Source organism: Myxacorys sp. (assembly GCF_059501405.1).
In genome coordinates this window covers 1-57,671 of sequence record NZ_JCACCM010000144.1, presented here as the reverse complement: position 1 = coordinate 57,671, position 57,671 = coordinate 1, and the positions used below count along the sequence as shown (strand labels likewise).

43 protein-coding genes and 1 pseudogene (1 of these 44 running past the window's edge) are annotated in these 57,671 nt (G+C 49.2%); 20 read left to right on the top strand and 24 right to left on the bottom strand.

Annotated features, from left to right (window positions below; translation table 11 throughout):
* The 5 genes and pseudogenes from AC5I6P_RS19465 to rpsT all read right to left on the bottom strand — a co-directional run.
* On the bottom strand, positions 1 to 88 hold the 5' end (the start) of the coding sequence (locus AC5I6P_RS19465; protein WP_495695439.1) for an alpha/beta hydrolase. Its footprint begins 1,550 nt before the window's first position; the window shows 88 of its 1,638 coding nt (coding positions 1–88); its start codon is at positions 86 to 88; its stop codon lies off the left edge, out of view.
* Between the two features lie 168 nt (positions 89 to 256).
* Positions 257 to 6,202: pseudogene (locus AC5I6P_RS19460) on the bottom strand (DNA-directed RNA polymerase subunit beta').
* 88 nt (positions 6,203 to 6,290) lie between these two features.
* On the bottom strand, positions 6,291 to 9,614 hold the full coding sequence (gene rpoB, locus AC5I6P_RS19455; RefSeq protein ID WP_495695438.1) for a DNA-directed RNA polymerase subunit beta: 3,324 nt from the start codon (positions 9,612 to 9,614) through the stop codon (positions 6,291 to 6,293).
* A 391-nt stretch (positions 9,615 to 10,005) separates the two neighbouring features.
* On the bottom strand, positions 10,006 to 10,797 hold the full coding sequence (locus AC5I6P_RS19450) for a TatD family hydrolase (RefSeq protein ID WP_495695437.1): 792 nt from the start codon (positions 10,795 to 10,797) through the stop codon (positions 10,006 to 10,008).
* Positions 10,798 to 10,860: 63 nt separating this feature from the next.
* Entirely contained in the window at positions 10,861 to 11,160 is a 300-nt protein-coding gene (rpsT, locus tag AC5I6P_RS19445) for a 30S ribosomal protein S20 (protein WP_495695436.1), read from the bottom strand.
* Between the two features lie 229 nt (positions 11,161 to 11,389).
* Here rpsT and hisD point away from each other — a divergent pair, with 229 nt between their 5' ends.
* The 3 genes from hisD to AC5I6P_RS19430 all read left to right on the top strand — a co-directional run bounded on the left by hisD (position 11,390) and on the right by AC5I6P_RS19430 (position 13,958).
* On the top strand, positions 11,390 to 12,703 hold the full coding sequence (gene hisD / locus AC5I6P_RS19440) for a histidinol dehydrogenase (protein WP_495695435.1): 1,314 nt from the start codon (positions 11,390 to 11,392) through the stop codon (positions 12,701 to 12,703).
* Positions 12,704 to 13,096: 393 nt separating this feature from the next.
* On the top strand, positions 13,097 to 13,309 hold the full coding sequence (locus tag AC5I6P_RS19435; protein ID WP_495695434.1) for a hypothetical protein: 213 nt from the start codon (positions 13,097 to 13,099) through the stop codon (positions 13,307 to 13,309).
* A gap of 109 nt (positions 13,310 to 13,418) precedes the next feature.
* The gene (locus tag AC5I6P_RS19430) at positions 13,419 to 13,958 is read left to right on the top strand and encodes a universal stress protein (protein ID WP_495695433.1); all 540 of its coding nucleotides are present in this window, start codon (positions 13,419 to 13,421) and stop codon (positions 13,956 to 13,958) included.
* Positions 13,959 to 14,065: 107 nt separating this feature from the next.
* On the opposite strand, the gene fabG is transcribed toward AC5I6P_RS19430, so the two are convergent.
* Positions 14,066 to 14,830, bottom strand: coding sequence for a 3-oxoacyl-[acyl-carrier-protein] reductase (fabG, locus tag AC5I6P_RS19425; RefSeq protein WP_495695432.1), 765 nt, complete (start codon positions 14,828 to 14,830; stop codon positions 14,066 to 14,068).
* A 402-nt stretch (positions 14,831 to 15,232) separates the two neighbouring features.
* Between fabG and AC5I6P_RS19420 the strand changes: the two genes are divergently transcribed.
* Positions 15,233 to 17,173, top strand: a complete 1,941-nt coding sequence (locus AC5I6P_RS19420) for a hypothetical protein (protein ID WP_495695431.1) — start codon at positions 15,233 to 15,235, stop codon at positions 17,171 to 17,173.
* Between the two features lie 102 nt (positions 17,174 to 17,275).
* Here the strand turns inward: AC5I6P_RS19420 and AC5I6P_RS19415 are convergent, their stop codons facing one another.
* The 4 genes from AC5I6P_RS19415 to AC5I6P_RS19400 form a co-directional block, all read right to left on the bottom strand.
* Positions 17,276 to 18,094 carry a TPM domain-containing protein gene (locus AC5I6P_RS19415; protein ID WP_495695430.1) on the bottom strand — a complete coding sequence of 273 codons (819 nt, stop codon included), beginning with the start codon at positions 18,092 to 18,094 and terminating at the stop codon, positions 17,276 to 17,278.
* Between the two features lie 314 nt (positions 18,095 to 18,408).
* Entirely contained in the window at positions 18,409 to 19,185 is a 777-nt protein-coding gene (locus tag AC5I6P_RS19410; protein ID WP_495695429.1) for a hypothetical protein, read from the bottom strand.
* Entirely contained in the window at positions 19,133 to 19,480 is a 348-nt protein-coding gene (locus AC5I6P_RS19405) for a YtxH domain-containing protein (protein WP_495695428.1), read from the bottom strand. Before AC5I6P_RS19405 ends, AC5I6P_RS19410 begins: the two co-directional genes overlap by 53 nt.
* Before the next feature lie 91 nt (positions 19,481 to 19,571).
* Entirely contained in the window at positions 19,572 to 19,913 is a 342-nt protein-coding gene (locus AC5I6P_RS19400) for a hypothetical protein (protein ID WP_495695427.1), read from the bottom strand.
* A gap of 361 nt (positions 19,914 to 20,274) precedes the next feature.
* On the opposite strand from AC5I6P_RS19400, the gene AC5I6P_RS19395 reads away from it, so the two are divergent.
* The 3 genes from AC5I6P_RS19395 to AC5I6P_RS19385 all read left to right on the top strand — a co-directional run bounded on the left by AC5I6P_RS19395 (position 20,275) and on the right by AC5I6P_RS19385 (position 23,488).
* Positions 20,275 to 22,473: an S-layer homology domain-containing protein gene (locus tag AC5I6P_RS19395; protein WP_495695426.1), complete on the top strand. Its 2,199-nt coding sequence runs from the start codon at positions 20,275 to 20,277 to the stop codon at positions 22,471 to 22,473.
* A 165-nt stretch (positions 22,474 to 22,638) separates the two neighbouring features.
* Positions 22,639 to 22,977, top strand: coding sequence for a photosystem II reaction center protein Psb28 (psb28, locus tag AC5I6P_RS19390; RefSeq protein WP_495695425.1), 339 nt, complete (start codon positions 22,639 to 22,641; stop codon positions 22,975 to 22,977).
* Positions 22,978 to 22,981: 4 nt separating this feature from the next.
* On the top strand, positions 22,982 to 23,488 hold the full coding sequence (locus AC5I6P_RS19385; RefSeq protein WP_495695424.1) for a MogA/MoaB family molybdenum cofactor biosynthesis protein: 507 nt from the start codon (positions 22,982 to 22,984) through the stop codon (positions 23,486 to 23,488).
* A gap of 54 nt (positions 23,489 to 23,542) precedes the next feature.
* Here AC5I6P_RS19385 and ctpB read toward each other — a convergent pair whose 3' ends face one another.
* On the bottom strand, positions 23,543 to 24,844 hold the full coding sequence (ctpB, locus tag AC5I6P_RS19380) for a carboxyl-terminal processing protease CtpB (protein ID WP_495695423.1): 1,302 nt from the start codon (positions 24,842 to 24,844) through the stop codon (positions 23,543 to 23,545).
* A 390-nt stretch (positions 24,845 to 25,234) separates the two neighbouring features.
* Between ctpB and AC5I6P_RS19375 the strand changes: the two genes are divergently transcribed.
* Both AC5I6P_RS19375 and AC5I6P_RS19370 read left to right on the top strand, forming a co-directional pair.
* Positions 25,235 to 26,074: a hypothetical protein gene (locus AC5I6P_RS19375; RefSeq protein WP_495695422.1), complete on the top strand. Its 840-nt coding sequence runs from the start codon at positions 25,235 to 25,237 to the stop codon at positions 26,072 to 26,074.
* Positions 26,001 to 26,732 (top strand): YdcF family protein, encoded by a 732-nt coding sequence (locus AC5I6P_RS19370; RefSeq protein ID WP_495695421.1) that lies wholly within the window; start codon positions 26,001 to 26,003, stop codon positions 26,730 to 26,732. The genes AC5I6P_RS19375 and AC5I6P_RS19370 overlap by 74 nt, the downstream gene beginning before the upstream one ends.
* Here the strand turns inward: AC5I6P_RS19370 and AC5I6P_RS19365 are convergent.
* Together AC5I6P_RS19365 and AC5I6P_RS19360 are read right to left on the bottom strand one after the other, a co-directional pair.
* On the bottom strand, positions 26,698 to 27,585 hold the full coding sequence (locus AC5I6P_RS19365; protein ID WP_495695420.1) for a fructosamine kinase family protein: 888 nt from the start codon (positions 27,583 to 27,585) through the stop codon (positions 26,698 to 26,700). The two genes, AC5I6P_RS19370 and AC5I6P_RS19365, sit on opposite strands and share 35 nt — an antisense overlap.
* Positions 27,586 to 27,605: 20 nt before the next feature.
* Positions 27,606 to 28,889 (bottom strand): M16 family metallopeptidase, encoded by a 1,284-nt coding sequence (locus AC5I6P_RS19360; RefSeq protein ID WP_495695419.1) that lies wholly within the window; start codon positions 28,887 to 28,889, stop codon positions 27,606 to 27,608.
* A gap of 706 nt (positions 28,890 to 29,595) precedes the next feature.
* On the opposite strand from AC5I6P_RS19360, the gene AC5I6P_RS19355 reads away from it, so the two are divergent.
* Complete coding sequence (locus AC5I6P_RS19355) at positions 29,596 to 29,835, top strand: Calvin cycle protein CP12 (protein WP_495695418.1); 240 nt, start codon at positions 29,596 to 29,598, stop codon at positions 29,833 to 29,835.
* Positions 29,836 to 29,963: 128 nt separating this feature from the next.
* Here the strand turns inward: AC5I6P_RS19355 and AC5I6P_RS19350 are convergent, their stop codons facing one another.
* A complete protein-coding gene (locus AC5I6P_RS19350) occupies positions 29,964 to 30,596 on the bottom strand; it encodes a Vat family streptogramin A O-acetyltransferase (RefSeq protein ID WP_495695417.1) in 633 nt (210 codons plus the stop codon).
* A gap of 152 nt (positions 30,597 to 30,748) precedes the next feature.
* On the bottom strand, positions 30,749 to 32,065 hold the full coding sequence (locus tag AC5I6P_RS19345; RefSeq protein ID WP_495695416.1) for a DNA methyltransferase: 1,317 nt from the start codon (positions 32,063 to 32,065) through the stop codon (positions 30,749 to 30,751).
* Between the two features lie 566 nt (positions 32,066 to 32,631).
* Between AC5I6P_RS19345 and AC5I6P_RS19340 the strand changes: the two genes are divergently transcribed.
* Together AC5I6P_RS19340 and AC5I6P_RS19335 are read left to right on the top strand one after the other, a co-directional pair.
* Positions 32,632 to 35,181 (top strand): DUF3536 domain-containing protein, encoded by a 2,550-nt coding sequence (locus tag AC5I6P_RS19340; protein ID WP_495695415.1) that lies wholly within the window; start codon positions 32,632 to 32,634, stop codon positions 35,179 to 35,181.
* Between the two features lie 440 nt (positions 35,182 to 35,621).
* Entirely contained in the window at positions 35,622 to 40,631 is a 5,010-nt protein-coding gene (locus AC5I6P_RS19335; protein WP_495695414.1) for an esterase-like activity of phytase family protein, read from the top strand.
* A gap of 330 nt (positions 40,632 to 40,961) precedes the next feature.
* Here AC5I6P_RS19335 and AC5I6P_RS19330 read toward each other — a convergent pair whose 3' ends face one another.
* On the bottom strand, positions 40,962 to 41,801 hold the full coding sequence (locus AC5I6P_RS19330; protein ID WP_495695413.1) for a hypothetical protein: 840 nt from the start codon (positions 41,799 to 41,801) through the stop codon (positions 40,962 to 40,964).
* 344 nt (positions 41,802 to 42,145) lie between these two features.
* Complete coding sequence (locus AC5I6P_RS19325; protein WP_495695412.1) at positions 42,146 to 42,421, bottom strand: hypothetical protein; 276 nt, start codon at positions 42,419 to 42,421, stop codon at positions 42,146 to 42,148.
* A gap of 164 nt (positions 42,422 to 42,585) precedes the next feature.
* Here AC5I6P_RS19325 and AC5I6P_RS19320 point away from each other — a divergent pair, with 164 nt between their 5' ends.
* On the top strand, positions 42,586 to 43,050 hold the full coding sequence (locus AC5I6P_RS19320) for a hypothetical protein (protein WP_495695411.1): 465 nt from the start codon (positions 42,586 to 42,588) through the stop codon (positions 43,048 to 43,050).
* Positions 43,051 to 43,357: 307 nt separating this feature from the next.
* Here AC5I6P_RS19320 and AC5I6P_RS19315 read toward each other — a convergent pair whose 3' ends face one another.
* On the bottom strand, positions 43,358 to 43,666 hold the full coding sequence (locus AC5I6P_RS19315; RefSeq protein ID WP_495695410.1) for a DUF3181 family protein: 309 nt from the start codon (positions 43,664 to 43,666) through the stop codon (positions 43,358 to 43,360).
* 127 nt (positions 43,667 to 43,793) lie between these two features.
* The gene (locus AC5I6P_RS19310) at positions 43,794 to 44,045 is read right to left on the bottom strand and encodes a 2TM domain-containing protein (RefSeq protein WP_495695409.1); all 252 of its coding nucleotides are present in this window, start codon (positions 44,043 to 44,045) and stop codon (positions 43,794 to 43,796) included.
* A 194-nt stretch (positions 44,046 to 44,239) separates the two neighbouring features.
* On the opposite strand from AC5I6P_RS19310, the gene AC5I6P_RS19305 reads away from it, so the two are divergent.
* Both AC5I6P_RS19305 and ribD read left to right on the top strand, forming a co-directional pair.
* Complete coding sequence (locus AC5I6P_RS19305) at positions 44,240 to 44,770, top strand: hypothetical protein (protein WP_495695408.1); 531 nt, start codon at positions 44,240 to 44,242, stop codon at positions 44,768 to 44,770.
* 45 nt (positions 44,771 to 44,815) lie between these two features.
* Complete coding sequence (ribD, locus tag AC5I6P_RS19300) at positions 44,816 to 45,928, top strand: bifunctional diaminohydroxyphosphoribosylaminopyrimidine deaminase/5-amino-6-(5-phosphoribosylamino)uracil reductase RibD (protein WP_495695407.1); 1,113 nt, start codon at positions 44,816 to 44,818, stop codon at positions 45,926 to 45,928.
* Between the two features lie 61 nt (positions 45,929 to 45,989).
* On the opposite strand, the gene AC5I6P_RS19295 is transcribed toward ribD, so the two are convergent.
* Positions 45,990 to 46,214, bottom strand: coding sequence for a hypothetical protein (locus AC5I6P_RS19295; protein WP_495695406.1), 225 nt, complete (start codon positions 46,212 to 46,214; stop codon positions 45,990 to 45,992).
* A gap of 256 nt (positions 46,215 to 46,470) precedes the next feature.
* The gene (locus tag AC5I6P_RS19290; RefSeq protein WP_495695405.1) at positions 46,471 to 47,427 is read right to left on the bottom strand and encodes an Npun_F2552 family protein; all 957 of its coding nucleotides are present in this window, start codon (positions 47,425 to 47,427) and stop codon (positions 46,471 to 46,473) included.
* A 182-nt stretch (positions 47,428 to 47,609) separates the two neighbouring features.
* On the opposite strand from AC5I6P_RS19290, the gene AC5I6P_RS19285 reads away from it, so the two are divergent.
* The 5 genes from AC5I6P_RS19285 (at position 47,610) to AC5I6P_RS19265 (ending at position 54,162) form a co-directional block, all read left to right on the top strand.
* Positions 47,610 to 47,990: a response regulator transcription factor gene (locus AC5I6P_RS19285; protein ID WP_495695404.1), complete on the top strand. Its 381-nt coding sequence runs from the start codon at positions 47,610 to 47,612 to the stop codon at positions 47,988 to 47,990.
* A complete protein-coding gene (locus AC5I6P_RS19280) occupies positions 47,987 to 49,405 on the top strand; it encodes a sensor histidine kinase (RefSeq protein WP_495695403.1) in 1,419 nt (472 codons plus the stop codon). The genes AC5I6P_RS19285 and AC5I6P_RS19280 overlap by 4 nt, the downstream gene beginning before the upstream one ends.
* Positions 49,406 to 49,835: 430 nt before the next feature.
* Positions 49,836 to 50,774 carry a pentapeptide repeat-containing protein gene (locus AC5I6P_RS19275; RefSeq protein WP_495695402.1) on the top strand — a complete coding sequence of 313 codons (939 nt, stop codon included), beginning with the start codon at positions 49,836 to 49,838 and terminating at the stop codon, positions 50,772 to 50,774.
* 496 nt (positions 50,775 to 51,270) lie between these two features.
* Positions 51,271 to 52,767 carry an S-layer homology domain-containing protein gene (locus tag AC5I6P_RS19270; protein WP_495695401.1) on the top strand — a complete coding sequence of 499 codons (1,497 nt, stop codon included), beginning with the start codon at positions 51,271 to 51,273 and terminating at the stop codon, positions 52,765 to 52,767.
* A gap of 294 nt (positions 52,768 to 53,061) precedes the next feature.
* On the top strand, positions 53,062 to 54,162 hold the full coding sequence (locus AC5I6P_RS19265) for a saccharopine dehydrogenase family protein (RefSeq protein WP_495695400.1): 1,101 nt from the start codon (positions 53,062 to 53,064) through the stop codon (positions 54,160 to 54,162).
* A 64-nt stretch (positions 54,163 to 54,226) separates the two neighbouring features.
* Here AC5I6P_RS19265 and AC5I6P_RS19260 read toward each other — a convergent pair whose 3' ends face one another.
* The 3 genes from AC5I6P_RS19260 to AC5I6P_RS19250 form a co-directional block, all read right to left on the bottom strand.
* Positions 54,227 to 55,495 carry a cation:proton antiporter gene (locus AC5I6P_RS19260; protein ID WP_495695399.1) on the bottom strand — a complete coding sequence of 423 codons (1,269 nt, stop codon included), beginning with the start codon at positions 55,493 to 55,495 and terminating at the stop codon, positions 54,227 to 54,229.
* A 115-nt stretch (positions 55,496 to 55,610) separates the two neighbouring features.
* Positions 55,611 to 56,594 (bottom strand): WG repeat-containing protein, encoded by a 984-nt coding sequence (locus AC5I6P_RS19255; protein WP_495695398.1) that lies wholly within the window; start codon positions 56,592 to 56,594, stop codon positions 55,611 to 55,613.
* A gap of 509 nt (positions 56,595 to 57,103) precedes the next feature.
* On the bottom strand, positions 57,104 to 57,412 hold the full coding sequence (locus AC5I6P_RS19250) for an antibiotic biosynthesis monooxygenase family protein (RefSeq protein ID WP_495695397.1): 309 nt from the start codon (positions 57,410 to 57,412) through the stop codon (positions 57,104 to 57,106).
* Between the last annotated feature and the right edge of the window lie 259 nt (positions 57,413 to 57,671).

Sequence of the window (57,671 nt, the reverse complement as noted above, 5' to 3'; positions counted from 1 at the left end):
TGATCGGAGCCGTACTCATGACAAAATACCCCGGGCAAACAGCGTCCTGCACGTATAGGGGACGAATATTGAGTAGATGATGGCTCATGGCTTGTTCTAGGGGGGCTAAAAGAACAGTGAATAGTGCGTCGCAATCATAACGTGGCTCTCGGACAACGCTAAACTCGCGTTAACAATACATACAAAAAAACCTCTCAGTTTACGCAAAACTGAGAGGTTTAATCATAAAGGCAGATAGCCTTAGAGAAACTAACGATTACAGATCGTCATCTAGAGTGTCATCAATCAAGTCGTCATCATCGTCATCCAAAATCGGTGAGAACGATGCACTCGGGACACCTTCATCTTCCAAGACATCTGGCGTCTCCGCCGCTCCAAAGCTCTCGAAGCTAAAGCTGGGGCGATCCTCGATGCTATCTAAGCCGTAAGTACGAGCGGTGCGATCGTCGAGTACCATTTCCGAAAAATCGGTCTCGTCATCAAAGATCGTCGGGTCGTACACCGGATCGAGATCTGGGCTACCCACTTCTTCGTAAGCATTGAATCCCGTTCCAGCCGGGATCAGGCGACCAATGATCACGTTCTCTTTGAGACCACGCAGCCAGTCGGACTTGCCCTCGATCGCCGCTTCGGTTAAGACGCGAGTCGTCTCTTGGAAACTCGCCGCCGAGATGAAGCTATCGGTGTTGAGCGATGCCTTCGTGATTCCCAACAGTACCGGAGTATATTGGGCAGGCGCACCTCCCGTAATCGACATCGCTTCATTCACCTGATCGATTTGGTACAGCTCGACCAGTTCTCCAGGCAGCATGGTGGTGTCACCACCGTCATCCACCCGCCCCTTCGAGGTCATCTGACGCACGACGACTTCGATGTGCTTATCCGAAATGTCAATCCCTTGAGATTGATACACCGCTTGCACTTCGTTCACCAGGAAGGTCTGCACCTCGCGCAAACTAAAGGCGGAGGCATCGAGACTTCCCAATTCCTCACTCTTAGCTTGGAAGAGCACTTCCAGCAATTCATGGGGATTCGCTGGGCCGTCGGTGAGGCGCTCTCCCGCCAGCACTTTTTGTTCGTCAGACACGATCACATTCTGGCCCGGCCCCAAGGGATACTCGGTGATTAGACCATCGCGATCGATAATCTTCACCTCAACCGAATCATCCTCTCCATAAACCACTTGTGCGGTTCCAGCTCGTTTTGCCAGGACGCACGCTTCCTTCGGTTTGCGACCTTCTAGCAGTTCTTCAATTCTCGGTAAACCTTGAATGATGTCTCCGGTTTTGGTGCGCTCAAAAATTAGCAGTACCAGGTTGTCACCCCGCTGTACCAAGTCACCATCGTCTACGTGCAACACGGCTCCTGGAGACACTCGATATGGACGTGCCACTCGCAGCGTCACCTGATTTCCGTCCACTCGCAGCACTTGACCAGAGTCTTCGAGCGGTTGCTTAGGCGAAAGATCCGTGCCAGCAACCATCAGATCACCTGGACTGACGGACGGTGTGCCTTTGGCTTCCAGTGTGACCGTATCTGCTTCACGCACTACAAGAATGCGACGAATCGCTTCTGCCCCTTGGCGAATCCCCTGAACTTCTCCAGCTTCCTTACACTGAATTTCAGTTCGAGCGACGACGGCTCCCGGTGCAATTTGGTCACCGTCTTGTACCAAGATCTGTGTGCTGGTCCTGCCCTGCGTGGTATCTGCTGAGATGTCCCGGCGAATCACTAGCGATTCAAGAATCACCAACTGTAAGCGATTAACATCCGGATCATCGGTATCGGTCACCACTTCGATATCGGCTGCCAAAGCGGAATCTTGATCGATCTCTAGCACCAGTTGAGTCCGCAGCAGGTCGTGTCCTTCGACCGACTTGACACGCTCACCGTCTTTGTAAGGCAAACGTTGCACTGCCCGCAGTCGAATTGCCCGTCCAGATTCCTCAGCGCTCGATTCTTGGCTCGGCACAGATGGCTCATCGGGTACGGTAAATTCCATCACTGGACGCAGCAAAATTGCTGGACCTTCAGGTGTCTCAATGTACTCTGCGTAGCGCAGTTCTTCAGAAGTCAATCCGGGCATCACCTGCTGACCAGGATTAACCAAAACGGCTTCTCCCTTAGTAATCACATCATCGAGGCTATCGATCATGTGCAGATCGCCCGGTTTAACCACGATTTCCCGCAGAATATCGTTCTTCTGGGTCACTTCGACGACCCCATTGCTCTGACAGAAGATGTCTTTTACCACTTCTGTGCCAGCTTCCACATACTGACCGTCTTCGACCATCAGCAAGGAAATGTCTTTGTTGACCTCATGCGCTTCTTCTGGAATCCACAGCAGCGTACCGCCTTTGACAACTTCGTACCCTTGCTTGGCTTTGCCTTTTTTGCCAATTTCAACTCCAGAGTATTTGATGATGCCACCCGTTTGAGTATGGTAGCGATCGTCAACTAACTCGGCGACCACCTGACCGCTTGTGACCTCGGTTCCGGGCGTGGCTTTCAGCAAGAAGATCTGGTTGTTGGTCGTTTCAAGGAAATACTGATCGCGTCCTTGGTTGCTATCCACGCGCACTTTGGCTTGATCAAGCATCACCGAAGCGGTAATGATTTCAATCTCCCGTCCACCTTTGCTGTTTTCGCTTGTTTCCGGTAGTCGAACGATACCGCCGTTTTCGGTCACAACCTTTGTCTCGGCGATCGTCCCACCTGCCACCACGCGATCGCCGTTCTTCACGATCGGTTCAGCTCCCGGCGGCAAGTTGTAGACTTCTCCAGAGAGAACCCACATCAAGCCACCCCGCTGAGCAATCCGGGTGGTGTTGCCCTGACGGTCTTTTTTCTCTTCGGGCACAACGTCTGCAAATCGGACTTCCCCTGCTAGATCAGAGGCAACGTCTTTTGCTGCTTTCTCAGTCGTCTTGCGACCCCGGCCTGTCAACGGCACTTCGGCTAAGATCTGACCGGCTTTCACATGCTGTCCGTCTCTCACCAGCAGGGTTGCACCTTGAGCAACCGTGAACGTTTGCTGCTGTCCGTCTTTACTGTCGAGCAAAATCTTGAGGTCAGATCCGACGCTTTCAACGATCAGCGCATCTTCTCCGTGACGGGTGCGGAGCGGACGAGTTCTCAATTTCTTCGGTAGTTTGATGGTGCCCGCAAAGCTAGCTTTTTCTTGACGCGCCATTTCTCCGGTAAACACACCACCCGTGTGGAATGTCCGCATCGTAAGCTGGGTTCCCGGTTCACCGATCGACTGCGCCGCGATGATGCCCACCGCTTCGCCGATGTCAACCATCTGATTGTGGGCCAAGCTCCAGCCATAGCAGTGCTGACAGACCGATCGCGCCGCTTCGCAGGTCAGCGGTGATCGGGCCAATACCTCTTTCACTTTGGCTTTGCCGATCTGCTGAGTCATTTCGTTGGAGATCGCTTCGTTGCGAGCCACAATGACTTCGCCAGTTTCAGGATGTAGCACATCAGCCGCCGCAACCCGTCCTAACAGCCGATCTTTAAGGGGAATGAGGGTGCGATCGCCATCCATCATTGGACGAACCGGAATGCCGCGCTCAGTGCCGCAATCCACCTCACGGATAATCACGTCCTGAGAGACATCGACCAAACGACGAGTGAGATAGCCAGAGTCTGCTGTTCGCAGGGCTGTATCAACAAGGCCTTTCCGCGCACCATACGAGGAGATGATGTACTCAGTAACGGTCAAGCCCTCCCGGAAGTTGGTCTTAATCGGTAGGTCAATAATTTCCCCTTGCGGGTTTGCCATCAAACCGCGCATTCCGACTAACTGACGAACTTGGGAAATGTTACCCCGCGCTCCAGAGAACGCCATCATGTAAACCGAGTTCAAGGGGTCGTTTGACTGGAAGTGACGCACCACTTCATCTTTTAGGTCTTCGCTGGTTCCGTTCCACGTATCGATAACTTTCTGGAATCGCTCGACTTCTGTAATTTCGCCGCGCGTGTACTTTTCTTCTGTTTCCCGAATCGTTTCCTCGGCGGCATCTAACAATTGGCGCTTACTGGGAGGAATTTGCAAGTCATCGACACTAATCGATACGCCTGCTTTCGTCGCATATCGGAAGCCCAATTCTTTGATCAAATCCGCCATTTGAGCCGTTCGCGCCGTTCCATAGTGCGTGAACGACCACGAAATCAGGTTTGTCAACTGCTTCTTGTTGATTACCTGATTGCGAAATACTTGCTTTTCTGTTTGCTCTGCCATCGGTTGCTCGCCTCTAGATTTATGATTTTGGAGTTGGGACTTGGGCTCTAGAAGATACTCTATCCAAAATCCCAATTCGCTCTAACCCACTACCGCATCCAGAACCGTCTTGTTGTAGATGATGCGTCCTGGCGTAGTCTTGACATATTGAGAGATGAGATTGCCGTCTTGGTCTTCCCGCACCCGACGATAGTTATAGAGTTTGGTCACGATGCCATCGGGCGATCGCTCTTCCTCAATCACTTCGTTATCGTCAACGTCCATCTCGACCTTGCCGTCAAAGCGAACCCAAACGTAGGCATGCAAATCAACAATATTCTGCTCGTAGGCATTGATCGCATCGTCTAAACTCGCAAAGTAACGCCCCACGCCTTTAGTGGCTCTGGGGTTTTCGGCGGTCAGGTAGTAGCAACCCAACACCATATCCTGGCTAGGCGTAATGATCGGACGACCCGTTGCGGGCGAGAGAATGTTATTCGAGGCCAACATCAGGAGCCGCGCTTCTGACTGAGACTCAATCGAGAGCGGCACGTGAACCGCCATCTGGTCTCCGTCAAAGTCCGCGTTAAACGCAGGACAGACTAAGGGGTGAAGTTGAATGGCACGCCCATCGACCAAAATTGGCTCAAAGGCTTGAATCCCGAGACGGTGTAGCGTTGGGGCACGGTTGAGCATCACCGGATGTCCTTCAATCACCTCTTCGAGGACATCCCACACGGTCGGATCGTTGCGCTGAATCAGCTTCTTCGCGGCTTTGATGTTATTGACCAAGCCTTGACGAATTAAACGGTGAATCACGAACGGCTGGAATAGCTCGATCGCCATTTCCTTAGGCAGTCCGCACTGGTGAATCTTGAGTTTCGGACCGACCACAATGACGGAACGTCCCGAGTAGTCAACCCGCTTACCCAAGAGGTTTTGACGGAAGCGACCCTGCTTTCCTTCAATAATGTCGGAGAGCGATTTGAGCGGACGATTGTTTGCACCCACCACGGTTCGACCGCGACGACCGTTATCAATCAGCGCATCCACCGCTTCTTGCAGCATCCGCTTTTCGTTTCGCACAATGATCTCAGGCGCAAGAATCTCTTGCAACCGAGCTAGACGATTGTTACGGTTAATCACTCGACGATACAAATCGTTCAAGTCAGAGGTAGCAAATCGTCCACCGTCAAGCTGTACCATCGGACGCAAATCAGGCGGAATCACCGGAATCACATCCAACACCATCCACTCCGGCAGCGATCCAGTGGCAATAAAGTTATCCAAAACCCGCAGTCGCTTGATCAACTTGGCCCGCTTCTGCCCTTTAGACACCGCAATTTCTTCACGCAGCCGCTCTGCTTCTTCGTCTAAGTTGATGTCCTGTAACAACTGCTTCAGCGCTTCTGCTCCAATTCCGACCTCGACTCCAGTCAGTTGAGAATCTTCGCTGTAGAGTTCGTCCTCAATTTCAATCCACTGATCTTCCGTCAGCAGTTGCTTGTAGGTCAAATTCTCTGCGTTGCCCGGATTCAGCACGACATAAGCGTTGAAGTAGACAATTTGCTCCACATCGCGCAATGGCATATCGAGCAAAATTGCCATGTAGCTGGGAATTCCTTTGAGATACCAAACATGTGCCACTGGGGCTGCTAATTTGATAAAGCCCATGCGATGACGGCGAACTCGCGATTCAGTCACTTCTACGCCGCATCGCTCACACACAATCCCCCGGTGGCGCACGCGCTTGTACTTACCACAGTGGCATTCCCAATCTTTTGCAGGTCCAAAAATGCGCTCACAAAACAAGCCATCCATCTCAGGCTTGAGGGTGCGATAATTGATTGTTTCTGGCTTGGTAACTTCGCCTACAACCTGCCCGTTAGGTAAAGTCCGTTCTCCCCATTGACGAATTCGTTCGGGAGATGCCAGACCGATTTTCACATAGTCAAACCGTTGCTCTAGCTTTGGCATCGCATCGTTTCCTTATATTCCGAGTGCAGCGAAAAAGGGGAATGAGAAGAAAAGGTGAGGGATAAAAAATTTCATCCCTCATTCCTTCCTAGTCTTCGTCGTCTTCTAGAGATTCCCTAGAGATCGACTCATAAGTTGGGCGAGACGGTGCGCGGCGATTGTTGACATCTGCCATCAGATCAACTTCCATGTCGCTGCTGCTGCCATCGTCCTTGGTTTCAACTTTATGAACAGCAACGTCGAGACAGAGGGACTGCAACTCTCGCATCAGTACCTTGAACGATTCCGGTGTGCCAGGGCGGGGAATCGCTTTGCCTTTCACGATCGCATTGAGTGCTTCGTTTCGTCCCTGCATGTCATCAGACTTCACCGTCAGCAATTCTTGCAGCGTATAAGCCGCACCAAATGCTTCGAGTGCCCACACTTCCATTTCTCCAAAGCGCTGACCGCCTTGCTGAGCCTTACCACCAAGCGGCTGTTGAGTCACGAGCGAGTAAGGGCCTGTTGAGCGAGCGTGAATCTTGTCGTCTACCAGGTGAACCAGCTTCAGCATGTAGGCTTTACCCACGGTGACAGGACGATCAAACGGATCGCCGGTTCGTCCGTCATACACCTGAATCTTGCCTGCATTATCAGGGTTGTAGAGCCACTTTCCATCCCGCCCTTCACTTGTCTCAAGCCGTGAATCCCGTGATTCTTGCAGCTTGCCGTGAACGGTTTCTCTCGACTTTTGCTCTCCGTGCATTTCATCAAAAGGAATAACCTTGAAGCGAGAATCGAGACATTCTGCTGCCCATCCCAGCAAGCACTCGTAGACCTGACCGACGTTCATCCGGCTCGGTACGCCAAGAGGATTCAATACAATGTCGATCGGGGTGCCATCGGGCAAGTAAGGCATGTCTTCAATCGGCAAAATCCGAGAAATAATCCCTTTATTGCCGTGGCGACCTGCCATCTTGTCACCAACTTGAATCTTCCGTTTCTGAGCCACATAGACGCGGACGACCATGTTGGCCCCCGGCGGCAATTCATCACCTTGCTCACGAGTAAACACCCGTACATCGACAATGCGACCTTTCTCGCCGTTGGGAACGCGCAGCGAATTGTCTCGCACATCTCGTGCTTTTTCACCAAAGATGGCACGCAACAGCTTTTCTTCTGGCGGCTGATCCGATTCTCCTTTCGGAGTCACTTTACCGACGAGAATATCGCCCGATTCGACAAAAGCTCCAATCCGAATAATGCCATTCTCATCCAACTGGCGCAGGGAGTCTTCCCCAACGTTCGGAATTTCGCGCGTGATCTCCTCAGGACCAAGTTTGGTTTGACGAGCCTCGATCTCAAACTTCTCAACGTGGATGGAGGTATAAACATCGTTATAAACCAACCGTTCGCTAATCAGAATGGCGTCCTCGTAGTTGTAGCCTTCCCAGGGCATGTAGGCCACGAGAATGTTCTGACCAAGGGCGAGTTCACCTCGTTCAGTAGCAGAACCATCTGCCAAGATTTCTCCTGCAACAACCTTGTCACCGACAAAGACGATCGGGCGCTGGTTGAGACAAGTATCTTGGTTCGATCGCTGATATTTCTGAAGCGAGTAGCTCAATTCTTTGCCCGAATCTGCGCTACGAACTTTGATAGTGTTAGCGTCCACATAGGTCACTTCTCCATCAGAGCGACTCACAATGACCATGCCGGAGTCACGCGCTGCTTGTGCTTCTAAGCCCGTTCCCACGAGAGGGCGCTCAGGGCGCAGTAAAGGAACTGCCTGACGCTGCATGTTCGACCCCATCAGGGCACGGTTTGCATCGTCGTGTTCCAAGAACGGAATCAGCGAGGTTGCAACAGAAATAATCTGCACGGGTGAAACAGCGACATAGTCTACTTCTTCAGGAGATGCTGTCGTGAAGTCTTGACGATAGCGAACTGCGATCGAGTCACCAAGAATTTTATTGTCTTCATCGGTGGTGATATCGCCTGCGGCCACCCGCAGATCATCTTCTTCATCCGCCGTCATATAGGCCGGAGCTTGATCTTTTAGCACACGCCCGTTTTCGACTTTGTAGAAGGGAGTCTCGATGAATCCGTAGGCATTGACACGGGCGTGAGTTGCCAACGAACCGATTAGACCTGCGTTTGGACCTTCAGGCGTTTCGATCGGGCAAATGCGTCCGTAGTGGGACGGGTGAATGTCTCGAACGGCAAATCCTGCCCGTTCACGAGTCAGACCACCGGGACCGAGAGCGCTAATGCGTCGCTTATGGGTCAATTCCGCTAGCGGATTGGTTTGATCCATAAACTGAGATAACTGCGAAGACCCAAAGAATTCTTTAATCGCCGCAACTAGTGGTTTTGGGTTCACTAATGAGGCAGGCGTTAGAGAATCGGAGTCCGAAACAGTCATCCGTTCACGAATGATTCGCTCTAAACGGTTGAGACCAACTCGGACTTGGTTTTGTAGCAGTTCACCGACCGACCGGACGCGACGGTTGCCCAAATGATCGATGTCGTCGATCATGCCGATGTCAAACTCTAAGTTGATCAAATAGTCGATCGAGGTGAGGATGTCTTGTGGTGTCAGAACGCGAATGGCTTCTGCAACGTTGAGGCGCAATTTCTTATTCAGCTTGTAGCGTCCGACTTTGCCCAAGTCGTACCGTTTCGGATCAAAGAATCGAGACTCTAATAGCTGAGCGCCGCCATTGACCGTTGGAGGTTCACCCGGACGCAGTTTTCGGTAAAGCTCTAGCAGCGCTTCTTCTTCACCGTACTGACCTTCTTTCTCAATTGTCTTCTGAAAATATTCAGGGTGACGCAGCGAGTCAAAAATTTCGTTGTCGCTCAGACCTAGAGCTTTGAGCAGCACCTGAGCCGACAGTTTACGAGTTTTGTCGATCCGCACCCAAACGAGATCATTCTTGTCGGTCTCAAACTTTAGCCATGCGCCACGGTTGGGAATTAGGCTCGCATTGTAGGTGCGGCGTCCGTTTTTATCTGTCTCCGACTTGTAGTATACGCCAGGACTACGAACAATCTGATTGACGATGACTCGCTCAGCACCGTTGATAATGAACGTACCGCGATCGGTCATCAGCGGCAGATCGCCAATGAAAACCTCTTGCTCTTTAATTTCTCCAGTTTCTTTATTAATCAGGCGAGTGGGCACATACATCTGTACCGCATAGGTGCTATCGCGACGTTTCGCTTCATCAACGTCGTATTTCGGGCGCTTCAGCTTATAGTCTTTTCCAATAAAGTGAAGCTCTAGCTTTCCGGTGTAGTCTGTAATGGGTGAAAAACTATCGAGTTCTTCGATCAAGCCTTCTTCAAGAAACCAACGGAAGCTCTCCCGTTGAATTTCAACCAAGTCAGGTAGAACAAAAGCGGGGGTGGTGTAGGTCTGCTCAGTCATGCGTCTCCTCTGAAGGGTCACGCCCAGCGCGAATCCCAGATTTTACGGTATTTGCAAAAATATGTCAATGCAAAAAGTTTGGAGTTCCTAACGAATTCCAAATTTACGAAATATTCGAGTTCAGGTGGTCAGTAGCCAGGGGAGCCTCCAAGATTTCCAACAAGTTTGGAAGAAAGATGTGAGTTGAGCATCGTCGCCACTGGCACTTGCGAAGCTAATCGCTTTGGAAGATCAAGCTTTGATGGAAGAGATAAAGCTAAAAAAACGGTTGGCATTCGGACATTTGGCTGCACTCCTCCCATTATGGCGCAGAATTTACAATTTGTGGGTTGACGAATCAGGAAACTTATGTGATCAGAGTGTTCGAAATTTCGAACGAGATGCTGTAATTTTAGGGAGCGGCTAGTCCAAACAAAGCGCAGGCATTTTGAGTGGTCTGTTCTGCAAGTTGTTCTAGGGGAACGTTGCGCAGCGCTGCCACTTGTTGAGCCACGTACTGAACATAAGAGGGTTCATTTCGCTTTTCTCCTCGTTTTGGCACTGGCGAGAGGAAGGGACAGTCCGTTTCGATCAAGATGCGATCGCTCGGAACAATCCTAGCCGACTGGTGAATCTGCTTAGCGTTCTTAAAAGTGACCGTCCCGCTAAAACTGACATACAGCCCCAGATCGAGAAACCACTGAGTTTCTGTTGGCGTGCCGCCCCAGCAGTGCATGACGCCATTCACCGATCCGTGATCCTGCCACCATCGCCGCAACACCTCTGCCATCGTTTCGGCAGCATCGCGACAGTGAATAATGACAGGCAAGTTCAGTTGATGCGCGATCGCAAGGTGGGCTTGAAAGGATTCAATCTGCTGGTCTCGGTTCTCCGCTTTAAAGAAATCCAGCCCCGTTTCACCAAGAGCAACAACCCGCACATCAGATTGAGCCAATGTCAAAATTTCTTCCTTCGTTGAATCGGGCGACCACTTTTCCTCGACATCGAGTGGATGTAATCCCACCGCAAACGAGAGTTCGGAGAAGCGATCGGCAAGACTCTGAATGGTTGAAAATTCGGACGGCTCAACACACGAATGAATCAACCGGACAACGCCTGCCTCACGCCAACGAGTCGCGATCGCATCTAGATCCGGCTGAAACGCCTCGAAATTAATGTGAACATGGGTGTCAATCAGGTGCATTGGAAACGGGTGTCAAGAAGCAAAGTGTGGAGACGGGCACTTGAAACCCAACCCAATCAAAACTTAGGAAGCGGTTGTCGCTTCGTGCTGCTTCAATACGCTTGCCAAACGCGACTTTTTGCGCGCGCCATTGTTAGTGTGCAGCACACCGCGCTTCACAGCTTTATCAATCTTGGAGAAAGCCGCAGACATCGTAGACTGAACTTCCTGCATCGCTTCAGGAGACGGTTGAGCGGAGTATTGGCTCACTGCCGTCAGATATTTCTTTGTCAGCGTTCTGACAGCCGACTTATACGCCTTGTTGCGTAAGCGATTGCGTTCCGCAATCAGGACACGTTTTTTTGCAGACTTAATATTAGCCACGGTTATCTCAGAACTCTACTTAAAATGTAGGTGGATACAAAATCGTCAGATAAAATACTATAACATCTAGCGCCAGCAATCGCATGATCCCCTAAAAATCCGAGTTAGGCTAGACAGCATATCCAGATAAAGCTAGATACAATAGTAGTTGTGGGCTAACTCAGGGCACAACCAAGACCGCTCAATTCTTCAGACGAGTTTTTTCTCAAGACGGACACTGCAAAACTCCATGCTGCGAATCATTACTCAGTGGACTGAGGCGAAAGCCGAACTGCGACGGATTTGCGATCGCACTCATGACGATCAAGTTATGCACAAGGAAGCGACTGTCCGAGAGGTGTTGCAAGCTGTGAAGCGGCAAGGCGATCGGGCAGTGCTAGAGTACACCCTAGAGTTTGACCAGCAGCAACTCGCGCCTGAAGATCTGCGGGTGGGTTCTGCTGAAATTGATGCTGCCTATCAGCAGGTGTCTCAAGAGTTTGTTGAGGCAATTCGGCTAGCAAAACAGCAAATCGAAGCGTTTCATAAGCAGCGTGTGCCCAAAAGTTGGGTTCACTTTGGCGATGACGAAATTGTTTTAGGAAAGCGTTACACACCTGTGGATCGGGCGGGCTTATACGTCCCAGGCGGAAAAGCGGCGTATCCCAGTACTGTTTTGATGAATGCAGTCCCGGCTAAGGTTGCTCAGGTTCCGAGAATTGTTATGGTGACGCCTCCCGGAAAAGATAAAACGGTTAACCCCGCCGTTTTAGTTGCGGCACACGAAGCAGGAATTACTGAGATCTATCGAGTTGGCGGGGCGCAAGCGATAGCTGCCCTTGCCTATGGAACGGAATCAATTCCTAAAGTGGACGTGATTACAGGCCCAGGAAACATTTACGTCACGTTGGCAAAAAAATTAGTCTACGGAACAGTTGGCATTGACTCTCTAGCAGGTCCTTCTGAAGTTTTGGTAATTGCTGACCATACGGCAGAGCCAAGCCACGTGGCGGCGGATCTATTAGCCCAAGCCGAGCACGATACGATGGCAGCGGCGATTTTGATTACGACGGATGCCACGATCGCCCGGAAGGTGGTGGATGAAGTGGAGCGGCAGCTAGTTGATCATCCCCGAAAACTGCTGACCGAAAAAGCGATCGCTCACTATGGCTTGATCATCACCGTCGATTCGCTCAAAGCGGCAGCGGAGCTATCGAATGATTTTGCCCCCGAACATTTAGAACTCGAAGTGGAAGATCCGTGGAGTTTGCTTCAAGACATTCGCCATGCTGGGGCAATTTTCCTGGGAGATTCGACGCCTGAAGCGGTGGGAGACTATTTAGCCGGACCTAATCACACGTTGCCCACGTCTGGGTCTGCTCGCTATGCCTCTCCGCTTGGTGTCGAGACATTCTTGAAGCACTCTAGTTTGATTCAATACTCTCCGACGGCTTTGCAGAAGGTGGCGAACGCCGTTGATACGCTGGCAACGGCAGAAGGACTGCACTCTCACGCTAATTCTGTGCGGATTCGGATGCGGGGCAATTTGAATCCCGAAGCTTAACTATTGCACGGGTAGGTGGTCATAAGTGGGGTGGCAGGATCGCAATGATTTTGACATGTCAATAATTTAGCGATCTACTACAACAAGAATCAGATCAAATCTCGCGATTTTCGCCGCCCTATTTTACTTTGTTGCACGGGAAGCTACCACATCCTCTTCAGAGTTGAGATGTGTGGAGTGGTTAAAAAGCAGTCAGCTCGTCGCTTCAATCGATCCTTCTTGTGGAGCAATCACGATAAGACATCCTTTCTGTTCTCAGTGAATGTTGACTTGGCCTGTCAACGCATTCGTACAAATGTTGATTTAACTATCAACGTTTACGGGCAATATTTACGGGTTTCTTATCCTCTAACAGATTGAGCGTATGGGAAGAGCAGGAAAAGCCCCCAAACAGTGGCAGCATATGAAGTTAGCCAGAATAAATTAGCTGTCGTTTTAGATGTAGATCGTGCTGTTGTGAATCGCTGGTTTCACGAGCAAGTCGATTCAAGCGCGGAAACGGTTGCAGATACTGTCAAAGCTTTTATCTTAAAAGTATCGATGCTGCTGCTGAAGAATTTATTGAGGTATATCTGGGTAATTCGATGCAAGATGATGGCCCACTGACGATCTAGTCGCTTGAACTCCTAAATACTGGTGTAGAGTCAAGTCAAGAGTTCAACTATTGGCACTAGACAGAATCAGCAAATCAAGGCTCGACGCAGAGAGAGGGCAAATGCTAAATACCATTTTGATTGCTTTGGATATTCATGCGGATGCTGCGGTTTCTCCGGATTCGCGCTCTGCGCTAACCGCTTCAGAATCTCGTCCTACGTCACTCCATCAGCGCTTGGCAGAGCCGACTACGACGAACGCTCTTTCAGATCAACTGCTTGAAACATTGCAGCACCTCCAGCTTCAGCCCAGTACGAAGGTTGTCTTATCGCATATTGTGCCAGCAATTGAAAGCGAAGTAGAGATCAGTGCCGATCGCCCTCAAGCAGACTTAGAAAGTTTTCCTTACGCTCAAATAGAGAAACAGCTACAGGCATATCAACAGCAACTGCCTTATGAAAGCGATATCGAGATTGTCACGGGTGATCCGATCGAGGAAATTCTGCGATTAGCAAATATTCATAGGGTGGATCTCATCATTATCGGTAGCCGAGGATTAACAGGAATGCAGAGAATTGTGCTTGGCTCGGTGAGCAGCCAAATTGTGGCAGACGCGCCCTGTTCGGTGTGGGTGGTGAAAGGGATTAGGGATGAGGGATGAAATAGAGTTTCAGCTTTAATTTCTTAACGCTAAAGAGAACCTTAAAACCTCCAAAATCGGCTGTTGCATCCCTCCTTGCGACGCAGGTCGAAGACCTCCCTTTTGATCTATGCCATCACCATGCCGCCATCTACATTTATCACTTGTCCCGTGATGTAACCCGCTGCTGGAGCCGCTGCTAAAAATTGAATCATTCCCGCCACCTCTTCAGGCTGACCGTAGCGATTGAGCGGAATCAGGTTTAGAATGCCTTCCGCCTTCAAATCGGCGGTCATGTCGGTCGAAATAAATCCTGGAGCAACCGCATTTACGGTAATGCCGCGACTCGCAAGTTCTCTTGCCACCGTTTTAGTAAATCCAATCACTCCTGCTTTCGCGGCACTGTAATTTGCTTGTCCAGCATTGCCCATTTGACCAGCAACTGATGTGATGTTAACGATTCGACCAGAGCGCTGTTTCAGCATAATTTTGCTGACGGCTTTCGTACATAAAAACACGCCCGTTAAGTTCAGATCGATCACGGCTTGCCATTCTTCGGGCTTCATGCGCAGCAACAGGGTATCGCGAGTGATGCCCGCATTATTGACTAAAACATCGATTCTTCCCCACTTCTCCATCGTGGCATCGATTAAAGCATCAACCTGATCGACTTTCGAAACATCCGCCGCGATCGCGATCGCTTGCCCGTCCATCGCCGTAATTTCCTCTACAACGCCCTCTGCCGCACCGCTCGAACTTGCGTAATTCACAACGACCTGTGCGCCTTCTGCTGCAAGAGCTAGGGCCGTTGCACGTCCAATACCTCGTGATGCTCCGGTGACGATCGCGACTTTTCCTTGCAACTGTTGGAGTGCTGCTGGCAATGCTTCCATAGAGAGTGTCCCGATAAGTATGCGAATCTCATGATACTAGGGACAGGGGAGACAGAAAACTAGAAGACGATAACGAACAGAATTCGCAGTATCATGATCCCCAGAAATGTTAGTCGTGTTGTAGACCTATGGTTGAACGATCGCATCGTTCTTGTAAAGATGCACTTAATTGCATCTTCATCCAACACCGCATCGAAGCTGATCAATAGTTCTATAACACTATGAAACGCTTTAGGCGCTCTTATAAGCTCCCTTCTTCTATCCCAAGGCAGATTTAAAATTTTTTGAAAAGATGATTAAGTCGAGAAATCAAGTTGGATTTTTTGGGGATGCAGAGTAGGATCGCATCTATTGCACGGTTGTATCAAAGCCAGGGCAATAAACTGCCGTTACTGATAAATTATGACCAGAAATCGCGGTGTTCCAAATCGGATTCCAAAATCGTCAGACCGACGCTTATTAAGGCAGGGGAATTCGCGACGGAACGTGCGTTCTGAGTCAGAAGCAGCTCAGCCGCCATTAGACTCAAAGGCTTCTGGTCACGCCATTCAAATGAAACTAACTCACCGGGGCAACCGATTTGAAACTGCGTCTGATACGGCTCGCAAGTGGCTAACCAGCGATTGGAAAATTCCGGTCACGCTCAGTCTAGCCGTCACAGGAGGATTAACGGCACTCTCGATCGGATTTTTGCTAAAGTTGCCTGCTGTCCCTAACTGTCCCTCTATTTTTTGGCCCCTCGCTTCTGGCTCGTTGCGCTTGCATTGCGCTCAGCTTGCCGCCGGAAAACGGACAGCAAACGATCTGTTAGAAGCGATCCGTCTGCTCAACACGTTGTCGCCGGATCATCCGCTATATGATGAAGCGACGCGCATGATCGGGATGTGGTCAAAAGACATTCTTGATCTAGGTGAAGAAGCCTTTAATGCTGGAAAACTAGACGAGGCCATTAGTACCGCGAAGAAGGTTCCTCAGCAGTCTATTGTACGGGCTGAAGTAGAGGGAAGAATTAAGCGCTGGCAAGGCATTTGGGCAAAAGCTGAGAAAATTTATCGTGGTGCAGAAGACGCGCTCCGGGCGGAAAACTGGCGTCAGGCATCGACGAATGCATCTCGGCTGTTGTCGATTGACAACGTATTCTGGCAGACCACCAAGTATCAGGAATTAGCTGAGAAAATTTCTATTACCCGCGACGATATTTCAAAACTGGCAAAGGCGAAAGATTTACTCGCTCAAGGAGGCTTGAAGAGTCTTCAGGAAGCCGTCAAGCTGGCGTCTGAAGTGCAGGACAAAAGCTATGTCTATCAAGCGGCTCAAGAGGTGCTGGCAAAAACGGGGCACAAGCTGTTTGAGTTGGCCGAAGCAACAATTAAGCAACGAGATTTGAATGGCGCACTGGACATCGTGAAGCAGATTCCGGCAGCCGCCAAGTTACAAAAGGAAACTGAGGATTTTGAAAAGCTCGCGATCGCTCAGTCCAGAACGTGGAGTGGTAACGAAGCGGACTTTGATTCTGCGATCGCAACGGCTCAAGGCATTGCCGCAGGTCGTCCACTTCATGCGCAAGCGCAGCTGTTGATTGAGCGTTGGCAGCTAGAAAAAGGCGATTTGGCACAACTTAACCGGGCTAGAGAGTTAGCTCAGTCAGGTCGCCCGGAGGATTTGCAGGCTGCGATCGCAAACGCCGCTCAAATCCCTAGCTCAAATCCTCGCTCTGCCGAAGCCCAAAAACTCGTCAATCAACTGACTACTGATGTCCAGACCAAACAAGACCGCCCAATTTTAGAGCGAGCCGAACAACTGGCAGGTGCAGGAGATTTGGCATCGCTTGAGAGCGCGATCGCCCAAATTGATCGCATCGGTTCTGGACGGGCGCTCTTTGCCGAAGCTCAAGATCGACGGCAGCAATGGCGGCGGCAGATTCGGCAAATTGAAGAGCAAGAACGGGCGCTAGCCGCCCCTCCTCCGAGTCAGGCCCCAATCGCATCTGCTGCGGGCGTAAATGGGTTGTCGCAAGATCCACAGTCGATTCAGAGTCAAGAAATACAGGCGGATCAACAAACATTAGAGACCGCTCGCAAAGCAGCAAATGGCGGCACGATCGATGACTATGCTAACGCCATCCGGTTAGCCGATAGTGTGCCTTCAACAAGCTCAATTCGGGGTCAGGCTCAGGAGTTTATGAATCAACTGAGTCAGCAAATGTATGTCGCTGCCCGCAGTCAGGCAGATTTCGATATGTTAGGCGCGATCGCGTCAGCAGAAAAAGTTCCGCCGGGAACCGATTCCTATGCTCAAGCTCAACAGCTTGTGCGATCGCTAAAACGGAGTTTAGGCCAGTAATTGCTTCAAAAAAGTAATTGCTCCAAAAAATTAGAGGCGCAATTGCTTCGTAAGCAATCGCGCCTCTGACATTACAACATTATCTTTAAGCGCCCATTAGCCTCAAACATCAGGGGTTGGAGCACGGTTAATCGTCGGCGCTAGAAAGGCAACCAGTGCCCCGATCGCAAATCCTGAAATATTACGAACCAACGGCAGCCATTCAGACGTTCGGCTAACAACCGGGCCAATGCCAAATGCGAGAAATAAAATTCCCCACAACGGCGAAAAGATCAGCGCCCACTGCCAAGCAAAGACTTGACCTTCTTTACGGGGCATTCCTGCAAATCCGAAAATCACACCGCCGAGCGTCGAAGTAATTAGGGTTAAAACCCACTGCTCTCTTGGCAAGCCCGGAACAACGTTACATCCGCCTTGCCGCAAACAGCCTTGTACCGATTCGAGAGCTTGAATAATAGACTGGTCTTCGCCATGCTCCCGGACAAAGAACTGATTTCCAAATCGAGTTTGTAACTCGATCCAGAAGGTTCGAGACAGTAATGGATAGAGATCATCTCCAACACTAAAGTTTAGAATGTTGCCGCCCCGCGAATCTGCAACCAGCATGACGCTTTTGTCATCAAGTCCCCAAAATTCCTTAACTGCCCTTCCAGGAGTGCGATCGAACTGCGTCAGAACCCGCAACTTCCAACCTGTTTCTGCTTCAAACTCAGACAGGTTTTTAGAGAGGTTCTCTTCTTGAATCGAGGTTAGAGCATTGGCTAAATCAATAACGTTTGTGGGCTTGTCCGGCAACAAGTCCGGGTTGTTGAATGCCTGAGCCGCAGGTGCGATCGACCAAACAGAAATAAGAACCAGAAAAGCCGCAAGTCCTTGGATTAAGCGGCGTGCCCATAAGTTTTGCATTAGTTGTTGCTTCACGACGACCTTAAAAGAACCATCAATAAACAAAATAAAAGCCTGAACAGGATTACTAAAACGTGATGTCTTTTAGCTTACCATTCGTTACATTTGTTAACCATACTCTAATATTACGAATATTACAGAGAATTAACAGACCGGGTATGAGGAATTGGAGACTGAAAAACAAGAAGGGCATCCCACCAAGGACACCCTCTGTTTAAAAGTAAATGTTAAAAGTAATGCTATGAACTCATTCCTCCTCTCGTTCTCGCTCACCGAATGCTGAATTTGCCGCCGAGGAATCTTAGAAGCATTAGAGCGAGCTGCTCGCGCTAATACTCATTCTCTCGTTGAGCAGGTTGGAGATCGGGAGAACGAGTCGAGTCTTGATTTTCAGAAATCCCATGATTTCTATTGTTTAAATTCTGCTCAGCTTGAAGCAGTTGCTCATCTAATGGCTCATCTACTAGATCATCTAAATCGTCGTAGTCCTCTAGCTCTAGGTAGGGCGGCTCAAAATCAGAATCATCTCGATAACGCTCTCGTTGGGAAGAACGTTGCGTTTCTCTGATTAACTCAGAACGACTTGAGGGTAAGCGGGGCGAGTTGCGATTGGCTTTGCCAAGCTCCGAAGGATCGCTAGGGAATTCGGCGCGTCGAGACTGGGAAGCAGTTGTCCCTGGCGGTTGAGTAAAGGTACGCCACGCCGTTTTTACTCCTGCCAAAACACTCCGGCTAGTCACTTGAGCCTTCTGAACCTGCTGTTTTACCCCAGTAATACTTTGATCAACTTGCTTGACCACTTGTCCTGCACTCTGAACGCCCTGACTCATATCATCGGTCAACTCGCTCACTTCTAGACCCGTTAACCGCATTGCTTCTAATGTCGGCGGCAACTCTCGATTGAGTGTGTCAAATAGCTTCTCAGCGCTGCGAGCCGCCCTACCGAGTTCTTGCAGCGCAGGCACAGCAACAATTAGGACAGCCGTAAGGCTAACTGCCACTAAAAGAATAGATAATCCTAGCCAAAAGATGGGATCAATCACCAGCATGTGCCTATCGCAAACGATCGCGCAGGGGAGGTTGAGAGTCAGATTTTCGCTCAGCATCGCGATTGAGCAACTGATCTTCACGAGTGGCTTCGACGCCTGCTGAAATGGCTTCTCGCAAGCGACCTAATGTTCCGTCCCAGTTTCGCATTGCCGTTTCAGACAAGCGATCGGCTTGAAGTTGAACGGTGGTAGATAAATCTTCCGCTAAATCAGGAAGGGCATCTGCCGATTTTTTGAGCAGTTGCCGCGTTTCTTGCCCCGTTCGAGGAGTCGCCAATATTCCAGCGATCGCGCCGATCGCGGCACCCACGATCATGCCTCCTAAAAACGCTCCAGACCGATTGTTTGACATATCCCGTTTCCTTCCTTAACTCAGCCAAATTGTGCTTCTGGGTGCAAACCTACTTCATGGAGCTTATCTTATTCTGCCAGATCCAAACGATCTAGCTTCGATACCTCCGTCTTGCAGCAGATTTTCTAATGCGGAGAGGCAGCAGCCCACGGGTTAACAGGGTTTGACTCAGGTCAAGCAGAGCCAGCGCTTGTTTCGCTTGACGAACCTTTGGTTGAAGTTGCTGATAGGTTCGACGCAGTTCTTGAGTGCTAAGTTGCCCCCGTAAAATCGCTTCAGGGGCTTTGTGCAGAACCCGGTGAGTATTGCGCTCTGCCACTGTTAGAGCATCAGCAGCTTGAGAGAATGCTTGACGTAGCCGCCAAACTTGCCAAGTCAGGTAGAAGCCTAATAGCGCGATCGTCAGGTTAATGACTACAACTACCATGACCATAAGGTGTCTCTCTAGGTAGGTTAAAGATCCATAGGTTAACGCTCCATGATTTAGAAATCGCATGATTTAAAGATCATGGGTTTAGCTCATCGCCCATTGGTTCCTTCTCATAATAGCTGTGGCTTTGAGAGTCCGACCGAGACTAAAGACAAATTTGATGAGACAAATTCAATTTTTACAGGTAAAAAGATATTGCCAAAGCAGTGCTATCTCAGTAGCGCTCAGTATCATGAGGAACTTGTGAATGCTGGTCTGTAAAGGATTTTCACTCCTTAATCTGTAATCTGCGCTGAGACAGGTTCAGCGACCTCTGTGTAGAACATTTCTGTGTAGAACATCGTATATTCGGAACGTTTGAGTTATGGTACAGTCCCCGTCATCTGCCCTTTATGTCAATCCAGCCAGCGGTAATGATAGCGCCGCAGGAACTCAGGCTGCGCCTTTCAAAACAATTGCCCGTGCGCTTCAACAAGCCAGATCTGGCATTATTCAGCTTGCGCCCGGAACCTATGATGTATCGAGTGGCGAAGTGTTTCCGTTGGTAATTCCGAGCGGTGTCACGGTGGTTGGCAATGAATCAGCTAAGGGGAATGGCATTCTAGTTAAGGGCGGCGGAATCTATGCCAGCCCAACTTTCGCCGGACAAAATGTGACGTTTCGGATGGAAACGAATGCCCAGTTGCGCGGGGTTACGGTGACGAATCCCAACACGCGTGGAACTGGGGCTTGGATGGAATCGACAGCTCCCACGATCGCAGGCTGCACCTTCACTGAATGCAAGCGAGAAGGCGTGTTCGCAACGGGCAGCGCCAATCCGATCGTGGTGGATTGCGTATTTATCAGAAACGACGCGAACGGGGTGTCGATCGTCCGCAATACAAAGGGAGAATTTCGGCGCAACGTCTGTCAGAACACCGGATATGGATTCGCGATCGGTGATAATGCCGCTCCGTTGCTGATCGACAATCGCATTTCTGAGAACCGCAATGGCATTGTCCTCTCTCGATCTGCCCGTCCAGTTTTACGCAACAACATCATCGAAAAAAGTACTGAGAGTGGCTTGGTGGCGGTAGAAAGCTCAGTGCCAAACTTAGGCAGTCCTCAAGATCCGGGCGGGAATATTTTGAGAGATAACGGCGAGTTTGATCTCCAGAACGCGACAAATCCACCGATTACGATCGCATCTGTCGGCAATCAACTCAACCCTGCCAAGATTTCTGGTCCTGTAGATTTATTGGTTAGTCAAGTTCCGACCCCAACGCCCACACCTAGTCCGACCCCTACTCCTAGCCCGACCCCTACTCCTACTCCGACCCCGGCTCCTAGTCCGTCTCCAACTCCGATTCCCGTCCCAACTCCAACCCCTACACCGACCCCGACACCTGCTCCATCCGGTGAATTAGCGGATATTCGTGGACATTGGGCAGAAAGCTTTGTTCAAGGATTGATCAGCCGAGGATCGATTAGCGGTTTCCCAGATGGCACGTTTAAGCCTGAATCTCCTCTGACTCGTGCAGAATTTGCTGCGATCGTGTTCAAATCCTTTGATCTGCCGTTCAAACAGGAAGCTCCTAATTTCTCTGATGTCCCGCAAAACTACTGGGCGTATGAAGCGATCAGGCGAGCGAGCCGAATGGGCTTCATTACCGGGTTTCCGGATGGATCGTTTCGCCCAGGATTAAATATCACGCGGGTTCAAGCCTTGGTTGCTCTGGTGAATGGATTGGGGTTAAGTGGTGGAACTCCGTCAAATTTGGGGCTGTATCGCGATCGCGAGCAAATTCCCAGCTATGCCGTAGATAAAGTGGCAACGGCAACGCAGCGCCGTTTGGTGGTGAATTATCCGAATGTGGCTCAGCTAAAGCCGTTGCAAGATATTACTCGCGCTGAAGTGACAACATTTATCTATCAAGCTTTGGTGGCGAGCAATAAAGCAACTGCGATCGCATCCAATTACATTGTCAATCCTGATACCTCAACAACAGCATTCGTTGACATCAACACTCATTGGGCAAAAGATTTTATTCTTGGTCTCTCCAGTCAAAATTTTATTCAAGGCTTTGCAGACGGAACGTTTAAGCCTGACACACCCATGACTCGCGCTCAATATGCCACACTTCTTGCCAAAGCCTTTAACCCAACCCCAAAACGGCAGGCAGCTACCTTCTCCGATGTTCCAGGGAATTTTTGGGCGAAAGGAGCCATTGAACAAGCCTACCGAGCAGGGTTCATCTCTGGTTTTCCGGATGGAACATTCAAGCCTAACCAGAATGTAACTCGCCTGCAATTAGTGCTGTCATTGGTGAGTGGGTTTGGGCTGACCCCCGCTAGTCCAAACGTGCTGGCGATTTTTGACGATCGCACTGCCATTCCATCCGCGTTTCAAGATCGCGTGGCGGCGGCAGCTCAAGTCGATATCATTGTGAACTACCCCAATCAACGCCAGTTTAATCCCAATCGAGAAGCCAGCCGCGCGGATGTGTCGGCAATGGTCTATCAGACTCTGGTGCGAGACGGACGGGTGGCTGCGATCGATTCGCCTTATGTCGTAACTGTCTGAAGCGGCGGTGGCTCAATGTTAAGAAGCTAGACAAATATAAATCGCCTGGAAGTCCACAATGTGCGCCTCTCCGGGCGATTTAGCCAATGCTAATTTTCGTTATGACGTTTTGTAAAGTTCCCTGAGATGGGAGAATAGATTTCAACGTATTGCGATCGCATCACTATGGCTAAAATCCAATTTTCTCAAGGCATTGACGAAGAAGTAATTCCTGATGTGCGTCTAACCCGTGCCAAAGACGGCAGCAACGGAACGGCAACATTCTATTTTGATAGACCCAAAGCCTTGGAACTGACAAGCACTGACAGCATCACGGGCATGTACATGATCGATGAAGAAGGCGAAATCGTTACTCGTGAAGTCAATGCCAAATTTGTCAACGGGCAGCCGACTGCACTTGAAGTGCTTTATCTCATGAGATCGGTCCAAGAGTGGGATCGATTTATGAGATTTATGGAACGCTACGCTGAGCAAAACGAGCTAGGCTTCTCCAAATCTAGCTAAAGGAATGGCACATCCTCATCCTGATGCGCCCGATCGCTCGATCTGCTGCGCCGTGATTACAGTGAGCGACACTCGAACGCCTGACACCGATCGCAGTGGTCAACTCATTCAGCAGGTCTTAACGGAAGCAGGTCATGCGATCGTTCATTACGCGCTGGTCAAAGACGAACCGGATCAAATCCGCGCTCAACTCGTCGCCTTGAGTGCTGACCCAAGGTTAGAAGCCCTAATTTTTAACGGTGGAACTGGGATTGCGCCAAGAGATACAACCTTTGACGCAATCGCAGGTCTGCTCGAAAAAACGTTGCCTGGATTTGGTGAGCTTTTTCGGATGCTGAGCTATGAAGAAATTGGCTCACGCGCGATCGCTTCACGCGCGATCGCGGGCATTTATGGAGGCAAACTCGTCTTCTCCATGCCCGGTTCGTCCAATGCCGTGAGACTTGCAATGGAAAAATTAATTCTTCCAGAACTGGTTCACCTAGTCACACAGCTAAACGACGAACACTAAAAATCCCCTTCTTCTAGGTTTAGAGAAAGGGGATTAAAGCTCTTCTCAACCTACTTATTTAACATTTAAGCTTTGCTGAGCAGTCTGCTTCATCATTGGCTTAGCTAATGCCGTGCGCTGAATCACAGAAATAGCACGGGCATACTGCGGATCTTGCGGTGTGCCGATCAGCTTAGGATTCGAGCTTAAGAATTTTTGTTGCGCCTCAGACAACTCAATCTTGACATCAGGAGTTACCCCTTTGTGACTAATGTCGGTTCCTTTAGGCGTGTAGTAGTGAGCGATCGTCACCGCTAAACCAGAACCATCCGACAAGGAGTGGACAGACTGCACCAGCGCTTTTCCAAAGGTTTGGCTACCAATGATGGTTGCACGTTGATTGTCTTTTAGCGCTCCGGTCACAATTTCACTAGAGCTTGCCGATTGACCATTGACCAAGACGGCTAATGGCAGCTTGGTCAATGCCGTATTACGAGCCGTAAACTCTTCGCTGCCGCCCTGACGATTCACAGTTTTAACGATCGCGCCTCGATCCATCCACATGCGGCTAATTTCGATACTCGATTGCAGCAAACCACCCGGATTTCCGCGCAGGTCTAGCACAAAGCCATCGACCTTCTGAGTCGATAGATCCTGAATCGCCCGACGCATCTGGGCAGAAGCATGACTGCTAAATTCGTTCAATCGAATGTAACCAATCCGATTTTTGCCTTCTTGCTTGAGGCTATAGCGGACAGCTTGCAATTCGATTCTCGCTCTCGTAATGGGCAGATCGAATGCACTGGCATTCCGTCCAATTTTCAGCGTTACCCTAGTTCCAACTTCCCCACGAATCAGGTTTGACGCATCTTCAACGGTCATTCCTTTTGTGGCTTTGCCGTTGATCGCCAAGATGCGATCGCCCGATTTAATGCCTCCCTTAAACGCCGGGGAGTTCTCGATCGGCTCGACAACGGTTAATTCCTTTGTCTTTTCGTTGAGTTCTAGCCGAATTCCAACCCCGGACAATTCCCCAGAAGTCTGACTGCTTAACGATTCAAACTGCTTTGGATCCATAAAGCGCGTGTAGGGGTCGTCCAGCTTTTTCAGCGCGTCTCGCAGCGCATCATATGCTTGCTGACGAGACGTGTAATTTTTGCTGAGTAACTCCTGACGAATCGTTGACCAGTTGTTTTTATTAAACGTTCCGTCTACGTACTCGCGATTGACGATCTGCCATGCCTCATCAAGTATTGCCTTGGGGCTATCTTGCAGTGCGGCGCGGACCGAACGACCAGGACCAAACAGAGTTGTGGTAGCTGTAGCGGCGATTACACCACTGCAGAGGGCTACTTGGAGAAGCGAGGGTCGATTCATTGAGGGTGGTGCTGATTTTAAGGTGGACAGCTACATACAGATGAATTCAAGATGTCCTAGCAAATTTAGTCAGTCTCGCAAAAGGTTTGGAAGATACTAACTACTTCAGTTAGAACGTATGACTATCAGTATGACCGAAAATATTAAGGGTGCGGAGCAAAAAAGACCGCAATTTGACGGAGAAGAGTATGAACAGAGTACACAGGTGACGTGGAGGGATTGTGACAGTTTCAGGACACTTTACAAAGTGTCTTGGCTGCAAGAGTAATGTAGCTCAATCTGACGCAAATCGCACACGGTGATTGCAGTCTTCACAACAATTGCATCAAATCCGGGCATATTAACCAAAATATTTGCCTCATTTAATTCAATTTGTTGCGAGGTTGCCCTGTGGAGTTTAGTGTTAGGCCGTCTGTTCTTACCGTTGTCAAAGTTGGGATCAGCGTTGGGTTGCAGGGCGCGATCGCTCTGTCTGCGATCGCGGGGATCATCTCTATGCAACGCACACAGCTTCAAAAACCATCACTTTGGGTGGAAAATCCGGCGCAAGCGCAAAAACAGGAATCGCTGCGATTAGATCTATTGAGCAAAGCGCCGAGCTTCGGGTTTGACAATCTGATCGCAGACTGGGCGTTTCTCAATTTTTTGCAATATTACGGAGATGAAGAGGCGCGATCGCAGACGGACTATTCTCTTAGCCCAAAGTATTTTGATATTGTGACGCAGCGCGACCCGCGTTTTGCCGACACCTATCTCTTTCTATCGGGCACAGTTTCTCACCAGATAGGACAACCCGAACAAGCCTTGACGCTGATGCAACGCGGAATGAAGACGCTATCACCGCAAATTAACTCGAAAGCGTTTGCGGTTTGGCGGTTTGCCGCTCTAGATCAACTGTTGCTGTTAGGAGATGTTCCAGGCGCAATTCATTCTCTAGAGATGGCGTCGAATTGGAGCGCTCAGACGCAGGAGTATCGAGACCTTGCCCCTGTTTTTAAGGGATCAGCAGCGTTTCTAAAAACAGATCCTGATAGTAAGCTGATCCGCTTTCAGGCATGGGCGGCGGTGTACATGCAAGCCGGAGCAATGGGCGATCGCAAAACTCAGGCGCGAGCAAAACAAGAAATTTTAGCGCTGGGAGGAGTGGAAAAAGTTGATGAAAAAGGACGACCTATCTTTACGCTTCCCCAAGCGGCTCAGACTCCAAAAAAGCAGACTGAAACGCCTTAGACTGCTTCCGGTGCTGGGGACGGGACTGCTGCTCTGGTTTGCCTCAGTTTGGCTCTCGCTTTGGTTGGCGGCTTCACGTCCGGTCGATGTAGTGTTGGTATTGGGCGGCAGCGTTCAGCGAGAGATCGCCGCCGCGCAAATAGCAAAGCAATCGCCCACGACGCCGATTCTAATCTCTCAAGGTTCCCTTGATCCTTGCATTCGCTCCATATTTCAGCAGGCTGAAGCGCCAATGGAACGGGTTTGGCTAGAGAAGTGTGCCCAATCGACGTTTGACAATTTCTGCTTTAGCATTCCAACCCTCCGCCAGTGGAAAGCTCGTCATGTAAAACTGATGACCTCCAAAACCCATCTGCCAAGAGCGATGTGGTTAGCGCAAATTCTGCTTGGCTCTCATGGGATTTGGGTAGAATCTGCGATCGCCGAAGAACCAGGCATTCCTGGTAATCGAGAATTTGCTTGGAAGACAGGATTAGATGTCGGTCGGAGTTTAGTTTGGGCGTTGGTGAGCCAGGTTTATTCGCCAAACTGCTCAAACATGGTTCGGCTCCGCGACGTTAATTCGAGCGATTGGTCACCGCAAGGGTATACCTGTGAGCGGCAAGGGCGGCGCTCAAGCGAACCTAACCGTTTAAGATCTGCTCCATCATCCGATTAGCTTGAGCGGCGTACCCGCCTCCAAACAAGTTGTAATGATTGAGAACATGGTAGAGATTGTAGAGAATCTTCCGTTGCTGATATCCCGCATCTACCGGGAAAACCTCGTTGTAGCCTGCATAAAACTCCGATGGAAATCCCCCAAATAGTTCTGTCATGGCGAGGTCAACTTCGCGATCGCCCCAATAGGTTGCCGGATCAAAAATCGTAGGTTGCCCTGTCGCTGTAACTGCTGCGTTACCTGACCATAAATCTCCGTGAACCAACGAAGGTTTGGGCTTGTGTTGGGCCAGCAGTTCCGGAATGAAAGCAAGTAAGCGGTCTTGCTTGGGAAACCGTTCGCCTCGCTTGTTGGCAAGCTGGATCTGATAGCCAATGCGATGCTGAGTGAAAAAATCACTCCAATTTGATGTCCAGGGATTGAGTTGAGGCGTAGACCCGATCGTGTTATCTCGCTCCCATCCAAACGCGATCGCCGTTTGAACCTGATGAAGCTGGGCGAGTTGCCGCCCCATATCTGTCCAGGCTTGGCTACTGCCTCGACCCAAATCCAACCATTCTTGCACCAAATAAGCCGAACCCTCTGCCACTCCCCAACAGATGGGTTGGGGGACTAAAATTGTCTGCGTCTCCCGCATCTGCTGCAAACCAAGTGCTTCCGCTTCAAACATTGCAATCTGATCGGCGCGATTGAGTTTTACAAAGAATGCCCGATTGGTGCCAAGCTCGGAAGGATTGCCATCAGAAACGCGATAACCTCGATTGATGCAGCCTCCTGTGACAGAACTGCGATCGCGAGCTTCAAACAAGCGTCCGGTTGCTTGAGAAATTTGAGCGTCAATGGAAGACCACATGACAAGACCACACGACAGGATTATTCGCCGGGTTTGATGATGACGATGCCGTAAGCGTCAGTTGGGAGGTACTGTTGAGCGGCAGCCTGAAGATCAGCGGCGGAGAGGGATTGAATATAGGCGGAGTAGCTGAAGGCGGGTTCTAAATCACCGACTAAGGTTTGGTAGTAGCCGTATAAACCAGCGCGATCGCTGGGCGTTTCATTGCCAAACGTAAAGTGATTGGCAACTTGAGTTTGAACGCGGGACAGCTCGGCTTCGGTCACGCGACCGGATTGTAGCTGTTCGATGTGGGCTACGATCGCGGCTTCTACAGCATCGATGTTTTCTACGGGCAACTGCGCTGATACCGCGAAAACGCCCTGGTGCAGGTAAGTCATATTACTCACCGACACGTTAGAGACTAATCCCCGCTCTTCGCGTAAGTCTTTCACCAATCGAGCGGTTCTGCCATGACCCAGCACACTGGTGAGAACGTCTAGCTCGTAGGTATTCTGTAAGTCCGTCAAGCCCGGAACCCGCCATAACAGCATCAATCGAGCTTGCTTGAGAGTTGGGTCAGTGTACTCTTGGCGAACGATCTGGGTGAAAGACGTTTCAGCAGAGGGAGAGGAAATGTAGGGTGTGGGGCAAGAAGTGGAGGGCGCAAGCTGAGTGAAACTATCTTCAATGATTTGGATCAAGCGATCGACGGGCAGATTGCCAACTGCTACAGCCGTCATGGACTGAGGCTGATACCAAGCGGAGTGAAAATCTCGCATCTGTTGCGGAACGAGTTGTTCGATCACTGAAGTAGGACCTAAAACCTGACGGCGATAGGGCAGTCGCTCAAATGCCAATTCTGCCATGCGCTGATAGGTGCGACGGCGCGGGTTATCCTCAGAGCGGCGAATTTCTTCTAAGACCACCGATCGTTCTCGCTCAAACCCATCATCTGGAATGCTGGCATTAAGCAACACATCCAGTTGAAGCGGCGCTAACTCGGCAAAATCTCGGGGAGCCGTTGTGATGTAGTAGTGCGTATAGTCTTGGCTCGTCGCGGCATTCGTGACTGCACCGCGCTGCTCGATTTTTTGCTCAAACTCTCCGCTCTCAAGGCGCTGAGTTCCTTTGAAAATCATGTGTTCTAAAAAGTGAGCCATGCCGTTGATGGGAGCAGACTCGATCGCAGAACCGACGTTGAGCCACACATTGAGATTGACAGCATCGACGGGAATCTGTTCGGCAATGATCGTTAAGCCATTCGACAAACGATGCACTGTAGGAGAGTTTAGTTTCGGAGATTTAACTAGAATCGAAGTCATGTCTCGCCCAATATCAGCGTTTGCTTAGTCCATCTTACTCCGTAGTAAAACTTAAGACTTCTTTTAGAAGATCTTTTATGAATAGCGAAGAATTCCCTCTTCTGAATCTATCAACCCGTTGCTATCAGATTCTTCAACAGCATCGTACATTATTCGTCTAATCACTACTTCATTAAGGGATATTAAGGATTAAGGGAAATTAAGGAAAACGCTAAGAACCACTCAAGCCAGCGCGATCGCTCTTGAAATCTAATTTAAGTGCAGCTCAATGTCGATAGGCGATTTTGAAGAATTAGGTAGCGTGACTACTCAAACTTCGGTGATTTTTAAGAATCTACCAAAAGGAGGAGTAGCACCTGAGTGAACGAAGATGTTAAGTTTTGTGTCTTTGAGAAATAGGGGTGTGAAGGATACCAAGGATGAAGATCGTAAGTGCTCCTTCAGAGCTTGGATAGCCTATCCTGTGTAGCTTGTGCTTCTAGCGGTAGTCAGTCTGGAGGTTTGCGTGCCCCACTTTGATCCGATTGAAATAGCTGTTCTATCCTAGTCGCTAAAATCTGTCGCTGGAGCCACTAGGATTTTAAGGCTCAGCGCTAAAGTGAAATTAAAGATTAAGTAGCTTAAACAGAGAAGAACGCTATTTTGCATCTGAATTTTTACATCCGAATGTAGAGCGTTCTGAAGAACATAAAACGAGGTAATTCTAATGACTCAATCAAAAGCAAATGCTCAACCAATGGAGCAGCAGTTAGACCAGTTAATCGATCAGGCACATGATGCTTGCAAAACGAGCGGTGACGTTTCCAGCGAGTGTGCGGCAGCTTGGGATGCGGTAGAAGAGGTGCAAGCGGCCATGTCAGATAAGCGCGATCGCCAGAAGACTAAATTTCAAAACTACTGTGATGAGAATCCAGATGCGTCAGAATGCCGTATCTATGATGTCTAGATATCTATGATGTCTAGAGATGTCTAGAGAATAGAATTCAAATCCGCTGCGCCCTTTTCGTTTTTGACGAAGAGGGCAGTTTTCTTTTGAAGAAATATGAGTTATTGAAAAACTGAATTCACGAAAAACTACACACACTGTCTCAACGCTTCGATATCAGCGCTGACGATTTTTTCTAAATTTCTCGTAATTTTTTCAATATCCCAATTCCACCAAGCCGTTTCTAGTAAAACAGCAATTGTTTCGTCAGAAAACCGTTTGCGTAAAGGACAAGCTGGATTTCCGCCCACGATCGTATAAGGTGGCACACTCTTAGTCACGACAGATTTTGCAGCCACGATCGCACCATCCCCGATGCTAACGCCAGGCATGATCACGGCTTGGTATCCAATCCAAACATCATTCCCAATTTCAGTGTTGCCCTTAAATGGCAATTCACTCAGTTGCGGCATTACCCGTTCCCAACCATTACCAAAAATCTGAAATGGATAGGTTGAGAACCCAGACATTTTGTGATTCGCGCCATTCATGATAAACGTCACGCCTGTCGCTAAGGCACAGAATTTACCGATAATCAATTTGTCGCCAATGAACGGATAGTGGTAGAGGACATTGCGCTCAAAATTCTCGGAGTCTTCCGGATCATCGTAGTAAGTGTAGTCTCCGACGATGATATTTGGGTTAGAGATAACCATGTTGATAAAACAAATTTGAGGAAATCCCGGCATCGGATGCGGATTTTTTGAATCGGGATGTTGCATTAATTTTGATGGATGAGGAATGTCTTCGACCCGCTTCGCGACGAGGGATGAGACCGTTCTGATTGTTTTTCATCTCTCGTCCTTAGCTCGATAAAACACTAGTTCAGTCGCGATCGTAGCAATTGCAAAAGCTGAACATTGCTCTAAATTATTTACAACGGCTTGTCACTAAAGCGATACTTTACCGGAAATTTGCCCGTCCACCGCAGCAGGACAACTTCTTCCCGCAGTTGCTCCTTGGTGGCGGTCGCTAGACGAGTGCGAAATAAATCGATCGCTTCTACTTCGTAGCCTAACGCCTCAGCAAGGTCTGCAATCAGTTGCCCCGTGCGAATCATCACGCGCAGATAGGAGGCTTGATCCCCAACCACATATGCCAATCGCGCTCCTGGACGCAAAGCATGGCGCAAATCGGCTAAATGCTTTGCCATGCCGCCAAAATACAGCTTTGTAGCTTGAGCATAAACGCGCTCAAACCCACTCGTTTTTCCTTGTTCTAGACGTCGCGCATCAATCTCACGCGCAATGCGCTGAATTTCGGGGTGATGTACGACCCACTGATCATCGTCATCGGATGTGTAAACGTTGCGGCTGTTCGATCGCATCAATCCCCGCTTCAAAGTCTGAAGATCCGATTTGTTTTTGAGAAATCCTAGTAGAACCGATTCTAGCCGCGTTGTGCGGGTGTAATCTTTCTCATTGGGATAGGGCGGAGAGGTAATCACCGCATCAATGGAGGCAGGTTTTAAAACCGTCAACAGTTGGCGAGAGTCGGCATGATGAATCGTCGCAGGGGTAGGAGACAACTGCTGGAGGTTAGGCAAATCATTTGCAATTTCGCGCACGGCTTCTAGCCACGCCTCTACAACAGGCGCATCTGCTTTGGCTTTGCCAATACTGACTTCGGGCGCAAACCGAATATTGCTGATCGAAAAGACGATCGCTTTGGCTAAGGCAAGTTGCTGATGGCGAGAAAAGGGTGATGACGCCTGAAGCTGGTCGAGCAGAATCAGCGTTTTGTGGAGCGGTAGCGGACTAATGGAGTTTTTCAACAGCAATTTCTGACTTTCTTCGGGTAACGTCCGCAATCCCCGCTCCTGTTGAATTTGGGCTTGTGCGATCGCGCCAATCTGCTGAACGTGCTGAAGTAGCGCTTCGGGATCAGGCGTCCAGTCGAGCTTGACGCAACCCGCAAACCACGCCATTCGATTTGCCTCAACCCCAACTGTGGGAATGCCGTTTTTCTTGCACTCGACGACCGTTGTTCCGGTTCCACAAAATGGGTCAAGCACCGTCTGCTCTGGTGTAATTCCAAATTTCTCTAAGTACTGCTGCACGAGGTGAGGCGGAAATGACAGCACAAATCGATACCAGTCGTGAGCCGGTCGATCTTCCTCGCGTAACTGATTGGCATCCGATTTACGTCGCTCAATGTTTAAATTTGGAATTAGCGGCTGGAAGTACTGCAACGGGGATCAGAACAGATGGCAATGGCATTCTATTCGAGCGATCGCAGCAATGCAAGCACAGCGACAGAACTTGCCGTTGATACATAGGCTTCTCTCATCCCTTTCCTGATCAAGTACCAAAGCATAGAGAGAAATTGCAAAGTGTAGCGAAATCGTAAATTTGATCTACAAAAGTTCAAACACTTCTAACTGAATACATTTTGCGATTCAATGAAAGTTAGTGATAAACGCAGCGTGGTGAATCGCTTAACAACATTGTTCATCATTCCAATCACATCAGATGCCATCACAATCTAACTCAGGACGTGGACTAGATGAGCAACAAGTTACGCTTTGAGTTAGATTGTGATTTTCTTGAGCTTCACTAAACTGTTCACACTAACAGCTACGTAACTGTCGCAAAGATATTGTCGAAGAATTGAACTTGCTAGCAATTAGAGCTTGAAGCTTGGAGCCTGAAACTGATAAGCATTCTATGTTAGGCTGTGAAACTCGCAGAATTTAAAAAGCTTTAGCCCCAGCGTTGCCGTTCAGAAGCTCTTATAATCTTTTTTGGTCTTACTTTCATGACATTAACTCCTGATGCGCCCTCTCAATTGTCTGCTTCAGAAATAGCTGAAGCAGCGATGATTCAAGCCTTTAACCCTCCGGGGATCGCTTCCTCTCAGACTACAGCTCAGACCACAACGGGAGTCTACATCACCGTTCACGGGCACTTCTATCAGCCGCCTCGCGAGAATCCTTATTTAGATGCGATCGAGCGTCAACCCAGTGCGGCGCCCTTTCATGATTGGAATGAGCGAATTCATCACGAATGTTACCGCCCCAATGCATTTGCGCGAGTTCTTAACGATCGCGGCGAAGTCGTGGGGATCGTCAATAATTATGAGTATCTCAGCTTTAATATTGGCCCAACTTTGATGAGTTGGATTGAGCGTCACGATGTGGAAGTGTATCAACGTATCGTTGATGCCGATCGCAAAAGCTGCGATCGCTTAAATGGACACGGCAATGCGATCGCTCAAGCTTACAATCACATGATCCTGCCGCTTGCCAATGCGCGAGACAAGCACACTCAAATTCGATGGGGCAAAGAAGACTTCAAATCTCACTTTGGGCGCGATCCCGAAGGAATGTGGCTAGCCGAAACCGCCGTTGATTACGCAACGTTAGAAGCGTTGGTTGCAGAAGGAATCAAGTTCATTGTTCTCGCGCCTTCTCAAGCGCAGCGCTGCCGTCCTCTAGCCCAAGCAGACTGGCACGAAGTCGGCGGCAGTCAAATTGATCCCACTCGCCCCTATCGCTGCTTCTTGCCCAACCGCGATTCTGATTCCCCCGCTCCGTTTATCGATATTTTCTTCTACGATGGCCCAATTTCCCGTGACATGGGATTCGATCAGGCACTCAGCAGCTCTCACCATTTGGCAGGGCGGTTAGGGCAAGCTGTGCGCGGGGATCACCGCCCATCGCAACTAATTTCGGTGGCAACGGATGGGGAAACGTTTGGACATCATAAAGGCGGCACGGAGAAATGTTTGGCGTATGCCTTTGTCGGCGAGTTTCCCGATCGCGGCTGGACCGTGACTAACTTTGCCCATTACCTCAGTTTGAGGCCGCCCGAATGGGAAGTCGAACTCAAGTCTGTTACCGCTTGGAGCTGTGCCCACGGCGTCGATCGCTGGCAGGATGACTGTGGCTGCGGGGGTGGTGGACTGTGGAATCAAAAGTGGCGTCGCCCTTTGCGGGATGCGTTGGACTGGCTTCGGGATCAGATGGTCAAAGTCTACGAAGAGGTGGGCGGAAAGCTATTTTCTGATCCGTGGTTGGCGCGGGATGAATACATTCAAGTGGTGAGATCGCGCACACCTGCCACAGTTCAAAAATTTCTCGCTCAGCATCAGTCTCACCGACTGAATGCGTCAGAGCGGCTCGATGCGCTGCGATTGCTCGAAATGCAGCGTCACGCCATGCTGATGTACACGAGCTGCGGCTGGTTCTTTGAAGAACTGTCTCGACCGGAAGGCACTCAAATTCTCCGCTATGCCGCTCGTGCGCTAGAACTGGCGGGCGATGTAGCGGGCGTGCAGCTTGAGAAAGGCTTTATCAAACGCTTAGCCCTTGCGCCCAGTAATGTTGACTGCTTCAAAACGGGGGCAGAAGTCTATCGGCAATTGGTGATCCCGGCTCAGATCAGTTTTGAGCAAGTCGCGGCTCACTATGCGATTAGCTCTTTATTTGCGACTTACAGCCGAGAAGAGCGAGTGTATTGCTACACGGCAAACCAACTGGATTACCAACTGCATCGAATGGGGTCGATGAGCTTGGCGATCGGGCAACTCCAACTCACCTCAGAGATTACTCGCGAAACAGAACACCTCGTGTTTGCGGTGCTGCATCTGAGTGGTTGGGATTTTCATTGCTGCATTCAGCCGTTCTCAGGACGACGACAGTATACGCAATTAAAAGAAAATTTATCTGAAGCGCTGAGTCAAGGAAGTGCTGCTAAAACGATTCTGACGATGAATCGGTACTTCAACGATCGCTCTTACAGTTTGCAAGATTTGTTTGCAGAAGAGCGGCATCGAATCATGCAATTGTTGAGTCAGGAAACGCTGACACGACTCGATCAGCTTTACACGCAGGTGTATCGCGATAACTATGGCGTTCTGATTGCGTTTCACCGAGATGAACTGCCTGTGCCACGAGAATTGCAGGTGGCAGCAGAAATTGCGTTAGGACATCGGCTTCTGGTGACGCTGCGATCGCTAGAACACGATCCAAATTCCCATGATTTGGTTCAGCTTGACGCGATCGCGACAGAGGCAAGTCACTTACGTTGTCAGCTTCAGCTTCCTGAAGCACGGCAGATTCTAGAGCGCACACTGGCGCGATCGCTGCAAACCCTCCTATACGATCCGGAACCTTCAGACCTCCAAATTCAATTTCTGGGGAAACTGATTGATCTGAGTCAGCAATTAAATTTAGGTGTTTCGTTGGAGCGATCGCAGGAGTTATATCTTCAGTGGTTACATCATGTTGCGATCGAACGCCAATCTGCCAATCATCTGTTATTGGAGTTAGCCTATAAGCTTGCGATCAACGTTTCGGTCAATTAATTTTTGTCTTCATTGCTGATAGATACAAGCGGATGAATTGGATAAGCGATCAGTGAGTCACTGCATCAGCCTCCGATTCATCCGTTTTTAATTGGTTCTACTTTGGAGCGAGATTTAGTAGAAACGCTGAGAACTCAATTTAGTCAAGTCTTAACCTAGCATTAGCTAGTTCATTAACTTAATAGACTACTGTTCAATGTGTGTTTAAGCAATGAGCGTTGATTCGTTTGTCAACAATCTATTTAATTAGTGACTAACCTTTCATTCGTATTTCAATCGTTAAAGAATACGTTTCGGGTTTAGTTAGTCATTGCCTTGGTAATTCTAACCATCTAGCTTGACGTTGCATACAAAACATAAAAAATAATCTCAATCTGATTCGCTTTACATTGCTTTAACTGTGTGTGCAGTCAACTTTCGAGTCTTTTGAGGGTCAACGAGTGTTCATAGATAGTTTTTTAATTGGAACATCTGCTTCTTCGAGTAATGGTGGTTTGACGACTAACATCGAGCAATCTCGCCGATCTCAGATCGATCTACAAGCCGCGCCTCAATCGTTGCAAGCAAGTAGCGCAAACGGTAGCCTAAATGCAGCCCTGACTTCTAACGCCAGTGGCACGGCAGCGTATACGACCCGTCAAGTGGGCGATATGCTTTATTTTGATGTGGCCGATTTTGTTCGTTCTACCCTTGGACTTCCCACCTCTGACGGCTCAGGTGGACAGAAAACCTTTGCGGTTTCTGGGGGAAACACCGTTACGATCGCAAACTTCGGCGGCATCGGTTCTAAACTCGAAGAAGATCGGATCGCGTTGCCAGAGAATGTGAAGTTTGAGCAGCTCTCGATCGTGTCAGGCACGGGCGAAAACGCTAGCGATACACTGGTGAAGTTAACAGACACAGGGTCAGTCTTAGCGCTTCTCAAGGGCATTAAACCGACTGCGATCGATGAGCTAACTTTCGTTCGTCTAGACAGCAACAATCAAGTCATTCCAGACGTGAAAACAGAGCTGGTGAAACGCTCTGTGCTGCCCGCTAACACCTTCGCAACGGGTGCAACTTCTGGGCAATTTCTGGCGCTTAACAACGATGGCAGTGTGAGTGCAGTCAACGCGAATGGAGTTCCTGTTCCGTTTAACGCTCCTAATGGTCAATCCGTGCAAGGCTTCTCTGCGGTGCTACCCGGCGCGAAAGCAGGAACTTACTTGGTGCTATCCGATAATGGCTACGGCTCGAAAGCCAATTCTGCTGATGCGTTGCTGCGCTTTTATGCCATTGAGCCAAACTTTGAAACCGGAAGTGTTTCTCCAGTCAATCTAAAAACGGGAGACAAGTTAGAGGGCTTTACCTCCGATAGTTTCGTTCAACTCAACGACAAGAACGGCGTCCTTAAAGGGATTCAAACGATCGTTGCCGATCTAGAAACCTACCCCAACAGCGACAAGATTCAAGCGGGTGGAATTCCGGTCGATCCGAGCATTAAGCAAAACCGCTTGCTAACCGGAGCCGACTTTGATCTCGAATCGTTCCGTCGCGCTGCGGATGGAACCTACTGGTTTGGCGAAGAATTTGGTCCATTCCTGCTGCACACTGATGCCAACGGGACACTGTTAAAAGCCCCGATCGCAACCCCCAACCCGTCTAAACTCAACACGCTGAATGGTCAAGATCCGCTCGTGATCGGTCACCGAGGCGCTTCTGGGTATCGTCCTGAGCACACGCTCGAAGCGTATCGATATGCGATCGAGCTAGGCGCTGACTTCGTTGAACCGGACGTAGTATCCACCAAAGACGGCGTGCTGATTGCCCGTCACGAAGTCAACATCAAAGATACAACCGATGTCGCAGACCGTCCTGAGTTTGCCGATCGCTTCACCACAAAAACGATCGATGGCACAGAGGAAAGCGGCTGGTTTGCTGACGACTTCACGCTGGCAGAAATCAAAACTCTGCGAGCGAAAGAGCGGTTAGCGTTCCGAGATCAATCGTTCAACGGTCAGTTTGAAATTCCAACGCTGCAAGAAATCATCGATTTCGTGAAAACTGTCGAAGCGACAACGGGAAAGAAAATTGGCATCTACCCCGAAACCAAACATCCCACCTATCACACGGAGAAAGGGCTGGCGCTAGAAGAACCGTTGGTGAAACTTCTCAAAGACAACAATTTTACCGATCCAAGTCGCGTCTTCATTCAATCCTTTGAAGTTGGCAATCTGAAGAAGCTGAACGGCTTGATTGATGTGCCGCTCGTGCAATTGATGGACGCCGCTGATACAAATTTAGACGGTTCACTGGTCGAGGTGAAACCTTACGATTTTGTTGCAAGCGGCGATTCGCGCACCTATAAAGATCTGCGATCGCCCGAAGGATTGGCAGAAGTGGCGACCTACGCGGATGGAATTGGTCCTTGGAAACGCATGATTGTCTCGGTCAAAGGGACGGATGCGAATGGCGATGGCAAAGCGGATGATGTCAATGGTGATGGTGCGGTCAATGATGCCGATAAGACGCTAACTCCTTCAACGACGCTGGTACAAGACGCGCACAACGCGGGTCTGCTGGTTCATCCTTACACCTTCCGCAACGAACCCCGCTACCTAGCATCGGATTACAAAGGCGATCCAGAAAAAGAGATTCGTCAGTTTATTGAACTCGGAGTAGACGGCTACTTCACTGATTTTTCAGACACGGGCGCGGCAGCAAAAGCCTACGAGACACAAGATTTTGTGCGATCGCCAGATAACCCCGCGTTTGCCAATCTCTCTGAAGCCGATAAGGTGAAGGCAGCGAATCTGGCTCGTTCTAGAGGTTTTGAGGGCATGGCGAGCAGTCCTGATGGCTCTAAACTCTACACGCTGCTAGAAGGGGCAGTTACTACCGATTCAAATCAGAATCGCCTGTTTATTTCTGAGTTTGATACCAGTACCAAAAAATACACTGACAACGTTTACGCCTACCGCTTGAATGCTCCCAATCGTGCGATCGGGGACATGACGGCGATTAACGATCATGAGTTCATCGTGATTGAACGGGATAATGGTCAGGGTGATGCAAGTGATCCGGCGGTCACCAATCCAGCCCGATCGAAGAAGCTCTACAAAATCGATATCAACCAAATCGATCGCGAGGGCTTTGTCAAGAAAGAACTGCTAGCGGATCTGCTCAACATTGCCGATCCATCTGGAATCGGAGGCGATGGAACCAAGAATGGCGTGTTTACCTTCCCCTTCGTCACCATCGAAGATGTGTTGATTCTTGACCCTCAAACGCTATTAGTCGCAAACGACAACAACTATCCATTTAGCGTTGGTCGCAAACCGGGGCAAGCCGATAACAGCGAGTTTATTCAGATCAAGTTAGATCAATCGCTCGATCTAGCGTTGCCTGCTCCCACTCCTAAACCCAAAGTAGTTGTGATTTCTCTCGATGGCGCAACCCCTCGCCTCGTAAATCAGTACTTAGAGTCAGGAGTTTTGAAGCAGGATGAAGGCTTAGGACTGTTAAAAAATAAAGGCGTTTCTGCCGATCGCAACGAAACGATCACACCTTCGCTCACGGCTCCGAGTCACATTGCGATCGCAACAGGCTCCAACGCTGCCAACAATGACATCAACGCCAACAGCTTCCACTTAGTTGCAAGTCCATTTACCCAAAATATTAGTGGATTTGGCGCACCGATTGGCGGTTACTCGTTTGATGTGCATGGACCGACCGAAAGTGCTGAGCCAACGGCTGAACCGCTTTGGATCAACTTGCGAAACAACGGTAAGAAAGTTGTCGCCGCCACGTTTCCGGGTGCGGATGGTGTCGATGTCAAAATTCCGGGATTGCCAGACAGTCCGATCGTTCAACCCGCTAGCGATCGTACCGTCGATTACACCGTTCCCTTTGGTGCGTTTGCAGGCGTGGGAGCGCAAGGCTTCAACCTAACGGCAGCCGATTTTGCAACGGCTAGCGATCGCACTGTTTCGCAGCTTGCTAGCGCAGGTAAAACGGTTTATAGTCCGGTGCTGCAAACGAAAAATTCGTTTGACATATTCACTGTGGGCGGTGTGAACTATGACATTCAAGCTGCCGCTCTAGACACTACAAACGACAACAAAGTTGACTACGATACGCTGGTCTTCTTCGATGCCACGTTAGGAATTCAATCGGGTCCGTTTAACCTGCCGTCAACGGGTCCGGCTTATGTGAAAGCGGGTAGCAAAACGTCTAGCCCGTTCTATCTGGAAGGAAGCTCTAACAAAGCGGGAACGGCGTTCTATGTCAGCAATTTCGCGCCTGACCTTTCGACCGTCCGGTTTGCTCGCTACTCTGCCAACTTCATTCCTGCTACCCCTGCGGTGCAAGCGAATGTAGACGACATCAACAACAATGTTGGATTCTGGGCACCCCAACCCGATTTCCGGATTCCGCAGAAACTTAGTCCTGGATTTAACACGTTCTCTGACGCCGAGTTAGAAGCGATCTACGACGATCAGGTTCGGAGTTTTGTCGATTATCAAACTCGCGTTGCGCTGCGATCGATTACTCAAAACCCTGATTCCGATTTGGTTCTCACTTACATTGAGCAACCTGATGGTTCGCAACATCAGTTCTTAATTAGCGATCCTCGTCAGGCAAACAATCCCCTTGATCCCACCTCGATTGGAACTGGACAAGACAAGGCAAAGATCGAGCGCTACAACTCCTATGTAGAAACGGCTTACAAGGCGGCTGATGCTGCGGTTCAAAAAATCATTCAGACTGTTGGAGTGGATAGCAATGGCATTCCTAATAGCGACATCATTGTTGTTTCCGATCACGGATTTGCTCCGTTTTACACCTCGGTTAACGTGAACAACTTCCTCAAGAGCCAAGGGTTTGACTCAAACAAAGTTCGTGCGGTCACATCGGGTCCGGCAGTTAATGTCTACTTCAACCTGCAAGGGCGCGAACCCAACGGAACTGTGAGCCGCGAAGAATATGTGACCTTGCAGAAGCAGGTGACAGAAGCCCTCAAGAACTTTGTAGACACCAACCCGAAATATGTCGATGGAACAAGACCTGTGTTTGACAAGATCTACGATCGCCCGCTTCCAACTGACCTAAACGATCCATCGTTTGGTCGAGGAACCAGTGAGTTTATCGGACAAGACTCTGGCGATGTGTTTGCTCTGCTGACCGAAGGCTATAACTTCGATGGAACTCAAACTCCAGTTGTGCAACGCTTGGGAGATGCGCCGACCCAGACTCCTGTGTTCTCAGTGCCCAGCTTCTACGGCGCTCACGGGTACGATCCAACGTCGCCTAACATGAGCGCGATTTTCTACGCGGCTGGACCTACTTTTAGTAACGGGACGCTTTCTCAAGTGAAGAACATTGATATTGCCCCCACAATCTCGAAGATTCTAGGCGTAGAGCTAGCTTCAACTGTGCAAGGAACGCCGATTGATACTTCCAACCCATAAAGGCAATTCTCGCAACTTTAGAAGATTGCAGGTCTTAATGTGAAGCAGGATAAACAGACGCATTACTCACCGTAGTGCGTCTGTTTTCATAATTGTGTGACGGCGTGATTCTTACGTGATTCTTATATGTTGAGGATGAACTGAGTTGAAGATCAGAGAGACCAGGAGAATCGGCTGCGATCTATTCGGAGCTTGCGAAGCGATCCTTTGGAGCTTGCGAAGTGATCGCTATAATGGCAAAGATGAGCGGTGACGAGTAACCTTGAACGCTAAGACCCAAGGACTACAAACCAAGCGCTCCATCGTGTTGTTAGGCAGCACACTGGGGAATTAGACGATCTTGATGCCGATAGAATAAGCAGTCAAAGTTGCAGGTGATGGTTTCATGTGATCTTTACCACCTGCAGTAAAGTCTTGGTTTGCAAGATCTGTTGTTGGTCGAAGTTGCCATAAAAGATTTCCCTCACCACTCCAATGAATTTCGGCTCCTCCACCAACAAGGGCAAAACCTGGAAGAACATCTGCTGTTGTAGAAGGATGTGCAGCATGTCCAGAATCTTTTGTCTGAATCGAGTGTTGAACACGACCAACTGGAAGATTCTCTCTAATACCTATTGCGTAAACACTGAGAATAGCTGGACTGATAGTCATGTGGTCTTTTGATCTAGCTTTCCATGAAAAAGCATTTTCCGGAAATGATGCTGTAGCAAGATTTCCACCATGTGAATTGAAGTCTAGCCAATTCACATGAAACCCTCCACTAATTAGCAAGTAACCTGGTGGCACTGACTCTGACACTTCGGGATGCTGAGCTAGTTCGCTAACGCTGCGACCAATGTGAATATGATCGCGGAGAGCGTCTCTTGGCATTCCAGCTACTTTCAATCCAATTGCATATACCTTTAAAAAGTGTGGCTGAGGACGCTCGTGATCTTTGGAGGATGCTAACCAAGCTGATAGATTTTGGTTTGGATAGGAAGCAGTCAGGAGCGCGCCGTTTGGCGGGCTGTTGGTTGCTTCTGCACCTCCTCCAATAACAACCATATCATCAGGAACGGTACACGCAAAATCATGGAAGTGTGCTTGCTGATTACCAGCCTTGCGTTCAAAGACAGCGACAGTGATTTTGCCAGAGGCATCGTGAAAAGTTCCAAGTTTTGTCTGAGGCATAGGTTCTCCTTTAATGCTTAACCCTGTTTACGCCTCCACTCTAAGCGGCTCGGTTTGGGCATAACAGTACCCTTAAAGGTGCTTTAGCTGCACCAAAAAACTGCAGGGAAGACCCTAGAAAGCCTGGAAATATGCCGCATAACTATTGTTTAGACTGAAACTTTCTGCCTAGAGAACCTAGTTTTTTGTCTAAGATACCCTTGAAGACAACTAGGCATACGGTAACGGAAATGCGCCCAAACAAGCTTTTAGACCCGATGCGCGATTAGCACAACGCAACTCCGCAGGAACCCTTCGGAGCTTGGCAACGCCAATCGCCAAAGACATTAGAACACAGTTAGAAACTAAGCTTCCAGCGGCGTCGATTGCGGTTTTGTTGCGGCAATGAGAGGTTTTGTCGCGATCAATTCTGGTTCGATCGCGACAAAACCTGATCTTGTCCGCACGATTGCTTCGCAGTTCCGAAGGATCGCAGCCTCCATCGCAACAAAACCTGCTTTCATTGCAACAAAACCTGCTTCCATCGCAACGAAACCTAGTTTTGTTCGGACAAAACCTGCTTTCATCGCGACAAAACCAGGTTTTGTCGGGACATTTCCACTTCTTGTTCCTTCCTTCACACGAGGCTTTCCCTCGTATTGAAACGGTAAAGCATCCCAGTACAACCTCTGAAAAATTTTCGCCCCTACGATCGCGGGTTCTGCGGTTTACCAAAATTCTCTCATGGCAGATTAGACTGCCAGATGGTTACAGTGCAAGGATAAACCTTCATCAGCGTGTAACGATGACTCGACCAACCCGGAACTCTAAACCTCTCGAAAAAGCAGAACTTCGTGCCAAGAATTTGCAATCCATCGATCCGAACTTCGACTTGGGTAACGGACTATCGTTAGCTGCCTACACCGTGGATCTTACAAGCCTTCGCGAGAAGCTCGACACTTACAACGACATGATTGAAACCCTCGATCGCATCGGGCAAGAAATTCAACTCGCTGAAGAATCGATCAATGATTTTAGTGAGCACATCCTGCTCGGCGTTGCCGCCCGCTACGGCAAAGGCAGTAACGAGTATGCGATCGCAGGTGGCGCGCGCAAAAACTCCCGGCGTCAAACGATTCGCAATACAACTGCCCGACTCGCCCCCCAAATTGCTGAGGAGACCCCTTCAACGCAGTCGGTTACACAGTCTATGTTGCAAGACATGATGGTTGCTCCCGTATCTACCAATGGCAAGAACGGCAAGCACTAGATCCTATTACTGCAAACGGCATAATAGCGAGTAAAACCAAAGGCAACGGATTGAGAGTCGATGCTAAATCGAGCGATCCGTTGCCTTCAAGTTTTTAAGAGCTATCCCTAAAAAAGTCATCAGAACATCAGCATGGGTTAAGCCGCAAACCCTAAGCCAACCACCTTTACCCCCCTTCCTCGCCGCTCCAATTTCTCTTAGGTTGGGTGACAAGGGACGACTTCCATCTCCTGACAAAACGGGGGCGCGGGGGAACGTCCCCGAACAGTTTGAAATGAGTTAACCGATTCAAACGCCGAGGGGCATCTTAAAGTTTGCGCTGAAACTCTTCCAGGGTATCCATCAGATTGACCTGACACTGCATTGGCAGCAAATCGGTCAATGGAACCTCCCGTTTACCGCCGCCAAGTTTCACGGGAATGCCGTTCAGAACGGATAGCACTTGGTCTTCCTCAACTGCCCGTCCGTTAGAAATCATCGGAAACAGCTTTTCAGCTAGAACCGTGTGCAGATGAGCATCAGAAAGGTAAAGATGCCACTTGGCAATATCCATATAAACGTTTTCACCAATCTCGGCTGCCAAGGTTTCGATCGCTTCAGAAGAACTTATAGCCATAGGAGTTTTAAACGGTAAGTTTACAGGTTGTCCAGCATTCGTAGATCTAGCAAGAGCAACTACTCAACAATTACTCTACCTTGATGAATAGAACTCCTATCTATTGGCTGGTTTTGATGGCCATTGCTTAGGAGTTGCTGGGTTCTGAGTAGTCTGCGATCGCAAAGATATAAATTCCATGCGCCACCAGCACTGCCAGCCAAGCACCCGTCATCCAAACTGTCCACGTCCAATCTGGATGCTGCGCCAGCCGGAAGAACCACGCTCCAGCATTACAAGCGCTAAACAGTGCAACATGAGTGGCAAACGTCATGCGATCGTCAAGGCGGCGGAAGTCAGGATCATTGCGATCGGGAATGCGAGACCAACGGGGAGGCATGGGGATCTATAAATAACGAACACTTCTATTGTAGAGGATGAAGAATAAGAGAAGGTTTTGACCCGCTTCACGAGGAGGAATGCCTCTCCAAAAACCCATACCCAAAAAAATATTAAATTCCTCCCATTAGCTCTAGGTATTCCTATGTCAAGGGTTTAGAATTCAAACAGAAACCGCCATTCTCCCTACCTTCTGTGTCAGTCAATCGCTTCTTGAATAAAGCTGGTCTAGTGCGCCGACAGACTCATCTTGCCGTCTTGGTATTTCCCGATGAGAGTTCTGCATTCCAGGCGTATCGTTTGCTTCATTATCATGGGGTTTCCCCAGAGCATCTCGCGATCGTGGGTGAGGGCTACAGTAATCCTGAACATGTCGGTTTGCTCAAACCGATGCAAATTGCTGCACGTAAAGCGCGATCGCTGGGCTTAATTGCAGGCATGCTTGGCTCACTCATTGGAGTGGCTCTCTTCGTCGCCATGACGTTTCAAAGTGTAGGGTTATCAGGAATTCAATCCATGCTGTTGGTTCCAGCATGTGGCTTGGTGAGTGGGTTTACTGGTGCAGTGCTGGGTGGGTTATTTGGGTTGTTTGGAGAAGGCACAACGGCCAGTATCTATCGTCATCATGTCGATCGCGGTCAATATCTCCTGATGATCGAAGGATCGGAGGGGATCGTGCGCTGGGGACAGGAGGTACTAAGCCACTATTCAACGTCCCGGCTGTAGCGCACTCTTGCTACACTTCTAAATCTCACAGGTAGAACCAGACGGATGGAATCAGACCATCAAACTAATATTGATTTGAGCATGATGCAGCGCTGCCTAAAATTGGCACGCCTCGCCTTGGGCCGCACGGCTCCAAATCCAATGGTGGGCTGTGTCATTGTTCAGAATGGCGAAATTGTGGGAGAAGGCTTCCATCCGAAAGCAGGCGAGCCTCATGCAGAAGTGTTTGCCCTGAGACAGGCCCGTGATCGTGCTCTGGGTGCAACGCTTTACGTCAATCTAGAGCCGTGCAGCCACTATGGACGCACACCGCCTTGTGCTGACGCGACGATCGCGGCGGGAATCCAGCGAGTTGTGATCGGCATGGTAGACCCAAACCCTCAAGTAGCAGGTCAAGGCATTGCCAAACTGCGAGCGGCAGGAATTGATGTCACGGTTGGCGTTGAAGAAAAAGACTGTCAGACCTTGAATGAAGCCTTTGTCCATCGGATAGTGCAGAGTCGCCCGTTTGGTATTCTCAAATATGCAATGACGCTGGATGGAAAGATTGCGACAACAACAGGACACAGCTATTGGGTGACAGGAAAAGCAGCCAGACAGCAGGTGCATCAGTTGAGATCGGCGTGTGATGCGATCGTCGTTGGTGGCAATACTGTTCGTCAAGACAATCCGTTTCTCACCACTCACGGCATTGCGCCTCACAATCCATTGCGCGTTGTGATGAGCCGAGTCCTTGACCTGCCCACGATCGCCAATCTTTGGCAGACAACTGTCGCTCCAACTGTTGTATTCACCAGCCCTGATGCCCCTTTAGAAACGCAGAAAAAGCTAGTCGATCAAGGCGTAGAGGTGATCGTTCTAGAAGCACTAACGCCTGCTGCGGTGATGAGGCAGTTATACGATCGCGGGCTGAACACGGTTCTGTGGGAGTGCGGCGGAACCTTAGCGGCGCGAGCGATCTCAGACCAGTGTGTTCAAAAAGTTTGGGCGTTCATTGCTCCCAAAATTATTGGCGGCATCGATGCCCCGTCCCCAGTTGGAGGGTTAGGCTTAACCGAAATGACGCAAGCCTTATCCTTAACGCAAGTCACCACTGAAGCAATCGGTGAGGATTTCTTAATACAAGGATATTTGGCGGATCAATACAGACCAATATGAGCAATATTCAATATAAGGTGCGAAACGCGGGAAGTAGACAATCCGCAGCATAAGTGGAGATTTAGAGATTGTCAGCCATGCGATCGTAAGCTAAATCGCGAATCAGCGAGAGTTTGGCGTGAATATATTTAGACAGAATATTAGTTTCCTCAGCATTGAGAGGCTGCTTATCTCCAAATTGGTGCAGTAGCCATTGCACTAGACTCGAATCGTCTAAATTAACTAGGGAAGCCGCTTGTGCCGTTTCGACAAGCGACCACAGTTGGCGAATCATTAAAGGAGGCATAGATGGTTGCACTTAGTTCTAAGGTTGAGCGTTGTCTGCTCTCACCATACTGAACCTTCTAGCCTCTGGGCCGATATCACATAAGATGACACAAGAGTTACGAGAAGCTTAATGAACAGATCCAAAACTTGACGCAAACTCAGGAGTCACTCTAGAAGGCTTGGAATCTAAGGCTTACCTCATTAATCTTTATAAGCTTAAAAGAAATAATTAATATAGCCTTAATTCGTAATGTTTCCTTCAGATTCACCTAAATCTAACGATAGGCTGATATCGGCTCTTTAATGAAGCGAATATACAAGTGCCTAAAGGTAGATTTAAGCACACGCGGTGCACCAAAGTCGATAGGCATAATTGTTTCGGGCAGTTTCCAGTCTGCGATCGCCAAATCTTCTGGGCGTGAATGTAGAAATTCAATCTTGTCTAGCTCAGGACACAACCCAAGTTGACCACTAGCAACGATGGTGGGAATTGAGGTTGGATCGACTTGGAGAATTTCAACAACGGCGCGATCGAGGGCAAACACATTCGCTGAAGCGCCCAAGATACCGAGTTCTCTCGGTTCCCCTCCACTCGGACCGTTGCCCTCATGCCCGATAATCCCGTCGAGAATGGTTAGATCCGGATCAATGGCCCGAGCGGTTTCAACTAGCATTCTGCCAAAGCGTTCTCGGTCTTTGCCCGCTTCCATATGCCACCAAGCTTTCATTTTGCCCGGAACACAGCCAAACAGGTTTTTAGTGCCAAGCGTCACGGTTAACTGCATATGAGATTTCACTTTGGGCAGATTAATCACGACATCTGCCTCCATTGCTTCTTTTGAGAGCAGCAAATGATTGAAGTCGTCGCTCACGGTTTCATAGCGTTTGCCCTTCATTTCGACAATCGGCAAGTCCAATTCTTCGATTAGGGGAAGATAACCGTTTGCTTTAGCGACTCCAAAGGCAGATCCAAACGCGGGGCTGTCGGCCAAGAATGGCTTTCCGCCTGCTTCTTGTACCATTTGTGCAACGCAATGCACAATTTCAGGACGGGTAACACATTCCTTGGTGGGTCGCCCTCCAGTGAGCAGATTGGGTTTAAGCAAGACGCGATCGCCCGGTTTAACAAACGCGGCGATTCCTCCCATTGGCTCTAGCAACGTTTCGAGCGAGTGGCGCAGTGGAGTGCGATCGTAGGAGGTAGCACGAAGCAGACTAACGGCAGGATTCATAAAAGCAGATCTAGATTTTCTTTTCCTTAATGTACCTGCAATTCTGGTCGCTCAGCAGAAAGCTCTACTAGCTCTATTAGACCCATCGGTCGTTCTGCATCGAAATCCAATTCCGTCGTCAGAAAGATGATGTGCTGATTTGCTGACAAGGTATTCTTACAAAGAAGCAATTTTGTTGAACCATGCCTCGAATCCTACTTGTAGACGACGAAGCACCTTTGCGTGAGAGCCTCACCTATACGCTACAGAAAGAAGGCTTTGAAGTCGTGACGGCAGACAGTGGGTTGAGTGCAATTAAGCAATTTCATAAGCAGGTGCCCGATATCATTCTGCTGGATCTGATGCTGCCAGAAGCGGATGGCATGGAAGTTTGTTGGCGGATTCGAGCATTTTCTAATGTCCCCATCGTGATGCTCACGGCTAAAGACCAAGATGTGGATAAGGTGCGCGGGTTAGAAGCAGGGGCAGATGATTACATCACAAAGCCGTTTAACACCCGTGAACTGGTAGCCCGTATTAGAACAGTTCTGCGTCGCCATGCCAATACTGTAGCTGGGTCATGAGTTCGCCAATGCGTCCAATTCGTTTGAAGCGGGTTTCGATCCATGCAAAGCTATTGGCGACCTACATTCTTCTGGTTGTACTCGGCACCTCGCTAATGGCCGGGTACATCCTCTGGTCGTTCTATGTCTATTTCATGCAAGTGCGTCAAGCCGACCTGGATAACTGGACTTCGGCTTTAAGCGAAAGCGTTGCTGATGCCATGGAAGAACAGGATTTGCAACGAATTCGCGTGTTGACAGAACGCTATAGCGAACCGGATACGATCACACTGCGCGTGTTTGATGCCCAAGGGCAGTTGCTTGCTACATCTTCCCCAGAAACGGATCAGCGCGTCATAAATTGGTATGAGGTTCCGGGTGTTCAAGAGGCGTCGCAGAATCGTTCTGCTCGTGGAATTGCGAAAGGGGTTCTGACCAACGACGATCGCTTATATGTTGCTCGACCCATTACTCGCAACGGCAAAGTTTTAGGAATTTTGCGGATGTCAGTGACATTGAGGCAGTTCCAGCGTCAATTTATGGATGTCATCTGGGCGGTGCTGATAACCCTGCTGTTCACCATTTTGCTATGTGCCCTAATTAGTCATCGCTTGGCTCGTAGCCTCTCCGCTCCAATTGAGACGATGCGAAACTTCGCCATCCGGTTAGGGGGTGGGCAATTTGGCGATCGCCTCACGATTGCCCAGAAGGATGAATTAGGTCAGTTAGCGATCGAACTGAACCGAATGAGTGAACGATTAGCCTCGCTCGATCAAGAACGAAGAGCATTTCTGGCAAACGTGTCTCACGAACTACGGACTCCGATTAGCAACGTTCAAGTGACGGTAGAAGCCCTCAAAAGCGGTGCTGTAGAGGAACCTGAACTGCGCGATCGCTTCTTTGAGACGATTGAGAGTGAAACCAAGCGGTTGTCTCGGTTGATTCACGATTTGTTGGATCTCGGTCGGCTAGAAGCGGGGGTCGGCTACTTAGAGCGACAAACCATATCCCTGCAAGGCTTAATTGATCGGGCGGTCAAGGCAATGGCCCCGCGTATGCAGGCGCATCCTGTTACTGCGATCGTAAATGTCACAGATTTGCAATTACAGGGTGATTCTGAGCGGCTGCTGCAAGCGCTCCTCAACATTTTGGACAACGCCATCAAGCATTCTAAGCCAAACACTCGGCTCCTCATCAGGGGACATCGGCAAGGAAAACAAGCAGAAATCACAATTCAGGATCAAGGAACGGGAATTAGTGAACGGGATTTACCTAGAATTTTTGAGCAGTTTTACACCACTGATCCATCGCGTAGCAGTGGCACGGGATTGGGATTAGCGATCGCTAAACGCATTGTAGAGGCGCATAGTGGCAGCATAACAGTAAGTAGTGTCGTAGGACAGGGCGCAACATTTACCATTCGTCTGCCTCTTTAAAGTTCAACAGAGGTCTATACAAGGGTGCGACCTTGGTAATGTTCTTGCTGTTATTACGGCAGATTCACATCTAGTGTTTGTCTTTATTAGCTAGATGCAGTTTGAATCTGACAGACCTCTGCTCTGAACTAACATCCTCGTACCGAGTATAAATAAACGTCAAATCTGGTGTTCCTTTTCGCTGAATTCCTAGACAATTGAACTATGCAACGGAAATGAGATCTGCTGAAAAGCTAACTCTACACCTGTTGCCTGACTGCCTAAATATTCTGCTGCTGCTAGATTCACCACACAAGAAACAGCAGGTGAGGAGTGAATTAGAATTCAATCAACTGTTTCAAGAAGGTCGGAGTGCCAGGCACCTATGAGACGGCGCAGAGTGATTTGGGCTGAACCGGAACTCCAAGGACAGTATTGAGAGGTACAGGCAATGGATACCGAAGAACTCTTGCAGCGCTATGCCACAGGAGAACGAGACTTTCATACCGCCGACCTGAGCGGGGCGCACCTGCATCAAGTTGACTTGAGCGGCGTCGCTCTAAAAAAGGCAATTTTATTTGAAGCAGACCTGAGCGAGGCAAACTTGGTTGGGGCGGATCTCAATGGAGTGATCTTGAGACGAGCAAACCTACGGGGCGCAAATCTGAGTGGAGTCCATTTAGTAGGAACAGAATTGTCTGAGGCACTGCTGCTTAGTGCAGACCTAAGTGGAGCCATGCTGTGGAGAGCAGTGTTGCAGAATGCGAACCTAACTGAGGCGAATTTAAGCCGAGCTAGGCTGCATGAGGCAAATCTGCGGGGTGCAATTTTGAGCAGAGCTAATCTCAGTGGTGCAAACTTGAGCGACGCCAGCTTGAGCCAAACGGATCTGATGGAAGCAAATTTAAGTCGAGCTAATCTGAGTAGTGCAAGGTTGCCGATGGCAAACCTGCGGGGGGCAAACTTGGAGCGATCGGAGTTGATTAAGGCCAACTTGGTTGGGGCAGACTTAAGCTGGGCAAACCTGGAGGGGGCAAATCTCACGGGGAGTAACCTAAGTGGTGCAAACCTGACGGAGGCAAACCTCACAGGAGCCAACTTGAGTTGGGCAAATTTAAGTGATGCAAAGCTAGCCCTAGCCATTTTGCGGGGAGCTTACCTAGAGCGATCGGAGTTGATTAAGGCCAACTTGGTTGAGGCAGACCTAAGTTGGGCAAACCTAGATGGCGCTAACCTGAGTGGTGCAAATTTGAGCCGAGCAATTTTGGCTCAAGTAACGTTAGGCTCTGTTGTGCTACGCGGGGCAGTTTTAGTGGACACTAAGCTTTCTCAAGTCAATCTGGATCAGGTTGACCTCAACTGGGTAACGATGCCTCATCTGCCCAGGTGAGCAGCTTGTCATCCTGCTGTCTCGATAGGTATGTGTTAGATGACATTTAATACCTTCACGCTTACCGGTCATCTAACTTGTCACTAGATACCGACTAATAGGCTAACAACTACCCCCGCCCCTCACAATCAGAAGTGTAGGGTGCGAATTTTTGTTGAACCTGCTCGTGATATGTGCGTGATTGCACGAGGGTTGCGATCGCACAATTGCCACGATTTCTTCAAATCTGCTTGCTGCCTTTGTTCGGTTTTTACTGGGCTAACAAAGTACTAATTATTCTTTAAAACTATCCAGGTAGCACTGCTTCTAGCTCATTGTAATCAAACTATCAGCGCCAGCAGGCTTTTCGCATGAGCTGCTCTTCCAGATAAGGTGGGTAACTCAGCATTATTACGGTAGCTTATATGTAAATTAATTTACACAATACTTACTGAGCGAGAAAAACTTCTTACTCCACTCAATGTCAATCTCCAACCTACACATCGGTGTGAGAGCTATGAGCCAAAACCATTTTGCTTTTCTCGGTAACGCTGTTTTAGCAGCGGCTGTTCTTGCGATCGCTCAAGCTGGGGCTGTTTCAGCAACGCCTTTGACGAATCCAACAAGTCAGACAGACAAAATTTCTATTGTTCAGCCATCTCAAACACAGGAGATTGCTGACTTCAGGAGTCAGGTTAAAGATGACGACAAAGACGACGCAAAAGACAGTGATCATGATGACGATCATGACCATGACGACCATGACCATGAAAGAGATGGTGACACGATTAAGAAATTACCAAAATCCATCTCTAGTGCTATCTTTAGCGATTTAGCCAAGCGGGTAGGGGAAGACGCTTCAGGGTTTCGCATCGTCAAATTTGAACAACAAGAATGGTCGAATGGTTGCTTAGGGCTAGGTAGTGGGGGAGATAGCTGTACTCAGGCCGTTGTTCCTGGATACCAAGTGGTTGTGGTTCGCGATCGACAGTATTGGGTGTATCGCACAGACGAATCGGGTTCTCTAGTAAGCTACGACGAAACCGTATCTCAAATGATAACTGCCCGTTCAACGGTTCTAATGACCCGTCAGCAGCAGTTGATGACTCGTCAAGTTAGCGCTACTAGCGTTCAGGCAACCAGCACAGAAAGCTCTACCGTCGCTGGTACATCGATGTCAGCCAGTGAAACTACAAGTGCAACTACAATGGCGGGCGCTGCAATGACCAGCGCTGCAATGGGGGGCACCACAGTCGCTACTAGCTCGTCGATGGCTAGCTTCAGCGATGTCTCGTCCACGTACTGGGCTAGCTCGTTTATTGCCGAATTGGCGAAGCTAACCATCGTGAAAGGCTTTCCAGATGGCAGCTTCCGTCCTGACGATGTGGTGACGAAAGCACAGTTTGCGGCAATCCTCCGTAAAGCGTTTGAACAAGCTAAAGTCCGTGATGCGATCGCGTTCCGAGATGTATCAAGCAGCTACTGGGCTTACGGCGCAATCCGCGAAGCTTATGAGATGGGCTTCTTTGGCGATGAAACGAAGGAATTTAACCCAACGCTTCGTTTAACTCGATTAGATATTCTAGTTGCGTTAGCAAATGCCTTGAACTACACGACAACGACAGGTTCGGTCGAGACAATTTTATCGACATACACGGATGCGGCTAGCATTCCAACGCAGCACCGTTCACTGATTGCTGCTCTAACCGAACGGGGGATTATTATCAACTATCCCAGTACCAGTCGTCTTGAGCTAACTCGTGTAGCAACCCGATCTGAACTGAGCGCATTTGTTTACCAAACGCTAACCACGATCGGCAAAGTTCAAAGCATCTCTTCGCCCTATGCGGTAGAAGTAAACCAGACCAGTAGCACTGGTAGCACCGCCGAGCAAGGCAAAAAACAAAACTGCAATCAGGGAATTGGCAACGGCTCAGAAGGATGTGATCCTGGCAACTCTCGTCCCCACGGCGGTAGCAATGACGAAGGCGGAAGAACGCCTGGAAATAAATAGTTACTAGTGACAAGAAAATACAGAAGTCACGATAGATTATTTGACGTTTAACTTTTCTACTGCGATCGTACTGAGTGAGATTATTCTTTCACTCAGTACGATTATTTTTTATTCCAGTACGATTATCTTTTATTAAAGGTGTTACCGTTCTCATCTCTAATGGAATTTTCTCTAAACTGTCCTCACCAGGGGTGGAGAAGTTTAATACTGCACTTAGCTATCATTTGGTTAAATGTCATTCTATTGGCTTTTACCCAAGCCTAGACTTGGTATAGAAAGTTTTTTATTAAGCTTATGCAGGTTTTAATTCTCGGTGGAAGTGGACGGATTGGCAGCAAAGTAGCGGCAGATTTGCTGGCCCACACCTCAGTAGCGATTACGATCGCAGGACGCAATCTCACAACAGGTGCAAAACTCAGCCATCAACTGGGAGAGCGAGTTGAGTTCGTCGTTACAGATTTGAGCGATCGCACGCGGCTGGAAGAGGCAATTTCGAGAGCCGATCTTGTCATTCACTGTGCTGGGCCGTTTCTTTACCGAGATACCAGTGTGCTAAAAACCTGCATCGAGCGAGGCGTTAATTATCTGGATGTTAGCGATCATCCGTCGTTTACTCGAAAGGCGCTGGCGCATCGAGCAGAGGCAGAAGCCGCAGGTGTCACTGCAATCGTCAACACTGGCATCTTTCCAGGCATTTCAAACAGCATGGTGCGGAGAGATGTGGAGCAGTTAGACAAACCCGAAAAAATTCACCTCAGCTATGTGGTGGCAGGCTCGGGCGGAGCAGGCGTCACGGTGATGCGAACGACGTTTCTAGGGTTGCAGCGCCCATTTCAGGCTTGGCTGAATGGGCAATGGCAGACCGTAAAGCCCTATAGCGATCGTGAGGTCGTCGAATTTCCCTCCTATGGCAAGATCGGCGTCTACTGGTTTGATATGCCAGAAGCGTTCACGCTGCCAGAGACATTTCCAGTTGAAAGTGTTGTGACCAAATTTGCGACCATTCCGCAGTTTTATAACTACCTAACTTGGAGCGTAGCGCGGTGGTGGCATCCCAAGCTGTTGCAAACAAAAGCGGTGATCGAGTTCTTGTCTCACGTCAGCCATGCTATGACTGATGTCAGCGATCGCTTTAGTGGAATTGGCGTGGCAATTCGCTCGGAGGTAACGGGTCAGAAGGAGGGTCAGGCAATGCGCTGTTGCTCGACGATGGTGCATCCTGACACCGCGATTTCGGCTGGAATGGGAACCGGGACGGTGGCAGAACTAATCTTGTCTGGAAAACTGAAGAAACCGGGAGTTTGGGCAGTAGAACAAGCGTTACCAACCGACCTGTTTGAAGTAATGATGCGCGATCGCGGTATTGAGATCAATCAGCAGTTACTTCCGGTGTAGAGGAGGAGGTGCTTGACCTGTTCCTCCTCGTATTGGTTTTAGCGCGATTAGAAGCAATCTATTCTCACGCGCCTTTGCCTTGTTCTTCCCGTTGTGCTGTATTCTCCTCTAGCGTAGTATTTCCTTCAATATTACGTTCATACCATTTCATCAGTGGCGTTGAGGTTACTCCATGTAAAAAGATCGAAATCGCGATCGTCCAATAGGTGATCCAAGCAATTCGTTCTCCACTGTCGCCTTCCAGCCCAGACTTTAAGGCGTAGGCGAGATAGTAGATAGAGCCAACGCCTCGAATGCCAAACCAGCCGTAAAGCCATCGCGTCGCTGGGTGTACTCTTAGTCCTATGGTGCTAACCCAAGCTCCAATCGGGCGCACAACAAATAGCAACAATCCAGCGATTAAAAAACCGCCGCCAGCATAGGTAAACATTGGCTCTTTTAGCAGGAGCGATCCGAGGAGCAAAATTGTGCCAATCTCAGAGAGTTTCTCGATCCGCTCAATAAACCGAAGCTGGGAATTTGACTTTTCGCCATCGCGTCTCCGGCGCATTGTTAGTCCTGCGACAAAGACAGCTAGAAAGCCATATCCATTAACAAATTCAGCCAAAGTGTAAGCAATAAAGATGACACTAAGAGAAACAAAGTCCTCCATCAGTTCATCCACAATGTGAAATTGTTGGAGGCGGCGATCAATCCATCGCACGGCTTTCGCTGCTGCAAATCCAACGACCGTTCCGGCAATGATCGCCCATACCAGATCGACCGCTGCCCATTGTTTAAACCAGTTCTGCCAGTTTCCATCCTCTAGCAGATGCAGTCCAAAATACACGAAGGGAAAGGCCAGAGCATCATTCAGTCCGCCTTCTGAGGTTAAACCAAATCGCAGTTCATCGCGATCGCTGGGGTCATACAACTGCACTTCTGATGCCAAGACTGGATCGGTCGGGGCTAGGATTGCTCCTAGCAAAATAGCGGGTGCCCAGTCCAGTTTCAGAAGCCAATGACCCGCCGCCGCAACTGCAAAAATGGAAATGGGCATTAAAAATCCGATCAGCCGAGCTGTGGATTGCCAAGCCGAAAACCGGATTGGACGACTGATTTTGAGTCCACACCCAAACAGCGAAATCAGAACGACAAATTCAGAGACTCGCTCCAGAATCTGCGTATCTGGACGGATTTTAACTAAGTTGAGTCCATAAGGACCCAAACCCACGCCAACGATCAAATAAATAAGGGCATATGAAAGCGGAAGACGCCCAATTAAGCCTGAACCTAGAGTGACTACAAGTAGGAGTACGCCAATAACAAGTAGGCTGAGAAGATAAGCGTCCACAAATTGCCTTTTACAAAAACCATCCTACTCTACGCTGCTCGTTTCATAACTTAACTCCTCTTCAGACAGAATTTTGGGCTTAGACGCTATCGCTTTTAGTAGACGGAATTAAATTTTAGCGACGATTTGATTTCTGAATGTAGCCCCACTTATCGCCCACTTTGACTCGCGCCATTCCGTCTGAAAATGACCCAGCTTCGTCAAATTGAGGGACGATCGCAATCTTTCCAGCGTGATTAATATAACCCCACTGATTGTCGTACTTAACGGGCGCTAGTCCATCAGAAAACTGTGCAGCGTAGCTAAAATCTGCTGGAACCACTAATTTACCAGTTTTATCGATGTAGCCCCACAGTTGACCCATTTCAACAAGTGCCAACCCGTCCGAAAAATCAGATGCAAATTTAAACTTGGGTGGAATGATTTGCTTTCCAGTTTTGTCAATGTAGCCCCACTTGTCGCCGACTCGAACTCGCGCCATCGAGCCTGAAAAATTAAATGCGCCATCAAACTGAGGCTTAATCGCAATCTTTCCAGTCTTATCGATATAGCCCCATTGCTTGCCGGCTCGAACAGCAGCTAATCCTTCCGAAAATTTCCAGCCATCGTCAAACTCTTGTTGAAAAGCAGCTTTCCCCGTCGGGCTGATATAGCGATACTTTTGACCGAGTTTAACGGCTGCTAAGCCTTCAGAAAATCCTGATGTGTATAGAAACTGTGGCTGAATTGCAACTTGCCCTTGGCGGTTGATAAAACCAACGTTTTGATTCAGGCGAATCGCGGCTAACCCGTTTTGAAACGGTGCAGCAGTTTCAAATCGAGGCGAGACGACTAGCGTTCCGGTGCGATCGATGTAGCCATAGCGATCGCCCGACTTCACAATGGCAAATCCTTCAGAAAAGGGAGAATAGAGTTCAAATTTTGATGTTGGTTGTACAGCAACTTTACCTGCGCGATCGATGTATCGGAATTCTTCTCCGACCTGAACTAGGGCAATGCCTTCAGAAAAATCGGTGGCACTATCGAACTGGTTAGGAATCGTGAGCGGACTAGCTGACGTATTTTGAGCAATGGTCTGTCGCACAGAGTTTGCGCTCATAGATGCACGAAGGGGCACAGATTGAGTTTGAGACAAGAAACATGCGAGGCCAAAAGCGACACTAGCCCCAGCCACCAAGAGTAATTTGCTCATAAGGGAATTACTCCAGTCAAAGTAGAGGTCAGGCTCAACATTAAGAAACGGCTAACCATGCTCTTTCTGCAGCAGATTGATGCGATCGCGAGGTGAGTTCTTTGGCAGAGCTAAACTTCTTTTACCAACACTGTGCAGTATTTGTTGAGGTTGTAACCCGACACTTTTCAATTGTCTATTTAGTACTGCAAGCACTTGTTACAGACAAACTGAAGGGTGGGAATCGCCTCAGCAATACAGCGTAATTGATGAGTTTTGCCTTTACCTGAACTCTAGAATCAGCATTGTTTTATTCTAGGTCAGTCTATGTTGGTGCGTATCTATAGATGGTTAGTCTTGTAAATCAGCTTTGATGCCGTGTTTAGCTGTAGACAGACCAATGCAGCACCTTGTTCGGTTGTGGTTAATTGCTTTGGCTATGTTTCTTTCTTGGTTTGAAGCACGAGGTTATAGTGCTCCACTGTGGGAAACGGATCATAGAAATGGTGAAGCAGATTCTTCCACTCTTGATACTGAGCAGACTGGCGAAAGCCAACCGTATGATCTTCTAACTTTTCCCATTGCACCAATAAGATGTATCTGTCCCTATTTTCGACACAATTCTGGAGTTGGTGCCAAAGATAGCCAGGCATAGAAGCGATAATCACAGACGCTTGTTGAAACGCGCTTTCAAAGGCTTGGCTTTGAGCAGGTTTCACATCAAGGATGGCAACTTCTAAAATCATGTCGTTTATTTAACCAAATTCATACTAATCTGCCTACTGCAATGCTAGGCGCAACAACCGAACGGTCGTGTTCAGCGGACGCAAACAACCTGTGCACCTCAACAAAGCGGAATGATACATTCCGCTGTAACAGCTGGAATTCCTTACTGCTCTGATTTGCTGAGCTTCCACGGCTGCTGTCTCCACCCTAACTTCTGTCTTGCTGCCTGCTTGACTGACAGAAGTACTGGAAGTTGAAACGAAAGCTAGGAGGGAAGCA

Bases quoted from the DNA above. Each gene is read 5' to 3' on its own strand.
- rpoB (WP_495695438.1), bottom strand. From the start codon at position 9,614: ATGACTGAGCAGACCTACACCACCCCCGCTTTTGTTCTACCTGACTTG.
- AC5I6P_RS19450 (WP_495695437.1), bottom strand. From the start codon at position 10,797: ATGCACCTGATTGACACCCATGTTCACATTAATTTCGAGGCGTTTCAG.
- hisD (WP_495695435.1), top strand. From the start codon at position 11,390: ATGCTGCGAATCATTACTCAGTGGACTGAGGCGAAAGCCGAACTGCGA.
- AC5I6P_RS19430 (WP_495695433.1), top strand. From the start codon at position 13,419: ATGCTAAATACCATTTTGATTGCTTTGGATATTCATGCGGATGCTGCG.
- fabG (WP_495695432.1), bottom strand. From the start codon at position 14,830: ATGGAAGCATTGCCAGCAGCACTCCAACAGTTGCAAGGAAAAGTCGCG.
- AC5I6P_RS19420 (WP_495695431.1), top strand. From the start codon at position 15,233: ATGACCAGAAATCGCGGTGTTCCAAATCGGATTCCAAAATCGTCAGAC.
- AC5I6P_RS19410 (WP_495695429.1), bottom strand. From the start codon at position 19,185: ATGCTGAGCGAAAATCTGACTCTCAACCTCCCCTGCGCGATCGTTTGC.
- AC5I6P_RS19405 (WP_495695428.1), bottom strand. From the start codon at position 19,480: ATGTCAAACAATCGGTCTGGAGCGTTTTTAGGAGGCATGATCGTGGGT.
- AC5I6P_RS19400 (WP_495695427.1), bottom strand. From the start codon at position 19,913: ATGGTCATGGTAGTTGTAGTCATTAACCTGACGATCGCGCTATTAGGC.
- AC5I6P_RS19395 (WP_495695426.1), top strand. From the start codon at position 20,275: ATGGTACAGTCCCCGTCATCTGCCCTTTATGTCAATCCAGCCAGCGGT.
- psb28 (WP_495695425.1), top strand. From the start codon at position 22,639: ATGGCTAAAATCCAATTTTCTCAAGGCATTGACGAAGAAGTAATTCCT.
- AC5I6P_RS19385 (WP_495695424.1), top strand. From the start codon at position 22,982: ATGGCACATCCTCATCCTGATGCGCCCGATCGCTCGATCTGCTGCGCC.
- ctpB (WP_495695423.1), bottom strand. From the start codon at position 24,844: ATGAATCGACCCTCGCTTCTCCAAGTAGCCCTCTGCAGTGGTGTAATC.
- AC5I6P_RS19370 (WP_495695421.1), top strand. From the start codon at position 26,001: ATGAAAAAGGACGACCTATCTTTACGCTTCCCCAAGCGGCTCAGACTC.
- AC5I6P_RS19365 (WP_495695420.1), bottom strand. From the start codon at position 27,585: ATGTGGTCTTCCATTGACGCTCAAATTTCTCAAGCAACCGGACGCTTG.
- AC5I6P_RS19360 (WP_495695419.1), bottom strand. From the start codon at position 28,889: ATGACTTCGATTCTAGTTAAATCTCCGAAACTAAACTCTCCTACAGTG.
- AC5I6P_RS19355 (WP_495695418.1), top strand. From the start codon at position 29,596: ATGACTCAATCAAAAGCAAATGCTCAACCAATGGAGCAGCAGTTAGAC.
- AC5I6P_RS19350 (WP_495695417.1), bottom strand. From the start codon at position 30,596: ATGCAACATCCCGATTCAAAAAATCCGCATCCGATGCCGGGATTTCCT.
- AC5I6P_RS19340 (WP_495695415.1), top strand. From the start codon at position 32,632: ATGACATTAACTCCTGATGCGCCCTCTCAATTGTCTGCTTCAGAAATA.
- AC5I6P_RS19330 (WP_495695413.1), bottom strand. From the start codon at position 41,801: ATGCCTCAGACAAAACTTGGAACTTTTCACGATGCCTCTGGCAAAATC.
- AC5I6P_RS19320 (WP_495695411.1), top strand. From the start codon at position 42,586: ATGACTCGACCAACCCGGAACTCTAAACCTCTCGAAAAAGCAGAACTT.
- AC5I6P_RS19315 (WP_495695410.1), bottom strand. From the start codon at position 43,666: ATGGCTATAAGTTCTTCTGAAGCGATCGAAACCTTGGCAGCCGAGATT.
- AC5I6P_RS19310 (WP_495695409.1), bottom strand. From the start codon at position 44,045: ATGCCTCCCCGTTGGTCTCGCATTCCCGATCGCAATGATCCTGACTTC.
- ribD (WP_495695407.1), top strand. From the start codon at position 44,816: ATGGAATCAGACCATCAAACTAATATTGATTTGAGCATGATGCAGCGC.
- AC5I6P_RS19295 (WP_495695406.1), bottom strand. From the start codon at position 46,214: ATGCCTCCTTTAATGATTCGCCAACTGTGGTCGCTTGTCGAAACGGCA.
- AC5I6P_RS19290 (WP_495695405.1), bottom strand. From the start codon at position 47,427: ATGAATCCTGCCGTTAGTCTGCTTCGTGCTACCTCCTACGATCGCACT.
- AC5I6P_RS19285 (WP_495695404.1), top strand. From the start codon at position 47,610: ATGCCTCGAATCCTACTTGTAGACGACGAAGCACCTTTGCGTGAGAGC.
- AC5I6P_RS19280 (WP_495695403.1), top strand. From the start codon at position 47,987: ATGAGTTCGCCAATGCGTCCAATTCGTTTGAAGCGGGTTTCGATCCAT.
- AC5I6P_RS19275 (WP_495695402.1), top strand. From the start codon at position 49,836: ATGGATACCGAAGAACTCTTGCAGCGCTATGCCACAGGAGAACGAGAC.
- AC5I6P_RS19270 (WP_495695401.1), top strand. From the start codon at position 51,271: ATGAGCCAAAACCATTTTGCTTTTCTCGGTAACGCTGTTTTAGCAGCG.
- AC5I6P_RS19265 (WP_495695400.1), top strand. From the start codon at position 53,062: ATGCAGGTTTTAATTCTCGGTGGAAGTGGACGGATTGGCAGCAAAGTA.
- AC5I6P_RS19255 (WP_495695398.1), bottom strand. From the start codon at position 56,594: ATGAGCGCAAACTCTGTGCGACAGACCATTGCTCAAAATACGTCAGCT.
- AC5I6P_RS19250 (WP_495695397.1), bottom strand. From the start codon at position 57,412: ATGATTTTAGAAGTTGCCATCCTTGATGTGAAACCTGCTCAAAGCCAA.